We start from the raw sequence: 44211 nt of genomic DNA on the forward strand, positions 1-44211 counted from the left end.
TGTTCCCGACAATGAAGTCCCAGGGCGCTGCTAAGAACGAAGCAAACAACGTTGCGCAGGCTAAAACGGTTTCAGAAAAGCCAGTTGAGAAGATTGATTTTTCAAAGGTAGAAATCGAACCATTGTTCAAAGATGAGGTAGATTTTGAGACTTTCAGCAAGTCCGATTTCCGTGCAGTAAAGGTAAAAGAGTGTGTCGCAGTGCCGAAGTCAAAGAAACTTTTACAGTTTACTCTGGATGATGGAACAGGCGTGGAACGTACCATTTTAAGCGGTATTCACGCATTCTACGAACCAGAAGAACTGGTAGGTAAGACACTTATAGCTATCACAAATCTGCCACCTAGAGCAATGATGGGAATTGAATCTTGTGGAATGTTACTTAGTGCAATCCATGAAGAAGAGGGCGAAGAAAAACTTCATCTTCTGATGGTAGATGACCATATTCCGGCTGGGGCAAAATTATATTAATATCAGTCGTATAAAACGACAAAAATATACGACTTACGACAAACTTACGACAGAAGATTAGGAAGAGGATGCAAGGTTTAAATAAGGCGACTAAACATAAGATTTAGTCGTCTTATTATTTTGCCTTAAAACACAATGTGCAATATAATTTTAATTGCAAATTATATTGCAAAATACAATTAAATATGATACATTGAAAATGTACTTAATAGTATATATTGAATTATTTTAAATCATTTGAAGGGAATGGGATGGATGGAAGAAAAGGGAGAGTCTATTAGCTTTGTGAATGGTAAGAATGAAAAAATTTTTGAAATTCCAGATGGGGATGCAATAAAGCTGATTTCAGAAAATGGAGACAGATATTATGCTCTTTGTCGAAGAATTGATGAATGCCATGTAAAAATTGATGGGGTTAGGTGGCATTTGCAGGCATATGCACAAGCTATGGAAAAAAGAGGAATTATTTTCATGCCAGCGAAAAATAATCTGTAAATATTATGTAGTACAAAATTCAGTAAGCTTCTTTCTACTGAGCCTATAAAATATTAACCAACAAAAAGGACTGCCAGTTGAATTAATTTTCAATAAGGGCAGTCCTTTTTGATATTTTTAATGGTTGTGGTTATTCTTCACTGTCCATAGCTTTGACGGCGTATTCTAAGCACTGGATAACAGCCTGATTTAAAGATAATTCTTTTTCCTGAGCGCGTTGCTCCAGATCGTTTAGTAAATCGGCAGGAAGTCGAAAAGTTTTGGATTTGTATTCTCGTGATTTATTTGATTTTAATTCAAATTTGGACATGATTTTTCCTCCTATATGTATATCTTATAGGATAAGATTAAATAATTATAGAATTATTTTTACGATAAAATTTAGCTTGTATTTTAAAATATATTATATAATGCATTAAAATATGCAGAATATCCGCTGGGGGAGCGTAGCAACCGAAGGGCGACATTGATTTTGTTGTCTACTGGTTTTTCGGCAGGGAAGGATTTGTCAAGGTCAAAGCCGTGGAACGGTGCGAAGCAACCTTGATAAATTCTTCGCTGTCGGGTACAATGACAATACAAAATCTATGTTGAGTATAAATATTAGGAAGGGTTATTTTTATGAGAAAAAGTGAAAAATTATTTTGCCATTATCTGTTTGAAGAATATAATACTATTTTGCTTGGTTTTCCAAAAAAGAATGCAGAGGAAGATATGGATAGAAGCGCAGGGAAAAATGTGAATGACTCGATAAATGTTCCGATGGAAGAACATTTAGATTTATTATTTAAGGAAGATAATATTGGTATGGAAATGGGAATAGTTAATGAAAATTTTCCTAAATTAGATACTTATGATAGAACCGCTTTTTATAATGCGATGGAACGGTGGAATACACGGGAACTAGAAAAAATAAAATTTGTTGGAAAGTATTGGATGATTCTAGCGGATTTTATATACTGTACTTTTGGATTGTCATTGAATGATATAGCTGGAGAATTATTGGAAGTATCAGAATATATTATGGAGATTCCTTTGGATAAAAAGAATCTGTCCGATGTAAAAGAGACAAGAAAACTTTATTATGATGTTTTGGATAAAATGCGCTCCAATAAAAAAACATTAAGGGATATGGCAGAAAAAATAATAAAAGTAGTTTGTCTTTGGTTTGGGATTACTCAGGATATTCTTAGAACTGGAAAGGGTTATATGTATGTTATTAATATGCAGAAACATCCTGAGATGCTTAGCATAGTTGATGTTGTGGATTACTGTAAAGAATGTGAAAGTCACGGAAAAGATTTAAACATCGAAGAAATGATGAAGGAAAAAATGGGAGTAGAAGATGAGGATATTGGAAAAGTTTTTCTACAGATTGTAGAGCCACGAAGTGGCACGGATAAAAAAGTTGCAGAATTTATAGACATCTTATTGGAAGAAATGGTTAAGAGTCGGGAAAAAGAGATAGAGGCAAGAAAAAGGAGAGAGGAAAAAGAAAAGAGAGAGAGTCAGGAAAAAGGAGAGAGCAGGAATTGATCCTGTTCTTTTTTTATACGAGAATTTAAGTTCGTACCTGAACGATAAAAGGGTTTGTTATAATTCAAGTGTAAGATAAAAAGAAGGCAGAGAGGAGGAGAAAAACTATGGGATAAGATTACGAGCAAGGCATTTAAAAACAAAAATATGGTTATTGAGAAAGGAGAGTTATAAAAATGAAAGTAGTAGGAATGAACTATTCTGTAAAAGCAAATGGAAAAGTTACAACATTATATGTGGAGCAGGATTTTGAACCGTTTTACAAGGACGAAGATGGGACAAAAGGTTTTGTTGGAAAAAGGGCAGAAAGTATTTATGCCGGATATTATGATTGTTCTCAATTGAAGGTTGGAGACGAAATTGAAATTTACTATGATAAAGCGATGACGTTAAAGTCTGGAAAAACATTTCAGACAATTAAAAAAATTGAAAAATTAAATTAGTGAGTGGGGGGATTACCCCCGCTGATAGAAAGGGGAGTAAGCAAAATGATTAAGTTTGTACTATGGATTATTTCAAGTGCAATGTTACTTGGAATTACATTTGCAGGGGTATTTGGTATTTTTTGTTTGGCGATTATGATTTGGACAGGTTGCAGTTTTAATGAAGCTGTCATTAAACTTAGAGAGGCTGTCAATGATCGCGAACAGGAAGATTTTTCGATGGATGCTGGCATTAAAGTAGATATTTGGAATACTGTGAAAAATATAATTGGGGAAAAACGTTTTAAGAGAATAGTCGAACTGTCGGAAACACCAACTGCTCCAATGATGTGTTTTACTAAAATTTCGCGATTGCCTTGTGTTCAAATTGTTGTGCCATATGCAGACGAAAATGAGAAGGATGTACTGGAACATATGATTCTGAATGTTGTGAAGAGGTATCTGGAAATTTACGAATATAAGCAGAACGTTATTGTAGACTGGAATGTTCGGTTCGATCTCAATATACCTTATTTGGAAATAAAATATGCTCGAAATGAAAAAGAAAACAGTATATTGAATATAATCCAGAATCAAAGACAGCAAAAATTAACTATCACAAATGAGAATCCTATCGACGACATGGATGAAAACGATTTAGACGGATAAAACTCAGATGGATAGGTTGATGTTGGGTTATGATTATAAATTCTATTCAGATGTAGGTGTGAAAATCCCTATTTATGCGCCGATAGGGCATTTAATTGTTGTGGGTGGGTCTGGGTCGGGTAAAAGCACGTCTATTCTTTATTGGATTTATAAGCTGAAAAGCCAATATTGTAAGTTGTATATTGTTGATTTTAAAGCAAGCCATGAATTTGAAGAAATTACAGATAAAGAGCGTTTTGGCGAATTTGAGGATGCATATGATGTAATTTTGCGATTCTATGATGAATTTATGAATACACCAGAAGGTGGAGAGGAATGCTATAAAATTCTTCTTATTGATGAAATCGCTGGTTTATTGACACATTACTCAATGTCAAAGGATGGGAAAGCAAAAGCGGATAAAATTAGAAATATTATGTCCTCAATTTTAATGCTTGGACGTTCCAGAAAATGTTTTTTGTGGCTTTCTATGCAAAGATATACAGCAAGTATTTTTCCTGCATCAAGCGGAAGTGCAGATAATTTTCATATATATGTCGGTTTGGGAAGATTGACAGTTGATGGTAGAAAAGGGTTATTTGCAGGCGAACATATGGAAGGTGAAGAAAATTTACAATTTGGTATGGGAAAGGGAATTGTACTTATTGATGGACAAAATCTGCGAGCGTTGGTTTTGCCTAAAATTTCAAAGAAAAAGATATTAGGTTTGTTACAAAATTAATGGTGGGTGAAGCGGATTGCGTTGGCGAAGCCATAAGCAATTCGCTTCTATAAGAAAATTGCTAGTATTACCAATTTTCTTATGTGATTGTGAATTTGGTTAGTTTTATTGAAGTTTACGGGAGAGTTTAGTCACAAGTAAATTGTGATTAAGAACAGGAGTGTGAATAATAATGGGGAATTTTTCAACAAATGTCAGAGGTCGGTGCTGGATTGCAACAGTACATATTGCAAATATGCAAAATGCGGGATGGAAAGAAGAGGATTATAAAAATCCAGAAAAATTAGCAGAAATGTTACAGGATGCATGGGTAGGAGACAAAGATGACAGAGAAGCCGCAGTTGCAGTATGTTTGAGTGCAGATGGATGTTATCATGCGCATGTGGCTTTATATGGAAATACAACTACCTTGAGGAAGGTATCAAAAACAATGTTTAATTCTCATGTAGAACCTCAATGTGGAGGGAAAAAAGAATTAACCAATTATATGCTGAAGTTAGGTGAACATGAGGAAAAAGGCGAAGAGGTTTTATATACTCTGGATATGGACTGCATACAAGACGTTCGGGGAACAAGGTCGGATTTAAAGGCAATAGAAGAATTGCTCAAACAAGGAAGAACTCCATCTGAGATTATGAGAAGTAATTTTTCTTATCGAAAGTATGAGAAGATGATACGTTCAGAATTTATTGATATACGTATGAGAGAAACACCTCTGATAAAAACTGACAAGGAATGTATTTGGATTGTTGGGGAAAGTGGAACAGGAAAAAGTTATTATTATAAAGAACTGTGCGAAAAATATGGAGAGGAAAACGTATATTTTGCAACAGATTTTGATAATGGGGGGATGGACTATTATATAGATCAGGGAGCACCGGAAATTCTTTTCATGGATGAATTTAAGGGCAATATACGGTTCTCTGAGTTGCTGGTTATATTAGACCAATATTCCAGAGCACAAATTCATTGTAGATATGCCAATTGTTACTGTTTGTGGAATAAAGTGATTATTACTTCTGTATATCCACCAGATGAAATTTATGAATCATTAGTTGAAGAAGGTGACAGGGGGAGAGATAAGATAGAACAGCTTTTAAGGCGTTTGGATAAAATTCAGTATCGGTATAAAGATGGAGCAGAGTATAAATCATTTGAAATTCCAACATCAGAATATACCAATTATGAAGATTTGAAAAAAAGGGCACATGGAAAAGATAATGTAGATGGATTTATAGAAACTGACAGTAACCCATTTGAAGAGTAATAATTTTTAATAGAAAATAAGGTGAGAGCTATATTATGAGAGAAATTTTAGTTCCGACATGGGAAAAGGCAAATCTGACTTTAGAAGAGGCTTCTGCATATTTTGGAATTGGAGTAAATAAGTTACGTGATTTGACTAATGGTGAAGATTGTCAGGAAGTTTTGTGGTGTGGAAGCAAAAGGCTTATTAAAAGGAAAAAAATGGAAGCCCATTTAGAGAAATTATACTCTATATAAATTTAGAACTGGACAAAGAGGATGGGGAAATATTATAATGAATATGAACCTGCATCCTCTTTGGTATAAATGAAGAGGAGAATTATAATGGTCAGGAGAAAAGACAATAAAAATCGAGTTCTGAAAGAGGGCGAATATCAAAGAGCAAATGGAACCTTTGAGTATAAATGGACAGATAAAAAGGGAAAACGTCATTCAACCTATGCAAAGACTCTTGAAGAGTTGAGAGAGAAGGAGAATGATGTTTTAAGAGATATTTTAGATGGTATAAAAGCAGATAAAAATAGCCTTACAATTAATGACTTATACTATAGATGGGTTAATCTGAAAAAGGGGTTGAAGGATAATACCTTTCAGAATTATCAGTATATGTATCGGCAATTTGTCGAGGAAGATTTCGGAAAAATCAAAGTTGTTGATTTGAAGAGAACTGATGTAAGAGCTTTTTATAATTCTTTGCTGGATAGCAGACATTTGAAGGTATCTACAATAGATGCTGTTCATACAGTTATGCATCAGGTATTAGAACTGGGTGTTGAAGATGACTATCTGAGATATAATCCATCTGACAATGCTTTAAAGGAATTAAAGAGAGCGCATAACAAAGATTCCAGCAAGAGAAGAGCCTTAACATTTGCAGAGCAGAAAGTTTTTGAATCATTTTTGGAAAAACAAGGACAGTACCATAAATGGTACCCTATTTTCGAGGCTCTTTTATGGACTGGTATGCGAGTGGGGGAAATTACAGGACTTCGATGGGATGACATTAATTTGGATGAGGGTACTATTAATGTAAATCATACATTAGTTTATTATGACAAGGGAACTGATAAAGGATGTGGATTTTCCATTAATACACCAAAAACCAAAGCTGGTCAAAGAACAATTCCTATGTTGCCAAAAGTAAAACAGGCATTTTTGATGGAAAAAGAATATCAAAAAGAATGTGGATTGACTTGTAACGTTACTATCGATGGATATACGAATTTTATTTTTATTAATCGATTTGGCAGTGCGCAACATCAAGGAACACTTAATAAGGCTCTCAAAAGAATTATTCGGGACTGTAACTATGAGGTGATGGATAAAGGTGGAGAGGTCATGCTTCCTCCATTTAGTAATCATTCGTTGAGACATACGTTTACAACCCGAATGTGTGAAGCTGGTGTCAACGTCAAAGCGATGCAGGAGATTCTGGGACATTCAGATGTGGAAACGACGTTAGATGTGTATGCAGAAGCAACTGACGATTTGAAGCAGACAGAGATTAGCAAATTTAATACATATTTTGAAAATATGAAGCCTGCTTAAAATAGTAAAAAAGTATTTACGACAGCTTTACGACAAACATACGACAAGTTATGCAGAGTTATGAAGAACCTTAAATGGAGAGATAGATATAGGTGCTTTAAAAACAGGGAAATAAAGAAATATAAAGTCTTATAAAAAATAAGGTATAATTTCCCGACAATGAAGTCCCAGGGCGCTGCTAAGAACGAAGCAAACAACGTTGCGCAGGCTAAAACGGTTTCAGAAAAGCCAGTTGAGAAGATTGATTTTTCAAAGGTAGAAATCGAACCATTGTTCAAAGATGAGGTAGATTTTGAGACTTTCAGCAAGTCCGATTTCCGTGCAGTAAAGGTAAAAGAGTGTGTCGCAGTGCCGAAGTCAAAGAAACTTTTACAGTTTACTCTGGATGATGGAACAGGCGTAGAACGTACCATTTTAAGCGGTATTCACGCATTCTACGAACCAGAAGAACTGGTAGGTAAGACACTTATAGCTATCACAAATCTGCCACCTAGAGCAATGATGGGAATTGAATCTTGTGGAATGTTACTTAGTGCAATCCATGAGGAAGAGGGCGAAGAAAAACTTCATCTTCTGATGGTAGATGACCATATTCCGGCTGGTGCAAAATTATATTAATATCAGGACACTTCGCTTTTAGTGAAATACTAAAGGCGGAGTGTTATTTATATTATAGGAAATTACTCTGTAATGTTCCTATAACATAAATAACACTCCGGGCAGGATCGCACTGCGATGGAGAGTAATGATACTGCTGCAGGTATGCCATATATGGCATATATAAGGCACAAAAAGGAATATGTCAATATCCCCCCGCAGGGCTTACTGATGTCAGAATGGTCTGATATCATAAAAGCCAGTTACCAATAAAGAAAAAGCGAGGGAACATGAAATGAAAAAGGGTTTATTGACAATGGCCGGAGTGCTTCTGACTGTATCACTGGTCAGTGCCGGAACAACAGTGCCTGTACTGGCAGAGGAAGAAACAACACTGGTATACGGAAGCGGAGATTATACCAGGATCAATCCTGCTATGGATGAACATGGAGAGATCAATATTCTGATCTTCAACGGTTTAACTGCACATGACGGAGATAATCAGGTAGTTCCGGGACTGGCAGAGAGCTGGGATTTTGATGATGAAACCAATACTTATACATTCCATATGGCAGAAGATGCCAAGTGGCAGGACGGCGAACCTGTGACAGCAGAGGATGTTAAATTTACTATTGAAGCGATCATGGATCCGGAAAATGGTTCTGAGAATGCACCCAACTACGAGGACGTAGAAGAGATCAATGTGATTGATGATCATACGGTTGCGTTCAAGCTTGAGGACAAAAACGTTGCATTCCTTGACTATATGACAATGGCAGTTCTTCCTAAGCATCTGCTTGAGGGAGAAGATATGCAGACCTCTGATTTCTTCCGTAATCCGGTAGGAACAGGTCCATACAAGATTGAATCCTGGGATGAGGGACAGGCGATCACACTGGTTAAGAATGAAGATTATTTCAAGGGTGAGCCTTCCATCGATAAAATTGTGTTCAAGATCGTACCGGATGACAATGCGAAAGCACTTCAGTTAAAATCCGGAGAACTTGATATGGCATTATTAACACCAAAGGATGCAGCTGCTTTTGCAGATGATGATGCATATACATGCTATGATATGAAGACTTCTGACTATCGTGGAATCATGTTTAACTTTGGAAATGAATACTGGCAGAAAAACCGTGATCTGATCCCGGCAGTATGCTATGGACTTGACCGCCAGGCAATCATCGACGCAGTTATCCTGGGACAGGGAATGCCGGCTTATGGTCCTCTTCAGAGAAATATCTATAATTATGAAGATGTAGAGCATTATGATTACAATCCTGAAAAAGCAAAAGAAATTCTGGAAGCTGCAGGATGCGAGATGGGTGATGACGGATTCTATTATCGTGACGGCGAAAAAGTGGGATTTGTAATCAGCGTAAGTGCAGGAGATCAGGTACGTATTGATATGGCTCAGATTGCAGCACAGGAACTGAAAGAGATTGGCATGGATGTATCAGTAGAGATCCCTGCACAGACAGACTGGGCAGGACAGATGGCATTCCTGATCGGATGGGGAAGTCCATTTGACGCTGACGACCATACATACAAAGTATTCGGAACAGATAAGGGAGCAAACTACTCCGGCTATTCTAATGCAGACGTTGACAAGTATCTGACAGAAGCAAGACAGTCAGCTGATCCGGAAGTTCGTGCAGAAGCCTATGCTAATTTCCAGAAAGCTCTGGCAGAGGATCCGGCTTATGCAATGATCTGCTATATTGATGCCAACTATGTTGCTGACAGCAATATTAAAGGAATTGATTCTGATACAATTATGGGACATCATGGAGTTGGAATCTTCTGGAATGTAGCAGACTGGACTATTGAATAATAAAATGATATCAGGGTCAAAAGGTCAAAAAGCCATTCATGCTTGCACCATAAGACCTTTGACTCTAACATCATAAAAAAGATAAAGGTTGTGACGGGGGCACTAAAGGTGCCCCCTTTTTACACGAGCGGAAAAAGGATTAAAAATGGAACATTTATTAGAGGTTAAAAATCTTTCAGTCAGCATTGACGGTCCTGCCGGAGAAGTCCAGGCAGTAAGAGATGTGTCTTTTTCATTAAAAAAGGGAGAGGTGCTGGCTATAGTTGGAGAATCCGGATGCGGGAAGAGTGTGCTTTGCAAAAGTATCATGAAGCTTTTGCCACCAAGCGCAAAAATAAAAGAGGGAAGCATCTGTGTGAACGGACAGGATATCACCTGTTACAGGGAAAAGGAGATGCAGAAACTGCGTGGAAGAGTTTTTTCTATGATCTTTCAGGATCCTATGACATCCTTGAATCCAACTATTAAAATTGGAAAACAGATTGGGGAAGCAGTGGTGATCCACAATAAGAACTACACGAAGGAACAGGTAAATAAGAAGGTTCTGGAACTTATGGAACTGGTAGGTATCTCCCATCCCAAGGAACGATATCATCAGTATCCCTGGCAGTTCTCCGGAGGAATGCGTCAGAGATGTGTGATGGCCATCGCTCTGGCAGCAGATCCGGATATTTTATTTGCAGATGAACCTACTACTGCACTGGATGTGACCATACAGGCACAGATCCTGGATCTTCTGCGGGAAATACAGATGAAGCTTGGAACAGCTACCATACTGGTATCCCATGATCTGGGAGTTGTTGCACGTGTGGCAGACAGAGTAGCAGTTATGTATGCAGGCAAGATCGTAGAGATCGGTACAGCAGAGGAAGTGTACTATGATCCCAGACATCCATACACATGGGGGCTGATGAGATCACTGCCTGCATTTGCAAATGGAAAAAAAAGCCTGTACACCATCCCCGGTATGCCTCCTACTCTGATAGATCCACCGAAAGGTGATGCTTTTGCATGTAGAAATGAATATGCCCTCAATATTGATTATGAAGAAATGCCGCCTATGTTTAAGATAACAGATACTCATTATGCGGCAACCTGGCTGTTGGATCCAAGAGCACCGCAGATCAAATCACCTATGGGAGGAACAGTGCATGAGTAAAGAAGTTTTATTGGATGTCAGGCATCTGACTCAGCAGTTTCATCTGACAAAAAAGATTAAGGTAAAGGCTGTAGATGATGTCTCATTTCAAATCCATAAAGGTGAGATCTTTGGTCTGGTAGGGGAATCCGGTTCAGGAAAGTCCACAGTAGCCAGATGCTTGATGAATATATATCAGCCGGCTCAGGGAGAAATCTGGTATAAAGATGTAAATATCTGCGACAAAAAGGAATTCAAAAAGCATAAAAAAATGCTGCAGACCCGCCGCCAGATGATATTTCAGGATTCCGCATCCAGTCTGAACCAGAAAATGAAGGTGTCAGATATTATTACGGAACCAATGAGGATCCAGCATATTACACCTCCGAGAGGAAGCTTTGTGAAGGAAGCTGCTTTTCAGATGGAATATGTAGGACTTGAGAACAGTTTCCTGGACCGTTATCCATCTGAATTATCAGGGGGACAGAGACAGCGAGTGGCCATAGCCAGATCTCTGTGTATGGAACCGGAATTTCTGGTGGCTGATGAACCTATAGCTTCTCTGGATGTGTCCATACAGGCACAGATCGTCAATCTGTTCCGTCATCTGCAGGAGGAGCATGGATTTACATTTCTGTTTATAGCTCATGACCTGGCTATGGTTGAGTATCTCTGTGACCGTGTGGGAGTTATGTATCATGGAAAACTGGTAGAACTGGCGCCATCAGAAGAATTGTATTCCAATCCGGTGCATCCTTATACAAAAACATTGCTGTCTGCAATTCCTGTTCCTGACCCGATCAGGGAGAGAAAAAGAGTTCTGCAGTACTATGATGGCGAAGGAATGGAAAACAGCGTGTGGACAGAAGTGTCACCCGGACATTTTGCAATGCTTCCGGCTGAAGGAAAGGGGTGCAGTATATAATGAGACAAAAAAAGTTAGTCTACTATGGTAAAAAATGCCTGATATTCCTGATCTCAGTATTTATATTGTCTGTAGCTGTATTTTATGTAGCCCGTCTGGCGCCTGGAGATCCTCTGATTTCCTACTATGGTGACCGTACAGAGAAGATGAGTCCGGAAGAACGTGAATGGGCTATGGGAAAACTGGGATTGAACGAACCGATTTCTGTGCAGTATGTGAAGTGGGTAAAAAATGCCTTTCATGGAGAATTTGGAATTTCATTTAAATATAAACAGGATGTAGTGGACGTGATCGGCGGCCGTATCGGTAATACACTTGTGCTTGGAGGAATCGGATTTATCATTATGTTTGCCGGAGCCTTGCTCCTGGGAATCCTGTGTGCCTGGTACGAAAACCGGCTGGCAGACCGGATCCTGTGTAAGCTGGGAACCATATCCAGTTGTATTCCTGAGTTCTGGATGGCTCTGGTCCTGATCCTTGTTTTTTCCGTAAATCTTAAGATCCTGCCAAGCAGTGGAGCTTACAGTACAGGAAATGCAGGAGATATCGGTGACAGAGTGCTGCATCTGATCATGCCTCTGACCATCGTGGTCATGGAGCATTTATGGTATTATGCTTACATGATCCGAAATAAGATCCTTGAAGAGGTTCGCGCAGATTATGTACTTTTGGCAAAGGCAAAAGGCCTGGATAAGAAAAAGCTTATGTTCAGACATTGTGTCCGAAATGTAATGCCTGCTTATCTGAGTATTATGGCCATTGCAGTCCCCCATGTACTTGGAGGAACCTATGTGGTAGAAAGTGTATTCTCTTATCCCGGAATCGGAGCTCTGTCCTATGAGAGTGCCAGATATCATGATTACAATCTGTTGATGCTGCTTTGTATGATGTCAGGAATCCTGGTTATTTTCTGTAATATCGTCAGTCAGACTATTAATGAACAGATAGATCCCCGTATGAAGGATGAAGTAATAACCGAGAAATCGGAGGTAGTAGAAGGATGACCAATCATTTATTTGAACTGGCAGGAAACAGAAAGACAGAAACCGTAATTCCCAAATCAAAGAAAAAGTGGTATCAGGGAAAACCCGTTGTTTCAGCAGCAATCCTGATTCTTATCGTACTGGGTTGCCTGTGTGCGGAACTGATCATGACAAAGGATCCTGCTTATATGGATCTGTTAAACTATAATAAAGCTCCTGACAGGGAGTTCCTTTTTGGAACAGATACTATGGGAAGGGATATTTTTTCCATGATTTGGTATGGAGGAAGAATCTCGATCCTGATCGGTGGATTAGCCACAGTTATTTCTACTTTTATTGCAGTGGTAGTCGGTGCCTTTAGTGGAGTGGCACCTGCCTGGCTTGATGAACTGATCATGAGATTTACAGAAATATTCTTAAGTATACCAACTCTGCTCCTGATCATTTTGCTGCAGGCTATCATGGGAGAGGCCAATATCCTGAGTCTGTCCTTTGTGATCGGTGTGACCAGCTGGACCAGTATTGCGAAAGTAGTACGCACAGAGGTACGGCAGATACGAAACAGTGAGTATATCATCGCTGCAAGATGTATGGGAGCAGGATTTTTCCGTATTTTGTGGAAGCACCTGGTGCCGAACTTTTTCTCATCCATTATGTTTATGGTAGTCATGAATGTAAGAACTGCAATGATCTCTGAAGCTACTTTAAGCTTTATGGGCATTGGACTTCCGATAGAGGTTATTACATGGGGAAGTATGCTGTCTCTGTCAGATAAGGCATTAATGACAGGTTCCTGGTGGATCATTCTGATCCCGGGACTTTTCCTGATCACCACAGTGCTCTGCCTGACCAATATAGGAAACGCCTGCAGAGAGCGGACAAACAGAAAAGAAAGTAATTTTTAAAATTTAACGGAAATCCCGCTGTCTTGTTGCTGATTTGTCTGAGTTATGGTATTATATAGTTATATTCAGCTAATATATACAAAAAAAACTATAAAAACAAGGCAGGAGTGGTCAAAATGTATCAGGAAGAATACAAACGTTGGTTGGCAGCAGATCTGCAGGATGCGGATCTTAATCCGGAATTATCCAAAATCGAAGGAAACGATGAAGAGATCAAAGATCGTTTCGCAGTAGCGCTGAAATTCGGAACAGCCGGACTTCGCGGAGTTCTCGGAGCCGGAACCAACCGTATGAATATTTATGTAGTTCGCCAGGCAACACAGGGACTTGCGAACTGGGTAAAAACACAGGGCGGTAATCAGACAGTAGCCATCAGCTATGACAGCCGTCTTAAGAGTGATGTATTTGCAAAAACAGCAGCAGGCGTACTGGCGGCAAATGATATCAATGTCAGAATTTATGACGCACTGATGCCTGTACCGGCACTTTCCTTTGCAACACGTTACTATGAATGCAATGCAGGTATTATGGTAACAGCATCCCACAACCCGGCTAAGTACAACGGATACAAAGCATACGGTCCTGACGGATGCCAGATGACAGACGATGCAGCTGCCATTGTATATGAAGAGATCCAGAAAACAGACGTACTTACAGGTGCGAAATATATGTCCTTCGCAGAAGGCGTAGAACAGGGAAAGATCCGTTTTGTAGGAGATGACTGCAAGCAGGCTCTCTATGAAGCTATCGAATCCCGTCAGGTTCGTCCGGGTCTCTGCAAGACAGCAGGACTGAAACTGGTTTACAGCCCGTTAAACGGATCAGGACTTGTACCTGTAACTCAGGTATTAAAAGATATCGGAATCACAGATATCACAATCGTTCCGGAACAGGAATATCCGAACGGATACTTCACAACCTGCAGCTATCCGAACCCGGAAATCTTTGCAGCTCTGGAGCTTGGATTAAATCTCGCAAAAGAAACAGGTGCAGACTTAATGCTTGCAACTGACCCGGATGCAGACCGTGTTGGTATCGCAATGAAATGCCCGGATGGTTCCTATGAGCTGGTAACAGGTAATGAGGTAGGTGTACTCCTTCTTGACTATATCTGTGCAGGCCGCATTGAAAAAGGCACAATGCCAAAGAATCCGGTAGCAGTGAAATCCATTGTTTCCACACCACTTGCAGATGCAGTGGCAGAGCACTATGGAGTAGAACTCAGAAGCGTACTTACAGGATTCAAGTGGATCGGCGATCAGATCGCACAGCTTGAAGCAGCAGATGAAGTAGACAGATTTATCTTCGGATTTGAAGAGAGCTACGGATACCTTGCAGGACCATATGTACGTGACAAGGATGCTGTTATCGGATCTATGCTGATCTGTGAAATGGCTGCATATTACAGAAGCATAGGAAGTTCCCTGAAACAGAGAATGGAAGAGATCTATGCACAGTACGGACGTTACCTGAATAAAGTAGACAGCTTCGAATTCCCGGGATTAAGCGGAATGGATAAGATGTCAGCTCTGATGCAGGGACTTCGTGACAAACCTCTCACAGAGATCGCAGGTCATACTATAGTAAAAGTAACAGATTACCAGAAACCGGAAGAAACAGGACTTCCTGCAGCAAACGTACTGATCTACAAGCTGGATAACGGCGAGACAGTAGTTGTCCGCCCATCCGGAACAGAACCAAAGATCAAAATCTATTACACAACTCTCGGCAAGAATCTGGAAGAGGCAGAAGCTGAGAAAGAAAAGCTTGCAGAAGCATTAAAACCGATTATGGCATAAGCAATTGTAAGCAGAACTGAATAAAATATACCAAACCGGAAAGGCTGTGCTCATTGGAGGTGCAGTCTTTCTTTTTGTAACCCGCAGGGGCCTTACTGTTACTGTTCACTCCACAGTAACGATTTACTTGATTCGGTTAAATAGGATTGATATAATTAACACTCTTTGCTACAATAAAAAACAGCGAAAATAAGAATAAGACTGCTTATGAATGAAAGGAAAACATACGATGGAAGAATATGAAGTAATCAGCATTCCGGTATCTGACGGAACAGAACGGGATTTTGCGATCATGGATACCTTTGAATTTGAAGGACAGGGATATCTGGCAGTTTCTCTGATCGAAGGAGATGAGATCCAGGAGGGCGTTTACATTTACCGTTACCACAATGCAGAAGATGGAGATGTTGTGGTAGAGCAGATCACTTTGCCTGCAGAATACAAAAAGGTGACAAAATTTTACGAACAGATGTAAGCAAAAAAATATCTCGAAAAGAACCTGCATCTTGTGATAAAATAAAAAAGAAAATCAAATTTTGATCAAGAAAAACAGGAGGAAAAACGATGGAAAAATCAACCGTTTATTTTACTGATTTCAGATGTCCGGTTGGCACCAGCCAGCTTGATAAATTGAAGAAACTCTGCGTTACAGCCGGAATCAAAGACATTGATATGGATGGAAAATTCGTGGCTATTAAAATGCATTTCGGAGAACTTGGCAATCTGGCTTTCCTGCGCCCGAATTACGCAAAAACAGTAGCTGATCTCTGTAAAGAGCAGGGAGGACTTCCGTTCCTCACAGACTGCAACACTCTTTATCCGGGAAGCCGCAAGAATGCACTGGAGCATCTGGAGTGCGCAAATCTCAATGGATTTAACAGCATTTCAACAGGATGCCAGATCATCATCGGTGATGGCTTACGCGGTACAGACGAAGTAGAAGTACCGGTAGTTAACGGTGAATATTGTCAGACTGCACTGATCGGACATGCAATCATGGATGCAGATATTTTTATCAGCTTAAGCCACTTTAAAGGACATGAAGCAACCGGCTTCGGCGGTGCACTGAAGAATATCGGAATGGGATGCGGAAGCCGCGCAGGTAAGATGAAACAGCATGCCAGCGGAAAACCTGCAGTAAATGAAGAACTCTGCCGCGGATGCCGTCGCTGCGCGAAAGAGTGCGGAAGTGATGCGATTACATATCCGAATAAAAAAGCAGTCATTGATTATGATAAATGTAAAGGCTGCGGCCGTTGTATCGGAGCCTGCGGTTTTGATGCCGTATACAATCCAAACAGCAGTGCGAATGAACTTCTTGACCGTAAGATGGCAGAATATGCACAGGCAGTCTGTCATGGCCGTCCGCATTTCCATGTAGCGCTTGTTCAGGATATCAGCCCGAACTGTGACTGCCATGGCGAAAATGATGCACCAATCCTTCCTGATATCGGAATGTTTGCAAGCTTTGACCCGGTTGCTCTGGACCAGGCCTGCGCAGATGCCTGTCTGAAAGCAACTCCGATCGAGAACAGCCAGCTTGGAGAACACCTGGCAAAACCTGACTGGCATTGCCACCACGACCATTTCAAAGATTCCAACCCGAACATTGAATGGCAGGCAACACTGGATCAGGCAGAGAAAATTGGTCTGGGAACCAGACAGTATGAACTGAAGATTGTGAAATAATATGTTTATCAGCAGTGGAAAATAAATGCGAAAAAGTAATAAACAAAAAGGACCGGATGAATGAACTATATTGTCTTTGACCTGGAATGGAATCAGAATCCTTCGGGAAAGAAAACACGTAACGACAGGCTTCCATTTGAGATTATCGAGATTGGGGCTGTAAAAGTAAACAGCAAAAAAGAAATAACGGATCATTTTCACCGACTGATCAAACCACAGGTCTATAAATGGATTCATGACAGCATCCATGAGGTAATTCATGTAGATTATAAAGATCTAATGAAAGGAGTGCCCTTTGAGCAGGCAGTCAGGGAATTTATTGACTGGTGCGGAGAAGACTGGTACTTTTTTACCTGGGGAAATCAGGACGTGATGGAACTTCAGAGAAATATGAAGTTCTATGGCCTGCTGGATCTGCTTCCCGGACCTGTGACCTATTATGATGTGCAGAAACTATACAGTATCAGTTATGATGACGGTACACACAGGTGTGCATTGGAGCATGCGATCGATGAGCTGAAAATAGAGAAATCCAGGGGATTTCACCGGGCGCTTGCAGATGCGTGGTATACAGCGAAAGTCCTGGAGAAAATAAATAACATAATCATCATCAATCATCCGTCACTGGATGTTTACCAGAATCCAAAGAAGAAAAAAGACGAGATACATATTTCCTATCCGGATCATGACAAATATGTATCCAGAGAATTTGCCACAAGAGAGCGAATCATGAAAGACCGCGAGGTGACCAGCACCAGATGTCCGGTCTGTCATCTGCCTGCAAAGCGCAAACTCCGATGGTTTATGAATAATCCAAAGGTTTATTACAGCATATCCAATTGTGAAGAACATGGGCTGATAAGAGGCAAGATCCGCATCCGAAAAACAGAAGATGAGAAATATTTCGCTGTGAAGACATTGCGTTTCACAGATACAGAAGAAGCAGAGGAACTTCGTGAAAGAAAAGAAGTCCTCCGCCTCAGGCGAAAACTAAAAAGAAGCGTTGAGAAGGAAATCTGAAAGGATTTCCTTTTCATATTGCATTCCATATCCGACCATATGGCCGTCTAAATAATATTTACTTTTAATTCGCTTTGGACCGACAGAATTGTTCAGAAGTTTCTGCTTCTTTACGAGCTGGCTCACATCGGTTCCTGTGGGGACAGTTACGTACACATGCCTCATATAATAGAAGGAACACAGATTATTCCAGTCCTTTAACAGGTGCTTTTCGCATGGGAGAAATACTGCCGGTACCGGATCGGTATCTATATTCAAGTCTACTTTTTCAAAATTGTCGAAGCCGTAATCCAGCAGAGAAGTTGTGTCAGGAAAAGCACCGTTTGTAGAATTCAGCACAACTGCAATGAGAATGGAATTTCCTCTCTTGGCATAGGTGACAAGCGTACTTCCCGCTGCATCGGTGTATCCGGTCTTTCCTCCCAGAACCCCATCATATGCATAAGACTGTCCGGGCATCATCTTATGGTGATTGAGAAGATAACGGGTTTCAGACTGCTTATTAGTCGGAGGAATCTCATAAACCTGTGTGGTCACAAATTTACGGAATCTGGGATTATACCAGGCTGCCTTTGCAATCTTCATCATATCACCTGCGGTGGTATAATGCGTCTCATCCGGAAGACCATTTGGATTATTAAAATGGGTGTTCTTACAGCCAAGCTGAGCTGCCCTCTGGTTCATCAGTTCAACAAACTTCTTTACAGAACCGCTTGTTTTTTCTGCCAGAGCAAGAGCCATCTCATTGGCGGATTCCAGCATCAGAGCCATCAGGGCCTGCTCTACTGTGAAAACCTCTCCTGTTTCTGCGTAAATGCTGGAGCTTCCGGCCTCAATCCCATAAGCCGCTTCCTGCGACATGGTGATCGTATCGTTCATATCCAGATATTCACAGGCCAGAAGAGCGGTCATGATCTTAGTGATACTGGCGGGATATAGCTTATCTTTGGCATTCTTGGAATAAAGAATAGTATCAGTGACTGCATCCATCAGTACTGCGGACTGTCCCTCGATATTAGGACCTGCGGGCCATCCTTTGACAGAATCGATATCTGAGGCCTGTGAATAGGTTTCCGAATGACCGGCTTCAGGAGTGGCAGAGGTCTCGGCAGCGTAAGTGACTGCAGGCTGGGAGGTCAGAATCCCTGCACAAAGCATTCCGGTGAGGAAACGTTTCATTAATTTATGAAATTTTGTTTTAAACATTTGAAATTACCCTTCATTAAATATACATAGTAGTTGCTTTCCATATCCTAGTACATCGTTTTAAATGACGTTCGGACAAAATATTCTACCTTATTATATCATTAATTACAATGCCTGTGTAAAATTTATATGATAGTATGTTAACAGTGTGTTACTGTTCGGGAGTTTGACAGTAACCAGTGTTATTAAACAGTAACAGGATTACCCAATATTCAAAAAAATACTTGACACAGTGAATTTTGTGACCTTATAATGAATCCGCATAGTTAAATAAATGATATGTCCACAAAAACGTTGATGGAGAGAGTAACTGCAGGGGAAAGCAGACAGCGAACCGGGGAGGGTGTGAGCCCGGTGGTGAGTAAATGCAGTGAAGATCACTCCGGAGTTGCAGCTCTGAAGGGTGTACAGACAGGTAAGAGCTGACGGAAATCCCCGTTAAAAGATTCATGTATCGGCAGAGGATGCCCGTACAATGTAACAGGTGGTATAGCGAACGTCAATAAACCTTCGTCCTTTTACAAAAGGGCGATTTTTTTATGGGCTTATTTTCGTTCTTAAAGGACACTGGAAATATTTTTCAGCGTATATAAACGTCCTGCATATTTTCAGATGTCTGATACAAATAATTTAAACAGGAGGTAAATTACTGTGTACCAGAAAGTTGATACGAACTTAAACTTTGTAGACCGTGAGAAAAAAGTAGAAGAATTCTGGAAAGAAAACCATATCTTTGAGAAAAGTATGGAGAACAGAAAAGAAGGAGAAACCTATACATTCTATGATGGACCGCCTACTGCAAACGGCAAACCGCACATCGGCCATGTACTTACCCGTGTAATCAAGGATATGATTCCGAGATACCGTACAATGAAGGGCTACATGGTTCCGCGTAAAGCAGGATGGGATACCCATGGACTTCCGGTAGAACTGGAAGTAGAGAAGAAGCTTGGTCTGGATGGCAAAGAGCAGATCGAAGAATACGGTATGGAGCCATTCATCAAACAGTGTAAGGAAAGCGTCTGGAAATACAAAGGAATGTGGGAGGATTTCTCCTCTACTGTTGGTTTCTGGGCTGATATGGAACATCCATACGTAACTTACTATGACGATTATATTGAATCCGAATGGTGGGCATTAAAAGAAATCTGGAACAAGAAGCTTCTGTATAAAGGCTTCAAGATCGTTCCTTACTGTCCAAGATGCGGTACCCCTCTTTCCGCACAGGAAGTATCCCAGGGATACAAAACTGTAAAAGAGCGCTCCGCAGTTGTAAGATTCAAGGTTGTTGGTGAAGATGCATACTTCCTTGCATGGACAACAACACCATGGACACTTCCGTCCAACGTTGCACTCTGCGTAAACCCGGATGAGATTTACTGCAAAGTAAAGGCAGCAGACGGATATACCTATTATATGGCAGAAGCACTCCTTGACAAAGTCCTTGGCAAACTTGCAAAAGAAGAAGGCGAGAAAGCATATGAAGTTCTGGAAACCTACAAAGGAACAGACCTGGAATACAAAGCATACGAGCCGCTTTTTGCATGTGCAGGAGAGGCAGCAGCAAAACAGAAAAAGAAAGCTCATTTCGTAACCTGCGACAATTACGTTACTATGAGTGATGGTACAGGTATCGTTCATATTGCACCTGCATTCGGTGAAGACGATAACAGAATCGGACGTAACTATGAACTTCCATTTGTACAGTTCGTAGACGGACAGGGTAATATGACAAAGGAGACACCATATGCAGGCGTTTTCGTAAAGAAAGCAGACCCTATGGTCCTCACAGACCTGGACAAAGAAGGCAAGCTCTTCGATGCTCCGAAATTCGAGCATGATTATCCACACTGTTGGAGATGTGACACACCACTGATCTACTATGCAAGAGAATCCTGGTTCATCAAGATGACAGCAGTTAAGGATGACCTGATCAGAAATAACAATACAATCAACTGGATCCCTGAGAGCATCGGTAAAGGACGTTTCGGCGACTGGCTTGAAAACGTTCAGGACTGGGGTATCAGCCGTAACCGTTACTGGGGAACTCCACTGAACATCTGGCAGTGTGAATGCGGACATATGCATTCCATCGGAAGCCGTCAGGAGTTATTCGAGATGAGCGGAGATGAGAAAGCCAAGACAGTAGAGCTTCACCGCCCATACATCGATGAGATCACACTGAAGTGTCCGGAGTGCGGTGGAGAAATGCATCGTGTACCGGAGGTTATTGACTGCTGGTTCGACTCAGGAGCAATGCCTTTCGCACAGCATCATTATCCATTTGAAAACAAAGAATTATTTGAGCAGCAGTTCCCTGCAAACTTTATCTCCGAGGCAGTAGACCAGACTCGTGGATGGTTCTACTCACTCCTTGCAGAATCCACACTGCTCTTCAACAAAGCACCATACAAGAACGTAATCGTTCTGGGACATGTCCAGGATGAGAACGGACAGAAGATGAGTAAGTCCAAAGGAAATGCAGTTGATCCATTCGATGCACTGAACAAATACGGCGCAGATGCCATCAGATGGTACTTCTACATCAACAGTGCTCCATGGCTTCCGAACCGTTTCCATGGCAAGGCAGTTGTGGAAGGACAGCGTAAATTCATGAGCACACTGTGGAACACTTATGCATTCTTCGTATTATATGCAGACATCGACAACTTTGATCCGACCAAATATGAATTGAACTATGACCAGCTTCCTGTTATGGACAAATGGCTGCTCAGCAGATTAAATACAACTGTTCAGGCAGTTGACAATGACCTGGCTAACTACAAGATCCCGGAAGCAGCAAGAGCACTTCAGGAATTCGTAGATGAGATGAGTAACTGGTATGTAAGAAGAAGCCGCGAACGTTTCTGGGCAAAGGGAATGGAGCAGGATAAGATCAATGCTTATATGACTCTGTACCATGCACTGGTAACAATCGCCAAGACAGCAGCTCCGATGATCCCGTTCATGACAGAAGACATCTATCAGAACCTGGTAAGAAGCGTGGATAAAGATGCTCCGGAGAGTATCCATCTCTGCGACTTCCCAACTGTAAACGAAGCATGGATCGACAAAGATCTGGAAGCAGACATGAAAGAGCTTCTGGAGATCGTAGTTCTGGGACGTGCCTGCAGAAATACAGCAAATATCAAGAACCGTCAGCCGATCGGAACCATGTATGTAAAAGCTGAGAAGAAAATGAGTGAATTCTACACTGACATCATCGCAGACGAACTGAATGTCAAAGAAGTAAAATTCGCAGATGACGTAGAATCCTTTATCTCCTACAGCTTCAAACCGCAGCTTCGTACAGTGGGACCGAAATACGGTAAACTCCTTGGAGGAATCAGACAGGCTCTCACAGACATCAATGGAACAGCAGCAATGAACGAGCTGAGAACCAACGGTGTCCTGAAACTGGATATCAACGGAAACGATGTAGAGCTTACAGAAGAAGACCTTCTTATTGAAACAGCACAGACAGAAGGCTATGTATCCGAATCTGACGGTGAAACATCCGTAGTCCTTGATACAAACCTGACACCTGAACTGATCGAAGAGGGATTCGTACGTGAGATCATCAGCAAGATCCAGACCATGCGTAAGGAAGCCGGCTTCGAAGTTATGGACAAGATCGTAGTATACGCTCACGGAAACGACAAGATCCAGGATGTCATGAAAGCACACGAAGATGAGATCAAGTCAGAAGTACTTGCAGACGAAATGGTACTTGGCGAGACCGATGGTTATGTGAAAGAGTGGAACATCAACAAAGAAGCAGTAACTATGGGTGTTAAGAAATTGTAAAATAAACTGTAAAGCGTTGTATTTTGCAATGGATGCGGAAAAAATACATTGCAAAATTCGGCAATTATACAGATGACAGGCTGTTTAAAAAATAGTATCATATTTTTGGACAGTCTGATTTCAACGAAAAATTGGAGGCAGAGTATTCTTTGCCCCCAATTTCTATGATGCGCTGAAACAGATGATTATGATAAAATACCTGTTGCTGTTCACAACAGGGGACAGTAACGGAACCAGATTACGGGAGGTATGAGATGACAAACGGAATGTTCAAGAAAGAGGAATTCAAAAAAAGCGTAAAAGATAACGTAAAATTCCTCTATCGAAAAACAATTGAAGAAGCAACACAGGAGCAGATCTTTCAGGCAGTAAGCTACACTGTAAAAGACGTTATCATTGATAACTGGCTTGAAACACAGAAAGCTTACGATGAGCAGGATCCAAAGATCGTATACTATATGTCAATGGAATTCCTTATGGGACGTGCTCTTGGAAATAACCTGATCAACCTTTGCGCATATGGCGAAGTAAAAGAAGCTCTTGAGGAGCTGGGCTTTGACCTTAACTGCATCGAGGACCAGGAACCGGATCCTGCACTTGGAAACGGTGGTCTGGGAAGACTTGCCGCATGTTTCCTTGACTCTCTTGCAACATTAAATTACGCTGCATATGGATGCGGAATCCGTTACCATTACGGAATGTTCAAACAGAAGATCGAGAACGGATACCAGATCGAAGTACCGGATAACTGGTTAAAGAACGGATATCCATTCGAACTGCGCCGTCCGGAATATGCCAAGGAAGTACACTTCGGCGGATATGTAAGAGTAGAGTACGATCCTGAAAAGGGTGGAAACAGATTTGTCCATGAAGGATATCAGGCTGTAAAGGCTGTTCCTTATGATATGCCGATCACAGGATATGACAATGATGTAGTAAACACACTTCGTATCTGGGATGCAGAACCGATCGTAGATTTCGAGCTGGATTCCTTTGACAAAGGTGATTACAAGAAAGCTGTAGAGCAGGAGAACCTTGCCCGCAATATCGTAGAAGTTCTTTACCCGAACGACAACCACTATGCAGGTAAAGAGCTGAGACTGAAACAGCAGTACTTCTTCGTATCTGCAAGTCTCCAGGCAGCAATTGCCAAATACAAAAAGAAACATGACGATATCCATAAATTATATGAAAAAGTAACATTCCAGATGAACGATACACATCCGACTGTAGCAGTAGCAGAGTTAATGCGTATCCTCATGGACGAAGAAGGACTTGGATGGGATGAAGCATGGGAAGTAACAAGAAAATCTGTTGCTTACACAAACCATACCATTATGTCCGAAGCACTTGAGAAATGGCCGATCGAGCTCTTCTCCAGACTGCTTCCGCGTGTATACCAGATCATCGAAGAGATCAATCGTCGTTTCATCCTTGAGATCCAGGCAAAATATCCGGGAAATTATGAGAAGATCAAAAAGATGGCTATCATCTATGACGGACAGGTTAAGATGGCTCACCTTGCAATCGCAGCAGGCTACTCTGTAAACGGTGTTGCACGCCTTCATACAGAAATCCTGAAGAATCAGGAATTAAAAGACTTCTATGAAATGATGCCTGAGAAATTCAACAACAAGACAAACGGTATCACTCAGAGACGTTTCCTGCTTCACGCAAATCCACTCCTTGCAGACTGGATCACAGAGCATATCGGACCGGACTGGATCACAGACCTTCCGCAGTTAAAGAAACTTGCAGTTTACGCAGATGATGAGAAAGCACTCCAGGAATTCATGAACATTAAGTTCAGGAACAAAGAGCGTCTGGCTAAATACATCCTTGAGCACAATGGCGTAGAAGTAGACCCGCACTCCATCTTCGATGTACAGGTTAAGAGACTTCACGAGTACAAACGTCAGCTCCTGAACATCCTGCATGTTATCTATCTGTACAACCAGATCAAGATGCATCCGGAAATGGAATTCTATCCAAGAACATTCATCTTCGGTGCAAAAGCATCCGCAGGTTACGCAACAGCCAAGAAGATCATCAAACTCATCAACTCCGTAGCAGACGTAGTAAACAACGACGCTTCCATCAACGGCAAGATCAAAGTTGTATTCATCGAAAACTACAGAGTATCCAACGCTGAGTGGATCTTCGCAGCAGCAGACGTTTCCGAGCAGATCTCCACAGCAAGTAAAGAGGCATCCGGTACAGGTAACATGAAGTTCATGCTCAACGGTGCTCCTACACTTGGAACAATGGACGGTGCTAACGTAGAGATCGTAGAAGAAGTTGGCGCAGAAAACGCATTCATCTTCGGTTTAAGCTCCGACGAAGTAATCAACTACGAAAACAACGGCGGATACGATCCAAACGTGATCTACAACACAGATGAAGAAATCCGTCAGGTACTGATGCAGCTCATCAACGGAACCTTCTCCAATGATACAGAACTCTTCCGTGACCTGTATGATTCACTCCTCAACACAAAGAACACAGACAGAGCAGACCGCTACTTCATCCTCGCAGACTTCCGTTCCTATGCAGACGCACAGAAACGCGTAGAAGCAGCATACAGAGATGAAAAAGGCTGGGCTAAGAAAGCACTCCTCAACACAGCATGCAGCGGTAAATTCACATCCGACAGAACTATCCAGGAATATGTAGATGATATCTGGCATCTGGATAAGGTTATTGTCAGAAAGAAATAATACGCTATATTTATAGAAGTAATTGCTTCTGAATAAAAAAAAGCCCCTGGCAGTACAGTTATCAGGACTGTATTGCAGGGGCTTTTTTTGAGTATGGTATATATTGAAAAAAGAACAAAAAGTTCTAAATAAAAAAGATCTGACTGGAAAAATGATCGTGTATCTGCTAAAATAAAATACACAATAACAGAGTGCAAAGAAGGTGATCGAAAACAAAAACACTTTGCACAAAAGATAAAATTCCATAGATGCGAAGCATCTGGAAATAAGAATACATCCGAAAACATGATCAAAATACAAAAGCCCTCAAAGTACCAAAGCTTATTAAGATACAAAAGCGAACGATACATAACGACTACGAAAGGGATGCCAGATGGCAAACAACACCATATTTGATGATGTTTTCCGGACAATGTTGGAAAAAATGCCAGAACTTATTATTCCATTAATTAATGAAGTATTTGGCACAAACTATCCGGCAGACATACCAATTGAACAGCAACGAAACGAACACCAGACAAAGAACGGAGAAAAAATAACAGACTCCCGTTTGAAAATTGCAGACAAAGTCTATCATATAGAATGTCAGAGTACGAGTGATACGGAAATGGTGATTCGGATGATAGAGTATGACTTTGCAATCAGTCTGGAAGAGGCAAAAGTGGAAAATGGCATATATCGGATGTATTTTCCATATTCTTGCGTGATATATTTGCGTGGAAAAGGCAGAAAAGATAATCTGAAATTGGAGATTATTATGCCAGATGGACAAAAAATCAAGTACAGTGTGCCTGCTATTTATGCGGAAAAATACACAAGGGATTACATTTTTCAGAAAAATCTGTTTTTTCTGTTGCCATACTATATTATGAGGTATGAAAAGCAGAAGAAAATAATTGATCAAGAAAAAGAAAAACTGCAAAGATTGTTAGATGAATATGCTGATATTCAAAAACGACTCTATGAAAGCCTGCAAAAACAGGATAGGGGAAAATACTATACAGATATAGTTAGCTTTATAACAAAAATATCAGACTATGTTTTCAGAGATTCTGAAAAAACAAAAAAAGGAATGGAGGAAACTATGGGCGGAAAAGTTCTGGAATTAGAATCAGAAAAATTGATAAGAAAAGGAGCACAAATAACCATAGAAGAAATGGTAAGTCGTATGAGAAAATCCGGTAAATTTACGGAAGAAGAAATAGGCTTAGCGACAGGACTGGATTTAGAAACAATTCGGAAGATAAAATAGAAAAATATTATATAGGATAAGAATTGTTAACGATACCACATTTTCTTCGGAATATATTGAGAAGAGTGATAGATGTAATACAAATTGGCAGGGAAGATATATGGTTTTCTGCCAGTTTGTATGTATATACATCTATATGGAGGAAAACTATGGATACATATGAAATAGCAGCCAAGATAGAGAATTTGGTATGGGAAATAAAAACTGAGATAAAAGACCAGATAAGAAACGAGTTGACAGAAGAATTAAAAACGACTCTAAAAGCAGAATTAACCATGGTAAGTATAGTTCGTATGTTAAAGAGAGGTAAATATACTTTAGAGGAAATTGCGGAGTATACTGACTATCCGCTAGAACTGGTAAAAAAGATAAAGGCAGATTTTTATCTGTAGAAAAACATATGGTAGAGAATCGATAGGGTTCTCTGTCATTTTTACCTTAAAAAGAGAATACTACATCATCTTGTGATAAATAGGAAAATCTCACCACATTTGTAACAAGTTATAGATTTTAAACCTGAAAAATCAAGGAAAATAAATGCTTTTGAAGTGTATGAAATTTAAAAAAATCGTAAAATTCTTGAGCATTACCCTTGACAAAAAGTGGTGAAAGCACTATTATTAACCATAACAGACAGATTATGTCTAGGAATCTTTACCCAAAAAGAAATAGTTATATTAAGGAAAGGGGAACTATAATCATGACAAAGATTAAAAACACAAAGAAGGGCATGGCAAAAAAGACATTAAGTATGTCACTTGTTGTTGCAATGCTTGCTACTTCTAATGTGCCGGTATGGGCTGCTGAGTTCAGCGATGGATCTGACGCATCAGTTGCTACTGAAGCAGATGCATTTACTGCTGATGAAACAGAAGTTCCAGTTGTAGAAGATACTTCAGATGTAGATACTGCTACTGCAGATGCAATCACAGCTAGCGACCTTGATGTATCTGGACTTACATTTACATTAGATGGTGGAAGTAAATTAGATGGAAAAGCTGTATTTGGTAATAAACTTACCGTAGGTGGAAAGATTGTAAAAAAATCTGATAATACACCATTACAAAATTATTCATTTGGATACAGAATTAAAGGGCATACAGATGCTTTATTAACTGGAACAGTAAATAACAATTCCGTAGCTTCAATGAGTCAGAATCTTTATGGTAATACATGGACACCTGCAATTGGGCAGACTATTGAGTTATATATTTTCAGAGATGACGCTGCTGCTAAAATCGATAATTTAGTTCTTGCATCATTTACACTGGAGAAAAAAGAAGTAACAGGTGCCATTGAATTACAGTTAGATGGACAAAATGCTAATCAGGGTACTTTTAAACAGACAACAGATGGATATACCATTGCGTATACAGGAAAAATTTATTCCTTCAGCAAAGATTCAACAGATGAAAATTCTATTTCCATTTCTGGTATCTCCAGAACAGATGGAACAGGAAATACTCCGATTGATTATGACAAATATGATGTAGCAGTGTCTAATTCTGTTCAGAATGCCGGTGATGTAATGACTATTCGTGTTACACCAAAAGCTAATTCTGGATTAAGCGGAGAATTTACAACAAAAGTAACTGTCGTAAAACGTCAGGGTGATAAAAAAGCAGAATCATTCCTTAATGCAGAGTTAAAAGAAAATTTGGAATATGAATATACAGGTAATCCTATTGCTATTCCGACTGATAAACTTACTGTAAAAGAACAAAAAGGCTATGCTGATGCTACATTACCGCAGGATGTTATTAAATCAGCATCAATACCTGCAACTGATGCTAATGGAACTCCAAAAGTTACAGTTGGCTTAAATGCTGATAAAGTAAATAACTTTGATATTTCAACAAAAAACACTTTAGAAACCGATAACACGACAGGATATCAGGTAACAATTAAAAAACGTGATTTAAGTAAAGTAAATGTTAGCCTTGCATTTAATAAAAAAGCTTTGGACTGCGTTCCTCAGGGACTTGCAGTAAAAGATTTTTGGAAATATCTTGCATTCGCTACAGCAGATGGGACAGCATTGACTCTTAAAAGTACTGACTACACTATTGAAGTAAAAGATGGCAATACTGTTATGAAAGCCAATGATACTTTTAAACAGGGAACCTATACCGCTACAGTTGCTGCTACAACAAATGGTAACTGCGTAAATTCTGTTGACTTTACATTTATTGTCGGAAGTGCTGTTTCTTCCGCAAAAAGTGATAATCTTACCAATACACAGTATTTCTATACAGGTTCTGAGATTAAACCAGACAAAACTATTTTAGGTGATGTTGATGTTTACGGTAAAGTAGCTGGTCGTCCTGATGTTGAGAAAGTTGCAACCATCAAACCGGCAGCTTATGAAATCGTAGGATATAAGAACAATGTTGATGCAAATGCGGCTCAGAAAGGTACCGTTCCAACTGTTACTATTAAAGTAACTGGTGGTAGTGACTATGTGGGCAGAACATTTGACATTCCATTTACTATTCAGCAGTTAACTGTTTCTAAAGATACAGTTACTGTACCGAAAACAGTTTCCTATGAAAAGGATTATACTAAAGCAGAAGAATATAAAGTTCAGCTTGCTGTAACTGCAAAAGATACAGTCAAAAAGACAATTGTAAAAGCTTTAACTGCTAATGATTATACTGTAAAATATGAATACAAAGCAGGACAGAAAAACGCTGATGGTTCTTATACAGCAACAGCTAACAATGGAAAAAATGACCTTCATAACTTCATTCAGTCTACAATTGTTATTACAAATAAAAACTTTAGAACACAGGATACAGTTAGTGGTACTGCCGTTTACGGAACCGAACTGACTCTTGCAGATAAAACAGAAATCGTTGCTAAAGCTCTGACAGACAGTATGGTTAAAGTTAATCCATCCAGCTATACATATACCGGAGCAGCAATTGTTCCTAATTACTATGTAATTGATGGAGTTACTGTACTGTATAATCAGGCTGACTATGGAACAAAAGGTGAGTACAAATATGTACGTTGTGACAACAACCTAAATGTTGGTACAGCTAAAGTCGTTGTAGCAGGTATAAATGATAAATATTCAGGAACAGCTTCTGCATCATTTGAAATTACTCCGGCAAACACAAATGACGTTAAAGTGACAATTGATAATCAGACTTATACAGGCAAACAGGTTAGACCTCGTACATTTAAAGTTACTTTAAATGGAAACGATGTTACAAATCAGTTTGAGATTGTTGGATATGGTGAGAACGTTTCCGGTAAAGGTACTGTAGAATTAAAACCAACTTCTAAAACCAAAAACTTTACAGGTGCGAATATTACAGCTGAATTTAATATTGTAAAAGAAGTTGTAACAGCTCAGTTAGATATTTATAATAAAAATGGTGTTAATGTAACAAATAATTACAAGGTAACTAATACAACCGGTAATTATGCTGGCTCATCCTTTGATTTCGATGGCACAGAAAAGACATTTGCTGCTACTACAATCAAAGATATCAAGAAAGTAGACAGCAATGATGGTGGATTAGTTGCTACAAAAGCTACTGCTAATGATCTTGAAGTTAAATACTATGAAAATATTGCAGGCGAAAAATCCGGATTAAAAGACAATAAGGGAAATTATTACAATATTGCATATGTATATCTTGTTGCAAAAGACGGAAGCGGATATACAGGAAACAAAACACTTCCTGGAACTAAAATTACAGGTGTTGTAGATTACATCACATTTGCAATCAAGAATGTAGCGTTTGTTGACAAAAATGTCACTGTTACTAACGGCGTATATGCTGGTGGACTTCAGGTAAGACCTCAGGTTCTTGTACAGATTAATGGAAATACTTTAGTTGAAGGTAAAGATTATGAGTTAGTAGTTGAAGGTGAAGTTGACGGAAACCATTACACAGATGCTACAGCTGCAAAACCATTCAAAGTTACTGTAAAAGGTAAAGGTGGTTATACAGGATCTTTATCTAGCAAATTTGACTGGGGTATTGACAAAAAAGATATTAAAGACTGTGATGTTAAAGTTACTGACGGTATCGTAACTGTTATGAACGGATATGTTCCTGTTCCAACTACAGAGTACACATCCAAGAATAACGGAGACGGAACATACACAGTAACAGCTAACAGCGCCTCCAAGAACTACACAGGTTCCAAGACGGTTAAAGCTGATGGAAAAGCCGCAGACGAAAAACCAGATGCTCCAATGATCAGCAGCGTTAAAGTTGTTGGCAACAAAGCAACTGCAATCCTTTCCGGTGATTCCGAAGGTGCTGCAGGTTATGACTATGTAATCTCTACAGATCGTGACTGCATCACAAACAAAGACTACGATTCCGTAAACAAGAACCAGGTTCAGACCTCTACTACATTCAAATATGTACAGCAGGGAACATACTACGCATACTGCCACGCTTGGAAACGTGATGCAAACGGCAAGAAAGTATTCAGCGACTGGTCTAACGCATATCCATTCGTTGTATCCGCAATCACACCGGATGCTCCAGTTATCACAAACGTTAAAGTAAGCGGATCTACTATCAAAGTAACATACAAAGCAGCTGCAAATGCAACTGGTTACGACGTAGTACTTGGAACAGATTCCAAGAAAGAAAACGGTGAGACACGTCCATACCACTATGGCGATCACAAAGTACTGAACCTCAAAGAAGGTACAGTAACAGCAACATTCAAGAAGGTACCAAAGGGAACATGGGTAGTTGGAATGCATGCATTCAACAGAACATCCGAAGACGGAAAGAAAGTCTTCAGCCCATGGTCAAACCTGAAAAAGGCTACTGTTAAATAATCCATTTGGGTAATTAATACAGATTCCTAAAAAGAAGGCTCCGGTCATTGCGACCGGAGTCTTTCTTTTTAGGAACTTTTTGCCACACTCCCAGACAATTACATGATATAATCAACATACAGAACCCTTACTTAAAATATCTCTAATGAAAGGAAGTCATGTATGAAGAAAAGAAAATCATGTTTTATCTGGCTCTTGTGTATTCTTCTCCTGGTCACAGTTTTACCTTCTGTAGATTTTACAGATGTCCAGGCAGCATCTGTCAGCAGTACTTTCACCGGATGGAAAACCTACGGTGGAAAGAAATACTATTATAAGAATGGCAAAAAGCTGACAGACCTGCACAAAATCGGCAAGTATTATTACTGTTTTGCCGCAGACGGTACCATGCTTACAGGATGGCACCGTATTCATAATCGTTTCAGGTATTTTGGCAAACAGACCGGAAGAATGCGTATCAATCAGACTGTAAATGGACGAAAGATCAACAGTAAAGGGGTCTGGACTCCTGTTGTTGTACTGGATCCGGGGCATTCTGCTGTCGTTGCCGGTGGTTATGAACCTCTTGGTCCTGGTTCCAGTCAGCTGAAAGAGAAAGATACGTCCGGAACCCAGGGTGTTGCTACAGGTGTGGAGGAATATAAGCTCAATCTGAGCATTGGTCTTCAGCTAAGAACCCTTCTTCAGAAAAGAGGGTTTAAGGTAATAATGACCAGAACCAACAGTAAAGTAGCTCTCAGCTGTATTGACCGTGCAAAAGTGGCAAATAAGGCAAAAGCAGATGCGTATATCCGTATCCATGCCAATGGAAGTGATAATTCCTCTATCAGTGGAGCACTGACTATCTGTACAACCAGAAACAGTCCTTATATTTCATCTATGTACGGAAAAAACAAAGCTCTTTCTGAGGCTGTGCTCAATGCATATGTGTCAGCTACAGGATGCAGAAAAGAATACGTCTGGGAAACAGACTCTATGACCGGAAATAACTGGAGCAAAGTTCCGACAACGATTATCGAGATGGGATATATGAGTAATCCTTCCGAAGACCGCCGTATGCAGCAGAGTTCTTATCAGAAAAAAATGGTACGGGGAATTGCAAATGGAATTGAGAATTACCTGATCAAATAGCCTTGCTTTTGTGGCACAGACAGTTTATACTGGACTGAATGGGTATAAAAAATAATTTGGAGGATTTTTCAAATGAAAATTGCAGTAACATACGATAATGGAGAGATTTTTCAGCATTTTGGAAAAACAGAGTCTTTTAAAGTTTATGAAGTGGAAGACAACAAAGTAGTTTCCAGTGAAGTGATCGGTTCTAACGGTACAGGACATGGAGCACTTGCAGGTCTGCTTGCTGAACAGGGTGTAAATGTTTTGATCTGCGGTGGTATCGGCGGTGGTGCTCAGACAGCTCTCACAGAGGCAGGAATCGAATTATGCGCCGGGGCCCAGGGAAATACCGATCAGGCAGTTGAAAGTTATTTAAAAGGCGAATTAGTGTCTTCCGGAGCTAACTGCGACCATCACCATCATGAAGAAGGGCATTCCTGTGGCAGCCATGAGGAGGGACACTCCTGTGGAGACAGCTGTGGTGGCGGATGCGGTGGATGTGGCGGATCACAGCCTCCGCTTACAGGACGCAATGTAGGAAAAACCTGCCGCACACATTACAGAGGAACTTTCAATGACGGAACACAGTTTGATTCTTCTTACGACCGTGGCGAACCGCTGGAATTCATCTGCGGTGCAGGCCAGATGATCAGAGGGTTTGATGCTGCTGTAGCTGACATGGAAGTTGGTCAGATCATTGATGTTCACCTTATGCCTGAAGAAGCATACGGTATGGCAGATCCAAACGCTATCTTCACTATGGAAATCGCCCAGCTCCCAGGTTCCGAAGACCTGACAGTTGGCCAGCAGGTATACCTGTCAAACCAGTTCGGTCAGCCATTCCCTGTTAAAGTAACAGCTAAAGATGAGAAAAATATCACATTTGATGCAAACCACGAAATGGCTGGAAAAGAACTTAACTTCAAGATTGAATTAGTAGAAGTGAAATAAGACAAATACTCAGGGCAGCCTCCCGGCAAAGATTTTGCCGATGAGACTGCCCTGTTTTATACTTTATTTACCAAAGTGATAGTGCTTTTTGTAGTTTTATAATTTACGAGTAAAAATTTACTGTTTTTGTGGGCTTACTGTATATTCGCTTACCGTTTACTGTCTTAAAAGCTCTTACATAATAATTATAAACCCAGTACATGCCTGTTTGGGAATCATAAGCCTTTGTGTCTTTCCAGGTTGAGACAGAGGACTTCACTGTTTTGGCAGCGGAACCATTGCGATAAATTACATATCCGGAAGCACCGGCTACTTTTGTCCAGGAAACCTCTGTACCACCGTTACTCATTTTACATGAAACCTTAGATGGAGCCGGGACAGCAGCTTTTCTTGATTTCACCGCTGAAAATTTAGAATATTTGTTTTTTCCACTTGCGTTGGTTCCATAAGCACGGACTTTAAATGAATAGGTTACTCCCGGTACTACATCTGCATCGAAACTGACAGCTCCTGTTTTCAGAGTTTTTATCCGCTTATAAGAAGACTGGGAATCTGTCCTGCAGTAAATCTGGTATCCTTTGGCACCCGGAACCTTTTTCCAGGTTAAATGTATTTGATCTGCAGATTTCTGGGAAAGTTTCAGCACCGGTTTTGTCAGTGGTGTGTTGTTCTCAGATACCTTTACCGTCACCTGACACTGGGTCTGAAAATCTCCGGCAGAAGCAGTGATTACTGCCTGACCATAACCGTTCCCCTGAATGGTTCCATCCTCTGAGACAGATGCAACCCCAGGATTACTGCTTGTCCAGACCACATCTTTTACATCATCAGAGTTAGATGGTGTAAAGGAAGGTGTGAGTTTTTGTGTATTGCCTTCGTCAATTGTCAGATTTGTCTGGTTCAGAGCAATTCCATTAAGTGGAGTTGTCACTACGGGGATTTCATACAGGTATGTGCGGGAACTGTCATAGCTGCCATTATCATAATTTCCGGATACCCATACAATATTACGTCCCCATAAGATCGGCTGGGAATCCGTCTGGATCGTTACATTCTTGTATAACTTGGATAATATTACGTTCCCGGAAGCATCCATAAGGAGATAATGCAGAACGCTCTGGTCGGAGGTTTCCTCTGAGAAAAGGACTGCGTACTGATTATTTCCTACAGGGATAAGTTTTGGTTCTGTCAGGGTTATTTTTGCACCTGACGGTGAATACTGAGTGAGCCAGATAAATCTGGAAGCCATACTGTTCTTATCTGTGATTATCATAAAGATATTTTTGTTAAGATTCTCATATCCGGTCTGTCCATTCACAGCAAAACCATGGGGAACAGACTTGCCTACTGTGATCAGATTATTTCCTGCCAGAGAAAATCCGGTTACCTCGCATCCGGTATAATTATCACCTGTAGCCCCCATAAAAGGAAAGATATTTACCGCACGATCCTGAGCGATATATCCGCCGGAATATGCGGAGAAGGAGGACAGGATCAGACCTCTGTAACAAGCATCCCCATGATCCAGAAAATATACATGAGAACCGTCATTTACAACAAACTGATTAAGGGAATGGCTGCAATAAGGCATATCTGAATTAATAAGCGTCATATCCTGAGTGTTAATGACAAAAGTGATATTACTCTGATGATGAATCCCTTCCATTGTCAGAGCCCTCTTTTCCCCTTTATCTAAGTTCGATAGTTATACGTTCTTTGATACCGGTTTTAGAATTAACTGCAGTAAACATGATCCTGAAACCTTTGCCTCCCGCTACCGGGATCTTGCTTCCGTTTGCCACGGATTCACTGCGCATCCATCCTTTTTGCAGGTATTCGATCGCAGGTTTCATACTGCCATTCGCAGGATTATTTCCACTATATATGTAAAGTTTGTCAAGCTTCCATCCTTTTGCAAGAGTAACCGTTGTTTTTACTTTCTTTCCGGCAAATTTTGTGTAGCTGAGACTTGTTTCAGAAGAAGATTTAAATCTGGAACCCGGAACAGTAGTTGCGCCGATCTTTACTGATTTAACAGGATTTACATATTTTTTAACAGTTACCTTTATTTTATATGTTTTACCCTGACATTTAAAAGAAACAGTAGCTGTACCGGCTTTCTTTGGGACTGCCAGAATCGTATAGTATGTCTGTGAAGTGCCGTAGGTGGATTTTGACAGTTTGACAGTGACAACTGCCTTATTACTTGATTTTAGTCTGGAAACTTTGGACGATAAGGAAGCCAGGGATTCTGTTGCCGGCTTCGGATAGGCAACTAAGGTTGCCGATGCAGGAACATGTTCATCTGCCGCCCAACCTGTAGCAGAGGTCACTGCAAACATGGAAAGGATCATTCCAAACGCCAGTAAAAAAGAGAGTAATTTTTTGCTTGTTTTCTTCATTCTTTTTCCCTCCTAAAAGTGTATGTTAGAGTTAACTGAACGTTTCAGACAGGAACAGCTGTCTGGAGCATTCCTATATACTCAATATAGCACACAACTTTCACAGCGTCCATGACAGATTATGTTGATTTAGCGTGCAAAATTGCCGATAAAGAAAGACTCCGGTCGCAATGACCGGAGCCTTCTTTTTAGGAATCTGTATTAATTACCCAAATGGATTATTTAACAGTAGCCTTTTTCAGGTTTGACCATGGGCTGAAGACTTTCTTTCCATCTTCGGATGTTCTGTTGAATGCATGCATTCCAACTACCCATGTTCCCTTTGGTACGTTCTTGAATGTTGCTGTTACTGTACCTTCTTTGAGGTTCAGTTTCTTGTGATTGCCATACTGGTATGGACGTGTCTCACCGTTTTCTTTCTTGGAGCCAGTTCCCAGTACTACATCGTAACCAGTTGCATTTGCAGCTGCTTTGTATGTTACTTTAATAGTAGATCCGCTTACTTTAACGTTTGTGATAACTGGAGCGTCCGGTGTGATTGCGGATACAACGAATGGATATGCGTTAGACCAGTCGCTGAATACCTTCTTACCGTTCTCGTCACGTTTCCAAGCGTGGCAGTATGCGTAGTATGTTCCCTGCTGTACATATTTAAATGTAGTAGAGGTCTGAACCTGATTCTTGTTTACAGAAGCGTAATCTTTGTTTGTGATGCAGTCGCGGTCTGTAGAGATTACATAATCGTAACCTGCAGCACCTTCGGAATCACCGGAAAGGATTGCAGTTGCTTTGTTGCCAACAACTTTAACGCTGCTGATCATTGGAGCAGCTGGTTTTTCTGCTTCTGTTGCACCGTTTGTTTTAACAGTTTTAGAACCTGTATAGTTTTTGCTTGTTTTTGCAGCTGCGACAGTTGTTGTTCCGTCATTGTTTGCAGTTGTTGTGTAGTCTGCTGTATCTACTTCAACTTTACCGCATTTAACAGACAGTTTTCCATCTTTAACAGTTACATCTGCATTTGCAAGATTAAATTTGTCAATTCCCCATGAATATGTTAAATTAGCACCAGTTGCTGTTTTATATCCATTCTTAGGTTCGATTGTGACTGTAAGGCTCTTCTTTTCAGTAGCATTTACAACATCTTTGTTAGCAGATACATTCAGATCATAATCTGTACCTTCAACAAGAGTTCTTCCTTTTACTACGATTGAAACTGCCGGTTTCACAGGAAGACCTGCTGCATATGTTCCGTTGGAAACGGTTACGTTTGTAGCTGCAACATCCTGCTGATTGATTTCAATAAAGTCAATTGCAAATACATTTACAGTTTTGTTTCCGGCTGCATCTGTGTATACACCATCTTTTACGGAAATACCGTTTGTTTTATCTGTAGTAGTAAGGTCTCCACCGAATTTGCCTTTTGCTACTGCAAGAACAGCTGCATACTGCTTACTGTCAGTACCTTTCTTTCCATATACGTTATCTACATATTTGATTTCATAATCGGTGCCTTCAGTTAAAGTCTTTCCAGTGTTGTTTACCAGAGAAGTTTTTGCAAATGTCTGAGCAGTACCATCATAATCAAAATTCTTTTTAGCATCGGTAACTACAAATCCATTCGCATCAAGATACTCGAATGTGCTTGGTTTTGTGGTAGATAACATTTCGCCGCAGATGTTGAAGGTTAATGTCTTAGTTCCTGTAAAGTTATTGTTTTTAGGTGTAAGAGTTACAGTACCTTCACCAACCTTAACATTTTCACCATAAGTCAGTGTAAAGTTCTTTGCAACATCAATCTTCTTTCCGTCCAGGGTAAGATCAATCTCATCAGCCGGAACTTCCAGAGAATATCCCCTGTATTGTTTTGTAGCAATAGTTCCTTTTAATTTTGAAGCATCCGCAGACTGGATTGTATAAGTGATGCTCGCAGTTCCCTTGTAATCTCCTGTGCCTTTGACAGTCAGGGTAGCAGTACCTGCATTTACGTTATTTGTGTAAGTATAAGTATATGCTGGTTTGGCTGGTGCAGTAGCTGTTGGTCCTGGAAGAATGTGTCCACCTACAACTACATCAAATGCCGGCTCAACAGCCTGTCCATTGTATGTGAAAGAAGTTTCTCTTAACTTGATGTTTTCCGGTTTTAAGGTTGCTTTTGTAATAGTGGAGGTCTGCGTAAGGATTGCAGTACCACCGGTTGGATTTGTAAAGTTGCCGTTAGCTTTTAATGTAACTGTGGCTTTAACTATTGCTTTTCCATAACTATCGGTAGTAAGTTCATATGCAGTTGTATAGTCTTTGCCTTCTTCCAGTGTTAAAACTTTGTTTGTTCCCGGTACTTTTGCCTTAACTACCAGACCCATTGCAGTCTTATAATCTTCTGGTTTTGCATCAGCAATTTCTTCAACATACTCATTTCTAGTTACTTCTGTAACTGGTGTTTTGTTGATTGTGAAATTATATTCTTTGCTGCTGTTCACATAACTGTCTTTACCAACTAATGTTAATTTAGCGGTACCTGCATTGGTGTTATCGGAATATTTGATTTCATAATCAGTATCTTTTAATGGAGCACCCTGATATGTTGGTACACCAATTTCATCAGCTGTAAATGTTACAGGTTCACCTGTATAATATTTACTTATACCAGTTCCAATGCTATAAACACCGGAAGTTACACCTTCTGTTGTTGTAGTACCTTTTTTGAAAACAGCATCTGCAATGTTTGTTGCATAGATAGATAATACAGCAGTGGTTGATCCTGTTACTTTAGTATTACCTGACTTAGGAGTAATTGTAACAGTATATGTACCAACTTTAGTAGCATCATTTGGAATGGTAACATCTACATCAGTATCAAGAGTTAAAATATCTTTTGTATCTTTATCTTTGTATGTAACAGTAACAGATGGAACTTTGCCAGTTCCAGATGCCGGTGCCTTTACAGGAGTAATAGTTGCTTCCACAGTACTGAGATCACGTGCCTGAACTTCAAAAATGTTAGTGGATTTGATTCTTCTATTCTGTTCCGCTACTGGAGTAATGTTATAGTTTTTGTTTCCAGTTTTCGGAGTTCCATTGATCAAACTGATCCATACGGAATCAGCATTGTACCAGACATTTACATAACCATCTTTATCTGCTGCAAGGTAGTCGGATAAGTCAATTGTTTCTGTTTTTTTATCCACTAACTTAATATCTTCTTTTTTAACTTTAATAGTGTCAGTGCTTTTTCCGTTATATTTAAGAACCGGATTCTTTAAAGTAGCAACCATCTCACCATCAAAAGCGGATAAATCTTTTGGTAAGATCTTATAAGTTGCTGTAATAGAGCCTGTATATGCTGATGACTTAGGTGTTAATGTAATTGTGATTGGTTTATCTGTTACATTTACATAGTCACTATTTTCGTCATAGCCAACGGTATATACTTTTTCAAGGTCAGCCAAAGTTCCTGTAGCATTTAATCCTGTATCAGCTGTTTTAGCTTTAATTGTTGGAACAGCTTTCTGAATTTCGCCAGTATATGTAACATCGGCAGCGGTTGCACTTACAACATCAGCGGTCTTTTTTGCATTTACGGTGATTTCGTTAGAAGTATAACTCCATTTCATCTCATCTTTAGAATCAACAGCGTAAACAAATAATGTTACTTTTTTACCAACAAGAGAAGAATCAATATTAATATTACAAGTCTGAGGCTTACCAGCTGTAAGAGGTAGCTCAGTACCTACAACCTTTCCATCAACTTTCCAAGCAACCTTTAAATCCGGTTTTGTTCCAGTAAAGACATTATTATCTGTTACTGTAACTGATGTTGATAAATTTCCGGACCCCCATACAATTGTATTATCTACAGCTTTACCATTGTACGTCATAGGTGTTAAAGTTGCGGTATATTCTTTACCAGTAGAAGACTCAGTTGCAACATCAGCTGTGTTGTCTTCTACAACAGGAGCTTCTGCAACATCATCAGAGAATGCTTCTGCAGCCGGAGCTTCTGTAGTAACTGATGTTTCACTGCCATCACTGAACTCAGCAGCCCATACCGGCACATTAGAAGTAGCAAGCATTGCAACAACAAGTGACATGCTTAATGTCTTTTTTGCCATGCCCTTCTTTGTGTTTTTAATCTTTGTCATGATTATAGTTCCCCTTTGGGTGGTGGACAGGTTGATTTTGTATAGGAATTTAGTGTAAGGAATGATGATTATTTGTTAAAGTATATGCGTTATATGATTTATAACTAATTTTTTATAGATTTTTATATGAAAATACATAATTATATTCAAAAAGGTCTGTATTTAATGCGCAAAAAAGCTTTCAATCATATCCGAAAAGATGCGATTGAAAGCTTTTTTCACATTATGTAATAAACTTGTTACTTGTTGAGTATAGTTTCATACAGAATTATAAAGGTATCATTTAGAACTTTAGGCTGTAAAAGTCATTCCCATAGATTTTGCAATCTCTTCCAGCTTATCTGTGGCAAAACCGGTATATTTTTTAATTTTGTCAATTGGTTCTTTATCTTCGAGCATCATTTTTGCAAGGGACAGATTTTTCTGTTCTACACCTTGTTCCACGCCCTGTTCGATGCCCTGTTCAATACCCTGTTCAACAAGTGCTTTTCCAAGATTACACATATCCTGCACCTCGCTTTCAAATTCTTCTGTCATGGCAATGCCGAAATCATCCTGAAGACGGGCTTTCTTTGTTTCCGGCGATATGGAAAGAGAAAAGAGTGTGTTCAGCAGATCAAGGATCTCCAAATCACTTTCTTTATCAGCATCACCCAGGTTTACGATCACAACTTCCATAAGGTCATAGCTGTCCGGACTTTCATAAGGTTTCCCCAATACCGTATCCTGTACTGTGTGATAGCGGAAGATTCCGTTCCTGCGTTTTTTTGCCGGATCCGGACAGATCCAGATGCTGTAGACTTTCTGGAGTTCTTCATAATGTTCTCCGGTAAAGACAGTCCCATACTGTTCGGATATCATTCTTGCGCAGTAATAGAAACCTCTTGTAACTAACGGATATCCCGGAGTGTCATTTAACTGGATCTCCAGATTGATGATCAGCTGCACCGGCTCTGCGCTGCCAGGGATGTATGCCCTGAAACGGATGTCATAATACACAGTCTGTTCCCTGATTGCATTTGCCTCGGAATTAAGACTGTCTATCCGTTCGTTTCCATCCAGTGTCCAGGTATGGTCAGGCTGATCCTGATGCACTGCCCGGCTGGAAACTTCGATGTTGTCCTTTAAGCAGTTTTCGCAGATAAACTTAACACTGTATTGGGAAAATTCTTTTGTACAGGATTTGAGGATCCAGGCAGCAACTGCCTTATAGGTTAATAGTTTCTTGGCACATTCGTCATATCTTGCACGTTCTGCGGCAAGGTCTATCGTCTGTGCCAGATCTGTCTGATGTACTATGGATGTCACCTCCCTGTCACATATTTTGTATTTATATTTTATCAGAGCTGTTGTTTGTTTACCAGAGAAACTTTTCGACAATCATAGAATAAATTTTGACAAAAAAGAACCCCTATCGTAATGATGATAGGAGTCCTATTTGGAAATTTCTGTTCTTCTTGCTTTATAAAAATTTCTGTATCATTTTATGTAAAGATTACTTTCTTCCCGGATTTTTTCGATGATCTGACCCCAGTAGCTCATAAATGCGGATTGCTTTATGGCAGCCCCTGTTGGGTCTGAATCCAATGTGGTCCTTTTTAAAGAAAATTGGCTTTATGAAAAATTCAGGATTTTTTTATTTGGAAATTAGATGTTCAGACCCTTTGGATAATGACTATGTACATTATTCATATAGCTGGGATGGTTTTATGTATGGGTAAGGAATTTTATGTTATATAAATTTTAGAGTTCTTTTATGTGGAGATTATTATCTTTCCGGTTATTTTCGATGTCGAGTAGACGCACCCCTTGCGGTCGTACGCCCCTCACAGAATCCGGACTTGCGGCTTTCCCGCATCCGGCTCTTTGCGAAACGAATCGTTCACATTTATCAATTATATACACTGACATATATTCGGGGTCTTACCAGTGGATAGCTGTTATCTATCATATTCAGAAATTCTACCCAGTTGTAGCTTTTCTTTTGACTCCTCCGATTTAGACAGTAGAATAAACTTTTCATTACGTGGTATCGAAATGCTGTTATTCTTTCTGTATTGTCTGTGATTCCATAGTAATGGTAATAACCAGTCAGTATCTGATTGAGTTTAGCAGTAATCTCTTTCAGTTTCCATGTTTTCATGTGTCCCATCAGTTGATTTATTTCTCTGCATTTCTTCGCAAACTTCTTCTTACTGGTTTTCCTCTTCACTCTGAATCTACCATTCTTGCTTTTGGAACAGTAGTGTGTAAAACCTAGGAAAGTAAAGGTACCTGGCTTCGTTCCACTTTTACTGCATCTTTCCTTTGCGTATCGTCCGAACTCTATCAGCCTGCTCTTTTCTTCTTCAAGGCTTAATCCAAAGTGTCCCATTCTATGTTTTAAGTGTTCATAGAACCATACTGCATCTGATTTGTATTGGAATGTCACCACAAAATCATCAGCATAGACCACCAGACCTGCATATCCCTTTAACATCGGCGTTACCACCTCTTTGAACCACCATATCAGCACATAGTGCATATAGATACAGGAAATTATCGGAGAGCAGACGGAACCTTGTCCACTTCCTTCCTCTGTTGCTTCAAATTCATAGTTATTCATAATTCCTGCTTTCAGCATTCGTCTGACAAGGCGGATAATATTCGGGTCTTTGATCCTTGATTCTATAAAACGCACAATCCATTCATGGTCAAGATGCTGGAAGAATCCTTTTATATCCGCATCCAGAACATAATTCGTCGGTTTCCTTTCCAGCATTATGTTTAGTTTGCGGATTGCTTTATGGCAGCCCCTGTTGGGTCTGAATCCCATCATCTCATCATAAAACATTGGCTCGAATACTGCTTCCAGTATCCTGCGCAGTGCTTCCTGTACCAGCTTGTCTTCATAACAGTAGATACTAAGTGGCCGCATCTTCCCATTGTCCTTTGGTATTTCTACCAGTCTTGCTGGTTTAGGCTTATAGGATTTCTTCTTCAAACTTTCTATAAGGGCTTCTAGATTTTCTTCCAGATTTCTTCCGTATTCTTCTTTGGTAACTCCATCTATTCCTACGGCTTTCGTTCCATCCATCTGGACATGACAGTTCTCAAGCATCTCCTTATTGATAAGATGCCCCAGTGATGTAAAGACCATGTCTGGGTTTTCTTTTGATAATTGTGATATTCTCGCCAATTTCGTTTCCATTAGTTCCCCTATCTCTGTGTATAGCTAATGTTTCCTCTTTGATATAGTTTCGCAGGCCAGAACTGCGAGGCACAGTTCTCTCTCGACTTCCCTCCAGTATTTATTTTGTTCACACCTTCACCGGTACTGTTCGGGCCTCCGACTACCTGCACTTCGTTTGTCTTTCTTCTTTTGGTTGGAGGACATACTTTTCATTTACACACTCTGAAAAGAAAATGCAGGTCCTCTCCAGTTGACATATAGTCCCTGTCTGACATGAATAGTTTCAACAACACCGCAGAGGCATGCAAAATCTCACCATAACGATAAGTGCATATATTGTCTTCCACCCTGACCACGGTGTCGACCCTCTGATACTTTGGGATTTCGGTGCTCCATAGCTATCCCTGCTATCTTGCTGTCTACGCTTAGCCTGCACGTTACCGCAACAGACTCAAGACTCGCTTCAAATGCTGTGGTTAACAGCTTATTTGATGGGGCTTCCACCCACCGGACTATATACCCTTTGCTGGACGCACGGTCAGACCCCAATGTGGTCAACTTAAGCCCAGAATGCTGAAAATTCAACGATTCTGGGCTTATATTCTGGATTTTT

General features: G+C 40.1%; 31 protein-coding genes, 2 pseudogenes and 1 other annotated feature. Of the genes and pseudogenes, 26 read left to right on the forward strand and 7 right to left on the reverse strand.

All coding sequences use genetic code 11. The features are described from left to right. Both I4V44_RS08615 and I4V44_RS08620 read left to right on the forward strand, forming a co-directional pair. Positions 1-470, forward strand: a pseudogene (locus I4V44_RS08615) (lysine--tRNA ligase); the annotation flags it as partial. A 255-nt stretch (positions 471-725) separates the two neighbouring features. Next, positions 726-965: a hypothetical protein gene (locus I4V44_RS08620; protein WP_118593743.1), complete on the forward strand. Its 240-nt coding sequence runs from the start codon at positions 726-728 to the stop codon at positions 963-965. Positions 966-1095: 130 nt separating this feature from the next. Here I4V44_RS08620 and I4V44_RS08625 read toward each other — a convergent pair whose 3' ends face one another. Next, positions 1096-1275, reverse strand: a complete 180-nt coding sequence (locus I4V44_RS08625; RefSeq protein ID WP_118593744.1) for a hypothetical protein — start codon at positions 1273-1275, stop codon at positions 1096-1098. 311 nt (positions 1276-1586) lie between these two features. Between I4V44_RS08625 and I4V44_RS08630 the strand changes: the two genes are divergently transcribed. The 17 genes and pseudogenes from I4V44_RS08630 to I4V44_RS08710 all read left to right on the forward strand — a co-directional run bounded on the left by I4V44_RS08630 (position 1587) and on the right by I4V44_RS08710 (position 18020). Continuing rightward, positions 1587-2501, forward strand: a complete 915-nt coding sequence (locus I4V44_RS08630) for a hypothetical protein (protein WP_118593745.1) — start codon at positions 1587-1589, stop codon at positions 2499-2501. Between the two features lie 176 nt (positions 2502-2677). Then, complete coding sequence (locus I4V44_RS08635; RefSeq protein ID WP_118593746.1) at positions 2678-2944, forward strand: hypothetical protein; 267 nt, start codon at positions 2678-2680, stop codon at positions 2942-2944. 45 nt (positions 2945-2989) lie between these two features. After that, positions 2990-3592: a hypothetical protein gene (locus I4V44_RS08640; RefSeq protein WP_118611130.1), complete on the forward strand. Its 603-nt coding sequence runs from the start codon at positions 2990-2992 to the stop codon at positions 3590-3592. Positions 3593-3599: 7 nt separating this feature from the next. Next, complete coding sequence (locus tag I4V44_RS08645; protein WP_118611131.1) at positions 3600-4313, forward strand: hypothetical protein; 714 nt, start codon at positions 3600-3602, stop codon at positions 4311-4313. Positions 4314-4485: 172 nt separating this feature from the next. Continuing rightward, positions 4486-5580, forward strand: coding sequence for a hypothetical protein (locus tag I4V44_RS08650; protein WP_118593749.1), 1095 nt, complete (start codon positions 4486-4488; stop codon positions 5578-5580). A 35-nt stretch (positions 5581-5615) separates the two neighbouring features. Continuing rightward, on the forward strand, positions 5616-5816 hold the full coding sequence (locus I4V44_RS08655; protein WP_120062770.1) for an excisionase: 201 nt from the start codon (positions 5616-5618) through the stop codon (positions 5814-5816). 87 nt (positions 5817-5903) lie between these two features. Then, positions 5904-7127, forward strand: a complete 1224-nt coding sequence (locus tag I4V44_RS08660) for a tyrosine-type recombinase/integrase (protein WP_207744242.1) — start codon at positions 5904-5906, stop codon at positions 7125-7127. Positions 7128-7277: 150 nt separating this feature from the next. Next, positions 7278-7745 (forward strand): annotated as a pseudogene (locus I4V44_RS08665) (lysine--tRNA ligase); the annotation flags it as partial. Positions 7746-8019: 274 nt separating this feature from the next. Then, positions 8020-9561, forward strand: a complete 1542-nt coding sequence (locus tag I4V44_RS08670) for an ABC transporter substrate-binding protein (RefSeq protein WP_196002599.1) — start codon at positions 8020-8022, stop codon at positions 9559-9561. A gap of 145 nt (positions 9562-9706) precedes the next feature. Next, the gene (locus I4V44_RS08675) at positions 9707-10720 is read left to right on the forward strand and encodes an ABC transporter ATP-binding protein (RefSeq protein ID WP_196002600.1); all 1014 of its coding nucleotides are present in this window, start codon (positions 9707-9709) and stop codon (positions 10718-10720) included. Continuing rightward, complete coding sequence (locus I4V44_RS08680; RefSeq protein ID WP_118593305.1) at positions 10713-11624, forward strand: ATP-binding cassette domain-containing protein; 912 nt, start codon at positions 10713-10715, stop codon at positions 11622-11624. The genes I4V44_RS08675 and I4V44_RS08680 overlap by 8 nt, the downstream gene beginning before the upstream one ends. After that, on the forward strand, positions 11624-12628 hold the full coding sequence (locus tag I4V44_RS08685) for an ABC transporter permease (RefSeq protein ID WP_118593304.1): 1005 nt from the start codon (positions 11624-11626) through the stop codon (positions 12626-12628). The genes I4V44_RS08680 and I4V44_RS08685 overlap by 1 nt, the downstream gene beginning before the upstream one ends. Next, positions 12625-13512 carry an ABC transporter permease gene (locus I4V44_RS08690; protein ID WP_173705404.1) on the forward strand — a complete coding sequence of 296 codons (888 nt, stop codon included), beginning with the start codon at positions 12625-12627 and terminating at the stop codon, positions 13510-13512. Before I4V44_RS08685 ends, I4V44_RS08690 begins: the two co-directional genes overlap by 4 nt. A 116-nt stretch (positions 13513-13628) precedes the next feature. Then, on the forward strand, positions 13629-15311 hold the full coding sequence (locus I4V44_RS08695) for a phospho-sugar mutase (protein ID WP_008707777.1): 1683 nt from the start codon (positions 13629-13631) through the stop codon (positions 15309-15311). A 229-nt stretch (positions 15312-15540) separates the two neighbouring features. Beyond that, a complete protein-coding gene (locus I4V44_RS08700) occupies positions 15541-15786 on the forward strand; it encodes a DUF1292 domain-containing protein (RefSeq protein WP_026649908.1) in 246 nt (81 codons plus the stop codon). An 89-nt stretch (positions 15787-15875) separates the two neighbouring features. Then, on the forward strand, positions 15876-17000 hold the full coding sequence (locus I4V44_RS08705; RefSeq protein ID WP_008707773.1) for a DUF362 domain-containing protein: 1125 nt from the start codon (positions 15876-15878) through the stop codon (positions 16998-17000). A gap of 60 nt (positions 17001-17060) precedes the next feature. Then, positions 17061-18020, forward strand: a complete 960-nt coding sequence (locus I4V44_RS08710; protein WP_008707772.1) for a 3'-5' exonuclease — start codon at positions 17061-17063, stop codon at positions 18018-18020. Here I4V44_RS08710 and I4V44_RS08715 read toward each other — a convergent pair. Then, the gene (locus I4V44_RS08715; RefSeq protein WP_144136815.1) at positions 17991-19226 is read right to left on the reverse strand and encodes a D-alanyl-D-alanine carboxypeptidase family protein; all 1236 of its coding nucleotides are present in this window, start codon (positions 19224-19226) and stop codon (positions 17991-17993) included. The genes I4V44_RS08710 and I4V44_RS08715 overlap by 30 nt on opposite strands. A 285-nt stretch (positions 19227-19511) precedes the next feature. Beyond that, positions 19512-19747, forward strand: a binding site (T-box leader). Between the two features lie 130 nt (positions 19748-19877). Here I4V44_RS08715 and ileS point away from each other — a divergent pair. From ileS to I4V44_RS08750, 7 genes are all read left to right on the forward strand, one after another. Next, positions 19878-23033, forward strand: a complete 3156-nt coding sequence (ileS, locus tag I4V44_RS08720) for an isoleucine--tRNA ligase (protein WP_196002601.1) — start codon at positions 19878-19880, stop codon at positions 23031-23033. A 254-nt stretch (positions 23034-23287) separates the two neighbouring features. Then, on the forward strand, positions 23288-25750 hold the full coding sequence (locus I4V44_RS08725) for a glycogen/starch/alpha-glucan phosphorylase (RefSeq protein ID WP_196002602.1): 2463 nt from the start codon (positions 23288-23290) through the stop codon (positions 25748-25750). Between the two features lie 373 nt (positions 25751-26123). Then, positions 26124-27002 (forward strand): hypothetical protein, encoded by an 879-nt coding sequence (locus I4V44_RS08730; protein ID WP_196002603.1) that lies wholly within the window; start codon positions 26124-26126, stop codon positions 27000-27002. Between the two features lie 149 nt (positions 27003-27151). Continuing rightward, complete coding sequence (locus tag I4V44_RS08735; RefSeq protein ID WP_196002611.1) at positions 27152-27394, forward strand: hypothetical protein; 243 nt, start codon at positions 27152-27154, stop codon at positions 27392-27394. A gap of 308 nt (positions 27395-27702) precedes the next feature. After that, positions 27703-31818: a hypothetical protein gene (locus I4V44_RS08740; RefSeq protein ID WP_196002604.1), complete on the forward strand. Its 4116-nt coding sequence runs from the start codon at positions 27703-27705 to the stop codon at positions 31816-31818. Between the two features lie 162 nt (positions 31819-31980). Further along, positions 31981-32949: an N-acetylmuramoyl-L-alanine amidase gene (locus I4V44_RS08745; RefSeq protein WP_196002605.1), complete on the forward strand. Its 969-nt coding sequence runs from the start codon at positions 31981-31983 to the stop codon at positions 32947-32949. 72 nt (positions 32950-33021) lie between these two features. Beyond that, on the forward strand, positions 33022-33885 hold the full coding sequence (locus I4V44_RS08750; RefSeq protein WP_055154263.1) for a NifB/NifX family molybdenum-iron cluster-binding protein: 864 nt from the start codon (positions 33022-33024) through the stop codon (positions 33883-33885). Positions 33886-33988: 103 nt separating this feature from the next. Here the strand turns inward: I4V44_RS08750 and I4V44_RS08755 are convergent, their stop codons facing one another. From I4V44_RS08755 to ltrA, 5 genes are all read right to left on the reverse strand, one after another. Further along, positions 33989-35551: an Ig-like domain-containing protein gene (locus I4V44_RS08755; protein WP_196002606.1), complete on the reverse strand. Its 1563-nt coding sequence runs from the start codon at positions 35549-35551 to the stop codon at positions 33989-33991. Between the two features lie 22 nt (positions 35552-35573). Beyond that, entirely contained in the window at positions 35574-36287 is a 714-nt protein-coding gene (locus I4V44_RS08760; RefSeq protein WP_196002607.1) for a hypothetical protein, read from the reverse strand. 218 nt (positions 36288-36505) lie between these two features. Beyond that, complete coding sequence (locus I4V44_RS08765; protein ID WP_196002608.1) at positions 36506-40426, reverse strand: hypothetical protein; 3921 nt, start codon at positions 40424-40426, stop codon at positions 36506-36508. Between the two features lie 291 nt (positions 40427-40717). Continuing rightward, positions 40718-41734 (reverse strand): PD-(D/E)XK nuclease family transposase, encoded by a 1017-nt coding sequence (locus tag I4V44_RS08770; protein ID WP_271724900.1) that lies wholly within the window; start codon positions 41732-41734, stop codon positions 40718-40720. 583 nt (positions 41735-42317) lie between these two features. Continuing rightward, entirely contained in the window at positions 42318-43616 is a 1299-nt protein-coding gene (gene ltrA / locus I4V44_RS08775; protein WP_118759549.1) for a group II intron reverse transcriptase/maturase, read from the reverse strand. Between the last annotated feature and the right edge of the window lie 595 nt (positions 43617-44211).

This window comes from Blautia sp. 1001283B150304_161114_C9, from assembly GCF_015668165.1.
Lineage (GTDB): Bacteria > Bacillota > Clostridia > Lachnospirales > Lachnospiraceae > Blautia_A > Blautia_A wexlerae.

What these genes read in the sequence shown, in the direction of transcription:
- I4V44_RS08620 (WP_118593743.1), top strand. Translation starts at nt 726, where the DNA reads ATGGAAGAAAAGGGAGAGTCTATTAGCTTTGTGAATGGTAAGAATGAA.
- I4V44_RS08625 (WP_118593744.1), bottom strand. Translation starts at nt 1,275, where the DNA reads ATGTCCAAATTTGAATTAAAATCAAATAAATCACGAGAATACAAATCC.
- I4V44_RS08630 (WP_118593745.1), top strand. Translation starts at nt 1,587, where the DNA reads ATGAGAAAAAGTGAAAAATTATTTTGCCATTATCTGTTTGAAGAATAT.
- I4V44_RS08635 (WP_118593746.1), top strand. Translation starts at nt 2,678, where the DNA reads ATGAAAGTAGTAGGAATGAACTATTCTGTAAAAGCAAATGGAAAAGTT.
- I4V44_RS08640 (WP_118611130.1), top strand. Translation starts at nt 2,990, where the DNA reads ATGATTAAGTTTGTACTATGGATTATTTCAAGTGCAATGTTACTTGGA.
- I4V44_RS08645 (WP_118611131.1), top strand. Translation starts at nt 3,600, where the DNA reads ATGGATAGGTTGATGTTGGGTTATGATTATAAATTCTATTCAGATGTA.
- I4V44_RS08650 (WP_118593749.1), top strand. Translation starts at nt 4,486, where the DNA reads ATGGGGAATTTTTCAACAAATGTCAGAGGTCGGTGCTGGATTGCAACA.
- I4V44_RS08655 (WP_120062770.1), top strand. Translation starts at nt 5,616, where the DNA reads ATGAGAGAAATTTTAGTTCCGACATGGGAAAAGGCAAATCTGACTTTA.
- I4V44_RS08660 (WP_207744242.1), top strand. Translation starts at nt 5,904, where the DNA reads ATGGTCAGGAGAAAAGACAATAAAAATCGAGTTCTGAAAGAGGGCGAA.
- I4V44_RS08670 (WP_196002599.1), top strand. Translation starts at nt 8,020, where the DNA reads ATGAAAAAGGGTTTATTGACAATGGCCGGAGTGCTTCTGACTGTATCA.
- I4V44_RS08675 (WP_196002600.1), top strand. Translation starts at nt 9,707, where the DNA reads ATGGAACATTTATTAGAGGTTAAAAATCTTTCAGTCAGCATTGACGGT.
- I4V44_RS08680 (WP_118593305.1), top strand. Translation starts at nt 10,713, where the DNA reads ATGAGTAAAGAAGTTTTATTGGATGTCAGGCATCTGACTCAGCAGTTT.
- I4V44_RS08685 (WP_118593304.1), top strand. Translation starts at nt 11,624, where the DNA reads ATGAGACAAAAAAAGTTAGTCTACTATGGTAAAAAATGCCTGATATTC.
- I4V44_RS08690 (WP_173705404.1), top strand. Translation starts at nt 12,625, where the DNA reads ATGACCAATCATTTATTTGAACTGGCAGGAAACAGAAAGACAGAAACC.
- I4V44_RS08695 (WP_008707777.1), top strand. Translation starts at nt 13,629, where the DNA reads ATGTATCAGGAAGAATACAAACGTTGGTTGGCAGCAGATCTGCAGGAT.
- I4V44_RS08700 (WP_026649908.1), top strand. Translation starts at nt 15,541, where the DNA reads ATGGAAGAATATGAAGTAATCAGCATTCCGGTATCTGACGGAACAGAA.
- I4V44_RS08705 (WP_008707773.1), top strand. Translation starts at nt 15,876, where the DNA reads ATGGAAAAATCAACCGTTTATTTTACTGATTTCAGATGTCCGGTTGGC.
- I4V44_RS08710 (WP_008707772.1), top strand. Translation starts at nt 17,061, where the DNA reads ATGAACTATATTGTCTTTGACCTGGAATGGAATCAGAATCCTTCGGGA.
- I4V44_RS08715 (WP_144136815.1), bottom strand. Translation starts at nt 19,226, where the DNA reads ATGTTTAAAACAAAATTTCATAAATTAATGAAACGTTTCCTCACCGGA.
- I4V44_RS08725 (WP_196002602.1), top strand. Translation starts at nt 23,288, where the DNA reads ATGACAAACGGAATGTTCAAGAAAGAGGAATTCAAAAAAAGCGTAAAA.
- I4V44_RS08730 (WP_196002603.1), top strand. Translation starts at nt 26,124, where the DNA reads ATGGCAAACAACACCATATTTGATGATGTTTTCCGGACAATGTTGGAA.
- I4V44_RS08735 (WP_196002611.1), top strand. Translation starts at nt 27,152, where the DNA reads ATGGATACATATGAAATAGCAGCCAAGATAGAGAATTTGGTATGGGAA.
- I4V44_RS08740 (WP_196002604.1), top strand. Translation starts at nt 27,703, where the DNA reads ATGACAAAGATTAAAAACACAAAGAAGGGCATGGCAAAAAAGACATTA.
- I4V44_RS08745 (WP_196002605.1), top strand. Translation starts at nt 31,981, where the DNA reads ATGAAGAAAAGAAAATCATGTTTTATCTGGCTCTTGTGTATTCTTCTC.
- I4V44_RS08750 (WP_055154263.1), top strand. Translation starts at nt 33,022, where the DNA reads ATGAAAATTGCAGTAACATACGATAATGGAGAGATTTTTCAGCATTTT.
- I4V44_RS08755 (WP_196002606.1), bottom strand. Translation starts at nt 35,551, where the DNA reads ATGGAAGGGATTCATCATCAGAGTAATATCACTTTTGTCATTAACACT.
- I4V44_RS08760 (WP_196002607.1), bottom strand. Translation starts at nt 36,287, where the DNA reads ATGAAGAAAACAAGCAAAAAATTACTCTCTTTTTTACTGGCGTTTGGA.
- I4V44_RS08765 (WP_196002608.1), bottom strand. Translation starts at nt 40,426, where the DNA reads ATGACAAAGATTAAAAACACAAAGAAGGGCATGGCAAAAAAGACATTA.
- ltrA (WP_118759549.1), bottom strand. Translation starts at nt 43,616, where the DNA reads ATGGAAACGAAATTGGCGAGAATATCACAATTATCAAAAGAAAACCCA.